Origin of the sequence: Streptomyces sp. NPDC048636 (assembly GCF_040650655.1) — a bacterium.
Taxonomy (GTDB): Bacteria; Actinomycetota; Actinomycetes; order Streptomycetales; family Streptomycetaceae; genus Streptomyces.
In genome coordinates this window covers 114,381-172,051 of the sequence record NZ_JBEZHR010000008.1, presented here as the reverse complement: position 1 = coordinate 172,051, position 57,671 = coordinate 114,381, and the positions used below count along the sequence as shown (strand labels likewise).

Below are 57,671 nucleotides of genomic sequence, written 5' to 3'. Positions count from 1 at the left end.
GGGGTGGCGCGCTTCGACGAGGTCCTGCTGGTGGGCGGGGCCACCAAGATGCCCGCCGTGGCCCGGCGGCTGAGCGAGGAGTTCGGCTTCGACCCCAAGCTGCACAACCCGGATCTCGCGGTGGCCCGCGGCGCCTCGCTGTACGCCCTGGACCGCGCGCTGTACGTGATCAACAGCGGCGAGGTGTCCGCCGAGGACGCGCCCCAGGTGCCGGACACCGGCCGGATCACCCACCAGCCGTACACGATCTCCACCGTCGCCTCGCGCGGCTACGGCATCCAGGTGTGGGATACGGAGCTGGAGCGGGAGTACGTCACCCATCTGGTGCACGCCAACGACGCGTTGCCGGTCGCGGTGGTGCAGGACTTCTACACCATCCGCGCCGGGCAGCGGAAAGTGCACATCAAGGTGATGGAGCAGGCCGGGGCGGTCGAGTCCGACGAGCTGGGGCACAACACGGTCGTCGCCGACGGTGAGTTGGACATCCCGCCGGACAAGCCCGAGCGCTGGCCCCTCCAGTGCGAGTTCACCCTGGACGCCTCGGGGCTGCTCATGGTCGTGGCCACCGAGCGGGAGACCGGTGAGCGGCTGACCCTCACGGTGCGGATCGGCGGTATGACCGAGGAGGCGGTGGAGGAGGCCAGGATCTCGCTCACCAAGGAGCGGATCGCCTGAACCGGCCGCGGCCGGACCGCCGTGGGGGGGTGAGAGATGGCATTCGACGAGGCGCGCTACCGGCGTGAGGTGCTGGACCACGGGCTGCCGCTCAAGGACGACCTGCGCTGGCGCTACCAGCTGGCGGAGCCGTTGACGGCCGCCTCGGTCACCGAGGCGGTGAAGGAGGCCCGGGCCTGCTGGCGGCGTGGCCGGTCCCGGCTGAAGTACCGGCCGGTGATCGAGGCGCTGGAGGCCGGACACCCGCTCCACCAGCGGGTGTTCGACGCCGCCGCGGCGGGCGACCTGGAGCCGTTACGGACCGCGCTGGCCGAACAGGGCCGCCGCGAGGGCGACGGCCGCCGTCGGCTGCTGGCCGCGCTGGAGGAGGCCGCGGACGGGCTCGGGCTGATCGCGCCCGCCACCGTCGAGGAGCTGGCCACGGCCCACGGCGTGCCCGGGGCCCAGGTGCGCGAGGCGCTGCGCGGCGCGACGATCGAGGAGCGGGAGCCGGACGCGCTGCCCGCCGCCGCCCCGCACCCCGCGTACCCGCGCTGCGCCCGGCAGTTGGCGCTGCTGCGGCTGCGCCATCTCGCCGACTTCCTGGCCGCGGACGGCCCCGGCGGCCGGGCCGCCGCCCCGCTCGCGCCGTTCAGCCAGCCCCCGCCCGGTGAACGGGAGCTCGACGGGGCGGCGGACCGCTGGGCGCGGCTGCCGCACAGCGCCGCCCAGACCGCCGCCCATGGTGTGGTCGCCGCGCTGCGGCAGATACTGCGCGAACACGGCCCGGAGGAGCTCGGCGCGGTGCTGCGGTACGAACTGGCCGCCTCGGTGCGGGAGCACCGCGCGGCCCGTGCCGGGGCCGCCACGCTGCTCGCCCACGCCGTCGGGGAGTTGTCGGTCGCCGAGGCGGACGCCCGGCGGCTGGTCTTCGCGGTCCTCCACGAGCGCGCGGCGGACCCGGTCACCGGGCGGCTGCGGCGGCTGGCCGCCGACGGGCTGCTCGCCGAGGCCGCCGCCGTTCTGGACCGGTTCCCGGACGGGGCGCTGCCGGAGGAGGCGGCGGCGCTCGCCACCCATGTCCGGGAGCGGCTGGCCGAGGCGGAACGGCTGCGCGAGCGGGCCGCGGGACTGCGCGGCGGCGATCCGGACCGCGGCTGGGCGCTGCTGGACGAGGCCGAGGTGATCGCAGCGGATCTGCCCGGCTCCGACGCGCTGCGCCGGGCGCTGCCCGCCCGCCCGGTGCCGCGCGCCGGGGCCGTCTCCGACGACGCGGGGGTGCTGGTGGAGTGGGAGCCCACTCCGTCCACCGCCGGGGAGCCGGAGTACCTGGTGGTCCGGCGCACCGGCCGCCCGCCGCGCTCCGCGCTCGACGGCACCCCGCTGCGGCCGGACTCCCCCGGCGCCACCTCGCTGCGCGACACCTTCGCCCCCGACGGCACGGCCCTGTTCGTCGGCCGCCCGCTGTACTACGGCGTGGCGGTACGGCGCGGCGCGGGGCCGGACACCCCGCCGTCCGCGCTCACGGTGTGCGGGCCGGTGTACCACCGGCCCGAAGTGTCGGGCGTACGGCTGCGGGTGGGCGACACCACCGTCACCGGCGGCTGGCGGACTCCGGCCGGGGCGGAGTCGGTGGAGGTGACCCGCGAGGGGGCCGGCGGACGCCGGGTCGAGGTGGCCGCCCGCCGGGACGGGTTCACCGACGGCGGGCTGGCCAACGGCACCGTCCACCGCTATCGGATCGCCGTGGTCTACCGCGGCCCGGACGGTGCGCGCACCGTCACCGAGGGCGTCCGGCTCTCGGCCACCCCGGTCTCCCCGCCACGGCCGGTGACCGCGCTGCGGGTGGAGCCGGTGGCGGACGACCCGGCGGCGCTGGTGGCCCGGTTCCCCGCACCGCACGGCGGGGACGCGGCGCTGTATCTGCTGGACGGCGCGCCGCCGTGGCCCGAGGGCACCCGGCTGCCGGTGGCCGGACTGCGGCCCGCCGCCCGGCCGTTGGCGGGCTCACCGGCCCCCGGCGGGCTGCGGTTCCCGGTCCCGGCGCGCAGCGGCACGGTGCTGGTGGTGACCGTGGCCGGGGACGAGGCGGTCACCGGCCCGCACCGGCGGGTCGAGGTGCTGCCCGGCCTCGGCCGGATCGAGGCGCGGCGGCTCGGCGGCGAGGTGGCCGTCGCGTTCGACTGGCCCGCGCACGGGGTGGACGCGGTGGAGCTGTCCTGGACGGTGGCCGGTGCCCCGGCGGGCCGCAGGACCGTGACCCGCGCCGCCGCTCTGCACGAGGCGGGGGCGCGGATCCCGGTGGCGGACGGCGCGGCGGTGGAGATCGCGGCACGGGCGGTGGCGTCCGGTGCGGGGCCCCGGGTGGGCGGCGCCCCGTCCCTGACATCGCTGCCCGCGCGGATCGAGGTCGGCTACCGGCTGACCCGGTCGGGGCTGCCCGGACGGCGCACCCTGCGCGCGGTGTTCACCGCCCGGGCCGCCGTACGCGCCGAACGGCTGCTGCTGGTCCGGGCGTACGGCGAGGGCTGGCCGCTGGCTCCCGGCGACGGCGAGACGCTCGGTGAGCTGACGGATGTCGAACTGCCCGCCGGACGGCCGGTGGAGCTCACGGTGGCCGCGCCCGGCGGGAAGGGGCCCGGCGGGCGCGGCTACTGGCTGCGCTGCTTCGCCGTCGGCGACGGGGTGGTGCTGCGCGATCCGCCGACACACGAACTCCAGGTGGGACGAGGGAAACGCCAATGAGGCGGCTGAAACGGGTGAAGCGGGTGAAGCGGGTGAGGGACAGATGAGGCTGAGGCGCGGCGGGCCCGGCGGGCGCACCTGGGTGTGTCCGCACTGTTTCCGGCGCCTCGGCCGCGACGGCTTCGGCTTCGTCTGCGCGAGCGGCGGCCGGGAGTGCGCCGAGGACCGGCGGCTGGCCGCGGCCGATCCGCTGGACCGCCGGGCGACCTGTGGCACCTGCGGGCATCTCACCACCCGGCGCCGCTGCCGCCCCTGCGGGGACCGGCTGCCGGAGGGCTATCTGGAGTCACCGGGGCGGATCGTGGCGCTCGCCGGGCCGGTCAGCTCCGGTAAGAGCACCTATATCGCGGTGCTGGTCCATGAGTTGCTGCACCGTCTCGGCGATGAGCTGCGCACCTCGCTGGTGCCGTGTGACGACCGCACCACCGACGACTACCGGGAGCGCTACGAGCGCCATCTGTACGACGGCCACCGGACCGTGCCCAAGACCCAGGAGCGGGACGGCGGCCGCCCGCTGGTGTACCGGCTCGGCCGCACCCGCCGCGGGGCGTTCGGCACCGGCCGCGACACCTCGCTCACGCTGGTCTTCCTGGACACCGCGGGCGAACACTTCGGCTCCCGGGACCGGATGGAGACCCAGCTGCGCTATCTCGCCGAGGCCGACGCGGTGGTGGTGCTGGTCGACCCGCGGGACGTGGCCGGTTCCGGAGCGCCCGGCGCGGCCGGGGGCGGCGCCGTCCGCACCGCCGGGCGGACCGCCGGACCGTCGGTGGATGTGCTCACCCGGGTGCTGCGCCACCTCGGTGAGGCACACGCCCCGGGCGGGGGCGGGAAGGTGGCCATCCCGGTCGCGGTGGCGCTGACCAAACTGGATCTGCTCTGGCCGGAGCTGCCCGACAGCTCGCCGCTGCACCGCACCCGCGCCCCCGGTCCGGTCTTCGACGCGGATGACCGCGCCGCCGTCCACACCGAGCTGCGGGCGCTGCTGGCCGGGTGGCGGGAGGGCCAGCTCGCCCTGCGGCTGGACCAGTCCTGCGCCGACTACCAGCTGTTCGCCCTGTCGATGCTGGGCGCCCCGCCGCGCGGCGCCGACCTGGGTCTCGGCGGGGTACGGCCGCACCGGGTGGAGGATCCGCTGATGTGGCTGCTGCACCGGTTCGCGATGCTCGACCGGGGAAAGGTGTGAGACACCGTGGCCGGACAGGCGCACTACTCCTCCGCGCCGCCCGGCGCCGGTGACCGGCAGGGCGGTTTCCGCTTCACCGCGGTGTCGGCGGACGTCCCCCGCACCACGCTGGACGCGCTGCGGCCGCTGATGGCCTACACCCCGCCGCCGGGCGCCGCGGCCGAACCGGCCGACCATCCCGTGGCGTTCGCGTACGACCTGCTCGGCGCGGTGCGCGCGGTGACCCGTATCCGCAGTGTCGGCCAGGACTACACGGGCCGCTGGGGCAACTACTTCTGCCACTCCGTCCTCGCCGCGCCGGAGGAGCTGACCGGGCTGCGTCCGGTGGAGCTGTGGGGCGCCCCGCTGTGGGCCGGGGTCCCGGCCCCCGACGACGGCCGCCCGCTGCCGGACATCGGCGAACTGCCCCTGGGCAGCACGGTCGGCCCCGACCGGGTCCGGCGGGTGCTCCGGGAGAGCGGCCCGGCGGGCGGGCGGCTGCTCGCGGACCTCCTCGCGGCGGTGCTGAGCGCGCTGGAGCGGGGGACGGCATCGGACGGACCCGGTCCGGTGGTGCTGGTCTCCTCCTCCGGCGAACGGGTGCTGGACTGGCTCACCGCCGTCTCCTACGCCCTCCCGGCGCCGCTGGCCGCCGAGTTGACGTTCGTCACCTACACCGACCGGCCGTACGACGACCACCGGCTGCTGGTGGGCACCGTCCCGGAGGTGTGGGAGCGGCACGGCGGCGGGCACGGCGCCGTCTTCCACCTCGATCCACCGCTGCCCGCGGATGCCCCGGCCACCGGGAGCACACCGCACGCCACCGCCGCCGGACTGCTCGCCCGCGCCTGGGCCGAGGACGACCTCGATGTCTTCGACACCGTCGCCGACCTCTGGTCCGCGGTGCCCCCGGCGGCGGCCACACACCCGGTGACGCGGCTCAGCACCGTGTGCGCCCTGGTCGCGCTCGCCCGTGGCGGCTGGGACGCGGAGTCCGCCCCACGGCCGGAACGGGACGCGCTCGAGCGGCTGTTGGGCGCCCTCGCGGGACGCCCCGAGCTCCTGCCGCCCGGGGTGCACCGCTCCCTGGCGTCCGGCCCGGCCGGTCTGGACGCACCGCTCGCCGCCCGGCTGCTCGCCGTCTCCCCCGCCTTCCGGGACAGCGCCCGCCACACCCTGGAGCAGGCCCTGCTGACGGGCGCGTTCCCGGATCCCGGGGCGGACGGCGCGGTGTCCACGCTGGCGCGCTTCGTGGCCGAGGCGGTCCGGCTGCGGCTGGCCGAGGCGGATGTCGCGCCGGAGGCCGTACGGGACGGGGCGGAGCAGTGGCTGACGGCCCGCCCCGGACCGTTCGGCGACACCCTCGCCGCCCTGCTGCCGACGGTTCGCCCACAGCCCGCGGGGATGCCGCCCCGTCCGGACGCACCGCCGGACGGGGCGCTCGCCGACAGCCATCGCCGGGCGGTCCTGGCCGGGGTGCTCAGGGCGCTGGAGGGCTCCGCGGCGCTGCGGGAGGCGGCCCTGACGCCCGAGGTGTGCGCGGTGCTGACCCGGCGCCCGCCCGATCCGCTCGGGATGCCCGAGGGCGGTGAGCCATGGACGCAGGCGCCGCGCACGGCGGTACGGGTATGGCTCACCGGCGCCGGGGCGGAGCCCGCGCGGCGGCATGAGGCGGCGCTGCGGGTGCTGCGTCTGTACCGGCAGGGGCTGCTGGGCGAGGAGGAGACCGTGGCCGCCGTCGGCCAACTGGCGCTCCCCGCGCCCGCGGAACCGCCCGGAGCCACGGAGCCGTACGGACCCGGAGAGCCGTACGGGCCCGGGGAGCCACACGGACCGGTGGCGCCGCCCGAGGACATCTCGCCGGGACGACTGCTGCGGCGGGTGCTGCGGCGCGGCGAGGGGTGAGCCGGTGCCGCTGTTCATCCTGCCCGCGCAGGCCATCGCGGTGGCGGTGGCACTGGGCCTCAATCTGCCCGCGCTCTTCCTGGTCCTGATGGGGCGCCATGTGGCCATCCTGTGGGCGGTGTTGGGACGGCCGGTGAGCGTGCGTACCGGCGCCCTGTCCGCTCTCGGGGCGCCCCTCCGGCGGCTCGCCCTGACCGGCCCGCCGCCGTCCGCCACCTCCCCGGTGTCCGCGCCCGGCGACCACCGGCCCGGTGGCGACGCGGCGGAGCCCGCGTACCGGGCCTATCTCCACGGCCCGGCCCTCCGCGATCTGCGGCGGGCGTACCGGACCTGCTCCGAGGACTGGCGCGCACTGCTCACCGAAGCCCGCGGCGGAGCCCGGCTGGCGTACGTCAGAAGGGAGGACGGACAGCGCCGGGCGGTGTGGATCGGGCTCGGCTATCCGGCCTTCCTGCTCGGTCTGCCGCTGGTGGTGCTGGTGGCGGCCGTGCTCTGTCTGTTGGCGGCGGTGGTCCAGTTGGCGCTGTGGGCGGTGGCGTTCGCCATCCGCGCGGTGCTGTGGTGGGCGCCCCTGGCGGCCGTGGACCGGGCCGGGCGGTGGCGTCACGACCGGGGCGCCGTCTGCCCGCATCTGGAGTGCGGGGAGCCGGTGGCGCTGCCGGTGCACCGGTGTCCGGTCTGCGGGGCGGATCACCGGCGACTGGCGCCCAATGGGTACGGGGCGCTGCGCCACGTCTGCCGCTGCGGGGCGCGGCTGCCCGCCTCGCCGGTGTTCGGGGCGCGCCGTCTGGAGACGTCCTGTCCGTCCTGCGCCCGGCCGCTGCCGCGCCGGACGGGGCGAGGCCGGGCGCGCCCGCGGACCGTGGTGCTGGCGGGTGGGCCCGGCTCCGGTCAGAGCGTGGTGCGTTACCGCGCGCTGGCGCAGGCGCGGCAGCGGGTGGCGGCGCTCGGCGGGGTACTGCGCCCCGAGCCGGTCGCGACGCACGCGACCACGCTGACCGGGCTGCGCGGCGCCGATGTGCCACTGGTCGTCTACGATCCGCCCGGCTCGGCGTACACCCGGCAGGAGTCGGTGGACGCGCTGGGCTGTCTGCGCCGTGCCGACGGGCTGGTGTTCGTGGTCGACGTGCTGGCGCTGCCATGGGTGCGGCGTTCGCTGGACGAGGGCGAGCGGGAGGCCGTCGGGGCGGTGCCCATCTCCCCGCAGGACCCGTCGGACACGGTGGACCGGGTACTGCACGTCCTCGACACGCTCCCGGCCCGTCGCAGGCCACGGCGGATCGCCGTGGTGCTGACGAAGTCCCGGACGGTCCGGCGGACCATGGCGGACGCCGACCCGCAGGGCGCGGCGGAGTCGGGCCCCTCGGCGGAGTCCGGGGCGGCGGTGCGCGGGTGGTTGGAGCGGGCGGGCGGCGGCAATCTGGTGCGTACGGTCGAGCGGTTCGGTGGCCGGGTGCGGTACGCCGTCGCCGGGACGGACGGCGACCCCGAGACGGGCACGGCGGGCGAGGCCACCGCGGCCCCGCTCGGCGAACTGCTGCTCTGGGCCGCCGGAGTGCGGATCGCACCCCGCCGCGGCCTCCGCCGCCCCGCCGTACGGCCCGCGCCCCGCGCCACCGTCCGCCGTGGCCGTACCGCCGCCGAGCGGCTGGCGCTGCGGCAGCGGCGGGCGCGGGCGGCGGAGCGGCGGTGGCAGCGGATGCGCCACGCGGTGCCCGGGGCGGCGCGACGGCCGCTGGCGGCGCTGCTCGCGGCCGGTGAGCGGCGCAGCCGGGCGCGCCGCACCCTGCTCGAGGGCGCCCGCCACTCCGCCCTGCGGCGGGCCGACGGGTGGGTGCCCGGCGGGCGCGAGGGCGCGCCCGCCGGAGGCACGGCCACGGCGCGCGGCGGGCTGCTGACGGCCCATCTGGCGGGTTTGCTGGCCGTGCCGTTGGCCATGGCGCTGCTGATCGCGGGCGCGCTGCCGCCGACATGGTTCTTCGGGCTGCCCGCGGCGTACGACACCTGGCGGCGTCCGCTGGCGGACTCGGTCCGGGACGTCGACGTGGCCGCGTACACCCCGGGCGCGGACTGGCCGTTGGCGCTGGCCACCTATTCCGCCCCGGGCAGCTCCCCGGAGATGCCGCGGGACGGCCACGACGGGGACGTCTGGTCGACCGAGGGCAGCCCCAACGAGCAGGACCAGTGGGTGCTCCACTTCGGCACACCGGTGCGGATCCACCGCATCGACGAGCAGTGGGCCGGTGCGCTCACGGCCGCCACCGTGGACTACCGCATCGGATCGCGCTGGGTCTCCCCGCCGCGCGGCAGCTGGAAGTTCGACCTGGACGAGGATCATCCGGGCCGTCTCGACAAGGAGTCGCTGGTCCTCAAGCGTCCGGTCGAGGTGTCGGCGGTGCGGGTGTGGGTCATCCATACGCGGGGCCGCACAGCGCGGTTGCGCGGCTTGCGGGTGTGGTCGCGGTCGTCGTCGATCGTACGGCTGCGCCCGTCGGCCGACGGCGGGCGGCTGACCGTGCGCAACACCGCGGCCCGTGAACTGGCCGTGGACGTACGCCCGCCCGTGCTGCCCACCGGCTGGCGGGCGGTTCCGGCGGGTCGTGCGCCGCGTACGGTCGGGCCGCACGGCACGGTGGGCGCCCGCTGGACGATCGTGCCGCCCGAGGACCGGTCGGTGGCGCGGCGGGGCGGGCCGGTGGCGTACGCCGTGCGGATCACGGAGGACGGCCGCACGGTGACCGCCTGGTGCCGCGGGGCGCTGGCGGCGTCGGGGAAGAACACGGCGAAGGCGACGGACACGGGATACCGGGTGGTGCCGACAACATGTTGATCACAGTGGGTTCCTACCGAGGAGCGGTCCCATGACCAGCCGATCCGAGCGGCAGGCGCTGGCCGCGTTCTGCGCGGTGCTGCCCCGGCTCCGGGCCATGCTGCGGGGCCCGGCCTCACGGGCCCGGCGGGCGGCGGTGGAAGAGGTGGTGCTCGCCGCGCGGCGCGGTGAACCGGTCGGCGGACTGCTCGCCGGGCTGGGGATGGACGGCCCGGTGCCGGTGACGGCGGGCCCGTCCCGCACCACGCTGCCGACGCCCGTGGAGGAGGACCGGCCCGCGCGGATCACCGGTGTCTATCTCTGCCCGCTGGGCGCGTGTCCGCGCGCCGAGGAGCGTACGGCCTCCTCGGAGCTGCCCACGTGCGGGGTCCACGACCGGGCCCTGCGCTTCGTCGCCGACCGGTGAGCGCGCCATGGTGAGCGGGTTCCTCTCCGAGTTCGGCAGGAAGGTCGCGGAGCGCTGGGCGACCCAAGTGGTCCTTCCGGGGCTGCTGTTCACCTGCGCCCTCGCGGTGGCGTCGGCGCTCGGCCAGCGGCGGTGGGCGGACACCGGGCTGCTGTGGCGCACGCTCGGCGCGTTCGCGGCGGTGGGCGGGGCGCGGCAGCAGGCGGCGGGGTCGGCGCGGACCGTGATGCTGGTGATCGGCGTGGTGGCGGTGTCGGTGGCGGTCGCGCTGGTGGCACGGGCGCTGGGCGGACCGGTGGCGTCGCTGCTGTCCGGGCGCTGGCCGTTCTTCGCCCGCCCGCTGGCCCGGCGGCTCACCGCCCGCCGCCACGCGGCCTGGTGGCGCCACGACGCGGCGTACGAGGCGGCCCGGGAGGCGGGCGAGGACGCGCACCGGCTGGGTGAACTGGCCGCGCTGCGCAACGCGGTGGCGCTTGTCGAGCCACGGCGGCCCACCTGGACCGGGGACCGGCTGGCGGCCCCGGCCACCCGGGTGCGGGACCAGTACGCGCTGGATCTGACCGCCGCCTGGCCCCGGCTGTGGCTGCTGCTGCCGGACACCACCCGGCAGCCGCTCACCGACAGCCGGCAGGGCTTCGACGAGGCGGCGGCGCTGGGCGGCTGGGCGGCGCTGTACGGGGCGCTGGGCGCGCTGTGGTGGCCGTCCGCGGTGGTGGGCCTGGGGGTCGCCGTGGTCTGCCGACGGCGCTCGCACGAGACGGCACAGGCGTACGCGGAGCTGGTGGAGGCCGCGGTCGATGTGCATCTGGACGAGCTGCTGGACCGGTTCGACGACGAGCTCCGGCCGATCCGCCCGGGCCGTGGGGCGGCGGTCACCGAGCGGTTCCGCAAGGGCGTATGAGCCGGGGTGTCCGGGGTCACGCCCCCGGACCCGCGGCGCACCACTGGGCCATCAGGAGGGGGAACGATGCGTGACCGGCTGCTGGCGGCCGTGCAGTCCCGGCTGGACCTGGCGGTCCGTACCGGCGATCTCTCGGACGCGCATACGACGCGGGCGCGGGAGGAGGCCGACGAACTGCTCGGGTACCTGGCCACCTCGCGGGGCGTGGACGCCCAGGTGCTGTACACGGCGGGGCTGTTGTACTGGTTCCGCTCCGCCCTGCCCGGGGAGGAGGGCCAGGAGTCCTGGTCGCTGGCGGTGGTGCTGCTGATGCCGTTCTACCTGGGCCCGGCGGAGGCGCTGCCCGCTCCGGTGCGCGCCTCCTTCACCCGGGCGCTCTCCCCGTCGGTGCGGCCCGCCGGGGAGGAGCTGGTCCGCGCGCACGCGGAGGCCATGGGCAATCTGGCCATGCTGCTGGTGGTACGGCTGGTGCGGCAGCCCGCGGAGGGGACCACCGGGCGGGTCGCGCTGCGGCTGATGCGGGACGCGGAGCGGGCACTGCCGACGGGCCATCCGTCGCGTCCGCTGCTGTTGTGCAACCTCGGTTACGCCCTCCTGCTGAACGACCTGTTCGCGCACCGGGGCGAGGGTTCGCCGCCGATGCCGGACCTGGACGCGGCGGTCACGGTGCTGCGCGAGGCGTTCGGCACCACCCCGCGGGCCCATCTCAACCACGCGCGCTGCGCCAACGGGCTGGCGCTGGCGTTGCGTTGCAAGGCGACGCTGACCGGGGACCGGTCGCTGCTGGGCGAGTCGGTGGAGCTGCTGCGGACGGCCGTGGACACCGCCACCGAGGTGGACCTGAACCTTCCGCAGATGCGGGCCGACCTCGGGAGCGGGCTGCTGATGTGGGCGGAGTCGGGGGCGGACCGGCCCGGCGATGTGGACACGGCGGTGCTCGACGAGGCCCTCGCCTTCCTGGAGCAGGCGATCGCCGGAATGCCGGAGGACGGCGCGGGACTGGAGCATGCCCAGGAGATGTTCACCCGGGCGACCATGCTGCGCGCCCCGAGCCGGGTCCGGGAGAAGCGCGATCCCGAGACCCGGGAGCGGATGAAGGTGATGGACGGCCTCATGGCGTCCTTGGTCCCCGGCGAGGGCGCGGAGGGCGCCGTGGAGAGCGGCCATCCGCTGGCGTTCGTCGCCAAGCTGCTCAACCTCACGGGCGGCGGCGGTTCCAGCCGCCACGCACAGCTGATGGACTTCGGGGCGGCCCTGATGCGCTACCCCGACGAGGTGGGGATGGCGGAGCTGCACGCCAAGGCGCTGGAGACGCTGGAGGCGCAGTTCAGCCATCTGCCCCAGGAGGAGCGTGCGGAGGCGTTACGGGACTTCCTGGACCAGGCCGGGGAGAATCCGCCCCGGCAGCCGGTGGACACCGCCGAACTCGACGCGCTGCTGGAGATCCACGAGCGGGTGCTGCGGGAGCTTCCCGAGGACCACCGGGACCGGCTGCTGCTGACGTTCAACCGGCATGGACTGCTGCTGGCCCGGCATCAGCACGACCCCGAGAAGATGTCGCGGGAGAACTGGACGGAGGGCCTGGCCGAGCTGGTGCCGGTGGTGTGGGAGACGGAGAGCGGACTCCCGGCGATCCTGGACCGGCTGGGTCTGGCGCCCGACCATATGGAGTCGTTCGTGATGCTGGCCAACGCCCAGCAGTCGCCGTTCGAGACGCTGGCCCGCACCGCGGCCGCCATCCGGCGGGGACGGCGGCGGCTGGCCACGCTGCCACCGGCGGACCCCGCCCATGTCCAGGCGCAGAAGGCCCTGGCCCACGCGTTGTTCGACCACTACCAGCTGGACCGCGACGAGGCGGAATACCAGGAGGCGGCCGGGCTGGCCCGTCGGGTGCTGGACACCCTCCCCGTCGACGATCCCTATCTGCCGTACCTCCTGATGTCCTGGGCCTCGGCGGTGACCAGCCGACTTCAGCAGGGGGAACCGGGCGAGGCGGCGCGGACGGCCGAGCGGGATCTGCCGAGCGGCCCCGCCGCCCGGCTCGCCTCCAACGCCGCCGCCGAGGCACTGGGCTACCGGGACGCGCCCGGTGCGCTGGAGGCGCTGGAGGACGGCCGGGCGTATCTGCTGTCCACCGCGGTCAACGCCCGCCGGGAGCTGGACCAGTTGCGCCGGACCGACGCCGGGCTCGCCGCGCGTTTCGTGGAACTGCGCGAGCGGGTGCAGGCCCTCCAGGCCCGGGGTTCCTACGGACGGGTGCCGCGCCAGGAGGATCTGGCGGAGTACCGGGACCTGGCCGGGGAGTGGAAGGAGCTGATGGAGCGATTGCAGCGGCAGCCCGGTTTCGAGCGCTTCCTGCTGCCGCTGCCGCTCGGGCTGCCGGATCTGCTCCCGGCCGCCGCCGAGGGCCCGGTGGTCAGCGTGAACGTCAATCCGCGCCGCTGTGACGCCCTGGTGCTGCGCCCGGACGGGCTGGTGCCGGTCGCACTGCCCGGACTGCGCGCCGGGGAGCTGATCGAGCAGGCGGACGCGTTCCACGAGGCGATCGCGGTGCTGACCGGCGGCGGGGACGGGCTGCTGACGGGTCCGGCGCGGCAGGTGGTCACGGAGACGCTGGGCTGGCTGTGGGACGTACTGGCCGAACCGGTGCTCACCTCCCTGGGGCTGACCGGTCCCCCGCCGCCGGGCGGCCCCTGGCCCCGGCTGTGGTGGTCGCCGACCGGACCGCTCAACTCGCTGCCGCTGCACGCCGCGGGCCATCACACCCGGCCCGGGGACTCGGTGCTGGACCGCGCGGTCTCCTCGTACACCCCGACCCTGCGCAGTCTGCTGCACAGCCGGGCGCAGCCGGTGGCGGTCCGGCGGGCCGCGCTGGCGGTGGCGATGCCGCGGACGCCCGGTCACGCCCCGCTGCCGCGCACCGTGGACGAGGCGGGCGCGCTCGCCTCGCGGGCCGGGGGCGCGGCACCGCTGGTGGGGGCGGCGGCAACCCGGGAGGCGGTGCTCGCGGCGCTGCCCGGGGCGGCGGTGGCGCACTTCGCGTGTCACGCGGGCAGCGATCCGGCGGATCCGGCCGCCAGCCATCTGCTGCTGCACGACGGGCCGTTGAACCTGACCGCCATCAGCACCCTGCACCTGGACGGGGCGGAGCTGGCGTATCTGTCGGCGTGCGGGACGGCGCGCGGCGGTGCCCGGCTGGCGGACGAGGCGATCCATGTGGCCTCCGCCTTCCAGCTGGCCGGGTACGCGCAGGCGGTCGCGACCCTGTGGGAGATCGGTGACGAGGTGGCGGCCGAGGTGGCCGCCGGTTTCCACACCGCGCTGGGCGACGCGCTGGACGCACCGGAGCGGCTGCCGGGGGCGCTGGCCCTGCATACGGTGACCCGGCGGATGCGGCGGGCGCGGCCCGATGAGCCGTGGACCTGGGCGGCTCCGCTGCACGCCGGGGCATGACGGCCGACCCCCGTCGGCCGGGGCTCCGGGGCCCGCCGCGGTGCGTGAGGCCCGCTATCGATCCGACATCGATCCGAAGCGATATTTCGTCTTTCATCTACCCATAGACCGGGAAAGAGGGAGGAGAGAGGTACAACGCGGGTATGCGCCGGACGGCCCCGCGCACCCGCGCCGGAGGTGAAGTATGGCCGGGCAGATAACCGTGGACGAGGCCATTGCCGCCCGACTGCGTCTGATCATCAAGGCCGGTGACGAGCTGTACGGCCCCGACCTGCTGAGTTTTATGCTCGAGCAGGCGGTGACGGAGTCCGGCGGCCTCGGTGGCATGGTGCATCTGCGTACTGCCGACGGCCGGAAGCTGCTGCTCACGACGGCTCATGGACTGATGCGCACGATCGCGGGTGGCTGGGCGGAGCTCACGGTCGACGGCACCGCACCGGGCCGCGCGGTGGCCCGGGCTCTGCCGGCCTGGGTGCCCGCCCGTCCCGGTGAGGACGGCGCGGGCCCGGTGCTGCCCGCCGGGACGGGGCTGCTGGCCCTCCCGCTGGTCGCGGCCGACGGCGCGGTGGCCGGAGCCCTGTCGGTGCTGGCCACCGAGGAGCCCGGAGCGGGGCGCCGGGCGGCCCTCGAGGAGCTCACCGGCTGGACCGGGCCCCGGCTGCCGGATCCGCGGGAGAGCCCGCCCGAGCCCTGGCACCGCGAGGAGCGCCCCGAGCAGCGGATCGCCCGCGATGCGGTCAGCCGGGCGCTGTGGCATATGAGCGACGCGTTCTTCGCGGTCGACGCCCAGTGGCGGATCACCTTCGTCAATCCGGAGGCGGAGCGGCTGCTCGGCGCCTCGCACGCGCTGCTGGGCCGCACCCTGTGGGAGGCGTTCGCCCGGCTGGGGGTCGACATCGTCGATCCCGGTCTCCCGGCGCGCTACCGCCGGGCCGCCGAGAGCGGCGCCCCGTCCGGGTTCGAGGTGCGCTGGCCCACCAATCAGCGCTGGTACTACATGCGGCTGGTCCCCGTCCCCGACGGGCTCGCGGTCTACGCGGCGGATATCACCGAGAGCCGGGCGCGGGAGGAGGAGCGCGCCGTCGCCGAACGTGCCGCCGCCGAGCGCGGTGCCCGTATCAGCGAGCTGACCGGCGCGCTCGCCCAGGCGCTGACGATGCGCGAGGTGGTGTCCGTGATCGCCGACCGGGTGCTGCCGCCCTTCGGGGCCTCGGGGTTCGTCGTCCAGCTCGTCGAAGGGGGGCTGGTCCAGGTGGCGGGGGCGGTCGGCTATCCGCAGTCGTTCCTGGACGCGATCGACGGGTCCCCGGTCGGCGATCTCTCGGCGGTCTCGGAGGTCCACCAGAGTGGGGCGCCGGTCTTCATCGACTCGGTCGAGGAGTTCAGCCGGCGCTACCCGACCCAGGCCGACCGCCCGTTCTCGGCCCGCAAGGCCGCCTGGGCGTTTCTGCCGATGATCGTCTCCGGCCGGGAGATCGGCTGTTCGGTGATCTCCTTCGCCGAGCCGCGCCATCTCACCGGTGAGGAGCGGGCCCTGCTCAGCGCGCTCAGCGGGCTGATGGCGCAGGCCATCGAGCGGGCCCGGCTGTACGACACGGAGCACACCCGGGCCAAGGAGCTCCAGCGCGGGCTGCTGCCGCGCGCCCTGCCGTCGGTGCACGCGGTCACCACCGCCGCCCGGTATCTGCCCGCGAGCGAGGGCATCGAGGTCGGCGGCGACTGGTACGACGTGATCCCGCTGTCCGGGGCCCGGGTGGCGCTGGTGATCGGCGATGTGATGGGCCACGGCCTGTCCGAGGCGGCCACCATGGGGCGGCTGCGCACCGCCGTGCACACGCTGGCGGATCTGGAGTTCCCGCCCGCCGAGCTGCTCACCCGGCTCAACGACCTGGTGAGCGACCTCGGCGACAGTTTCTACGCCACCTGTCTGTACGCGGTGTACGACCCGGTCACCGCCACCTGCACCTATGCCCGGGCCGGGCATCCGCCACCGGCCGTGGTGCGCCCCGGGGAGCCGGTGCGGTTCCCCGGCCAGGCCCCGGACCCCCCGCTGGGCGCGGCCCGGCCGCCGTTCGAGAACACCGAGTTCGCCCTGCCCGAGGGCAGTCTGCTGGTGCTGTACACCGACGGGCTGGTGGAGTCCGCCGCCCGGGATATCGACCAGGGCATGGAGCATCTGGCGCGGACGCTGGCGGCCGCCGCGTCCGGCCCCGGCTCCGGCCCGGGGGCGCGGCACTTCTGGCAGCAGGAGCCGCGCGGGGAGAGCGCGTCGCTGGAGCGGCTGTGCGACGACGTACTGGCCGAGCTGGTGCCGGAGAAGCAGGGCACCGAGGACGACGCGGCGCTGCTGATCGCCCGCACCCACGCCATCGCCTCGGAGGACATCGCCGTCTGGCCGCTCACCCAGGGGCCGGTGGCGGCGAGCGAGGCGCGCGACCATGTCCGGAAGCAGCTGCGGCGCTGGCAGCTGGCGCCGTTGACCACCACCGCGGAGCTGCTGGTCAGCGAGTTGGTGGGGAACGCGATCCGGCATGGCAAGGGCCCGGTGGAGCTGCGGCTGCTGCGCGGTGAGGGGCTGATCTGCGAGGTGTCGGACGGCAGTCTGACCACGCCGCGGATGCGCCATGCCTCGGAGACCGACGAGGGCGGCCGCGGGCTCCAGCTGGTCTCGGCCCTCTCCCACCGCTGGGGCACCCGCTACACGGCGGCGGGCAAGTGCATCTGGACCGAGCAGCTGGTGCCCTGACGCCCCGCCCGGGTGCCGGACGACTCAGCTCGCGCGGCGGCCCGGGCCGATGTCGTCGAGGTGCTCCTCGACCCAGCCGCGCAGCTGTCCGAGCGGTCCGGAGACGCTGCGTCCGAGCGTCGTCAGCGCGTACTCGACATGCGGCGGGACGGCCGGATAGACGGTACGGTCCACGAAGCCGTGGTCCTCCAGCCGGCGCAGCGTCTGGGTGAGCACCTTGGGGCTCACCCCCTGCAACCGCCGCTGGAGCTCCCCGAACCGTCGCGGTCCGTCCTCCATCGCGCCGATCGCCAGCGCGGACCACTTGTTGGCGAGCAGGTCGAGCACCTCGCGGCAGGGGCACTGGGCGGCGTAGACATCGTGCGGATCATGACGGCCCGAGTCACAGTTGGTGGTCATGGGAATGCTCCTGGCGCGGCACTGACATGGAAACTTCCCAAAGGATAGCAGTGGCCCTTGCAGGTAACTACGGACCATTGGATAGCTTCGGGACTGTTCAGAAGCCGTGTCATGGCGTGCGTTCACGCCGTTCGAGATCGCGATGTCCGAGGAGGACCCGTGTCCGCGTCATCTTCCATGCGAGCCATCAGCCAGGACGAGTTCGGCGGCCCGGAGGTGCTGCGTCCGGTGGAGGTGCCCCGGCCCGTACCGCTGCCCACCGAGGTGCTGGTGCGCGTGGTGGCCGCCGGGGTGAACCCGGTGGACCACAAGACCCGCGCCGGTGCCGGTATGGCCGGGGTCCTGGGCGAGCCGCCGTTCATCCTCGGCTGGGACGTCTCCGGGGTGGTCGAGGAGGTCGGGTTCGGGGTGCACACCCTGGAGCCCGGCGACGAGGTGTACGGGATGCCGTGGTTCCCGCGCGCCGCGGGCGGCTACGCCGAGTACGTCACCGCCCCGTCCCGGCAGTTCGCCCGCAAGCCGAAGAGCCTCGGTCACGAAGAGGCCGCCGCAGTGCCGCTGGCCGCGCTCACCGCGTGGCAGGTCCTCACCGACAGCGCCGGGGTGCGGCCCGGTGAGCGTGTGCTGATCCACGCGGCGGCGGGCGGTGTCGGCCACTTCGCGGTCCAGTTCGCCAAGCACCTGGGCGCCCATGTGACCGGCACCGCGCGCGCCGCCAAGCACGACTGGCTGCGCGGGCTCGGCGCCGATGAGCTGGTCGACTACACCGCCGTCCGGTTCGAGGAGACGGTGCGCGATATCGACGTGGTCGTGGACCTGATCGGTGACGGGGTCGACAACACCAGCACCCGCTCGCTGGAGACGCTGCGCCCCGGCGGCCGTCTGGTGGCGGTGCCCTCGGGCGTCTCCCCCGAGCTGATCGAGCGCGCCGCGGCCCGGGGCTTTGTCGCCTCCCCCTACCTGGTGGAGCCGGACGGCCCCGCCCTCACCCGGATCGCCGAGCTGATCGACGCCGGTGCGGTGGCCGTCGAGGTCGAGGAGGTGCTGCCACTGGACCGGGCGGCCGAGGCGCACCGGCGGCTGGACGAGGGCCGCACCCGCGGCAAGCTGGTGCTGCGGGTGGCGGACTGACCCCACCGGCCCGGTGGGTGGCGGAGGCCCGGCACGGCTGGGGGAGAACGCCGGACCTCCGCCATCGGACGCTCCGTCAGGGGCAGGGAACGCCGCCGGAACCGCCGCCCGGGGATGACCGGGAAGCGGTTCCGGGATCTGTCTATCCGTACGCGGCGCGCCCCGGCAATGATCGTTTCAGGAAGCTGCCAGGCCGACTTCGGCCCGTGCCGCGCCGGGGCGGCCTCGTTGCTGTGTCATACGGACAGTCAACTGCCCTGATATGAGACGGATCATGGCGCAGCGACCCGGATCCATATGTGTGCGTCTACGCTGACGCGATGGACGCTCTGGCGAGTCTGCTCGACGGACCCCGGGCCCGGGGGGCCTTTCTGCTCCGGGTGGTGATGGAGCCGCCCTGGTCCCTGCGGATCGAGGACCGCGCCCCGCTGTGCGCGATGACCATGGCGCGCGGCGAGGCATGGGTGATACCGGACACCGGTGAGGCGCTGCGACTGCGCCCGGGGGACGTGGCCATCGCGCGCGGCCCGGATCCGTACACGGTCGCCGGCGACCCGGCCACCGCGCCGCGGGCGGTGATCCTGCCCGGTGAGGCGTGCCGGACGAACGAGGGCGAAGACCTCGCGGAGACGATGGCGCTCGGCGTCCGCACCTGGGGCACCGGCGCGGACGGGTCGGCCGTCATGCTCATCGGCACCTATCTGCTGGAGGGGGAGATCAGCGGACGGCTGCTGGACGCGCTGCCGCCGCTGCTGGTGGTGGACGCGGAGCAGGGGGACCATCCGCTGACACCCTGGCTGGCCGAGGAGATCGTCAAGGACGAGCCGGGGCAGGAGGCGGTGCTCGACCGGCTGCTCGACCTGTTGGTGATCGCGACGCTGCGGTCCTGGTTCTCCCGGCCGGAGGCCGACGCCCCGGCCTGGTACCGGGCGTTGGGCGATCCGGTGGTGGGTACCGCGCTGCGGCTGCTCCAGAGCCATCCGGCGCATCCGTGGACGGTGGCCGGGCTCGCCGCGAAGACGGGCGTCTCCCGCGCGGCGCTGGCCCGCCGCTTCACCGCGCTGGTGGGTGAACCCCCGATGGCGTACCTGACCGGCTGGCGGCTGTCGCTCGCCGCCGATCTGCTGCGGGAGCCGGACGCCACCCTGGGCTCCGTGGCCCGGCGGGTGGGCTACGGCAGCGCCTTCGCGCTCAGCGCCGCCTTCACACGCGAGAGGGGCGTCAGCCCGCGGGAGCACCGCGCTCGCCACGCTGCGGCATCCGCAGGCTGACCGGCGGCACCCGCAGACAGCCGTCCGGGCCGCAGCTGGTGGCGCGGTCGTAGAGGTCCATCAGCCGCCGGGCGCCCCGGGCCATGTCATAGCGGTCCACCACCTCCGGCACCGGGAACCGGCGCGGACCCGCCGCGACCCACTCCCGCAGGGCCTCGGTGAGATCGGCCGGGCCGGGGCCGATCCGGCGGGCGCCGGGGGCCGCGCCCGGCGGCAGTTCGTCCAGCGCCGGGCAGACACCGTGCAGCACCGGCAACCCGGCCGCCAGCGCCTCCAGGGCGGCGAGGCCGAACGCCTCCTCGGCGGACGGCGAGACCAGGACGTCCATGGCGGCCAGCAGCCCGGGCAGCCCCGCGGGCCGGTCGTCGGCCGGGGCCACCGCGCCGTCCCGCTCGCCCAGCAGCCTGACCCGCCCGGCCACCCCCAGCCGGACCGCGAGCTCCTCCAGCGCGGCCCGCTCGGGCCCCTCGCCGACCAGCAGCAGCCGGGCGCCGGGCAGTTCGGCGACGGCCCGCAGCGCGGTGGCGAACCGCTTGGCCGGGACCAGCCGCCCCACCCCGCCCACCACGAAGGCCCGTTCGGGGATGCCGAGCCGGGCGCGGGCCGCGGTGCGGGCGGCGGCGGAGAACCGGAAGTGGCGGGCGTCGATCCCGTTGGGCACCAGATGGATGCGCTGATTGGGCACGCCCCAGTCGCGCAGCCGGTCGGCGACGGCGGCCGAGACCGCGACGGTCGCCGAGCCCAGCCGTTCGGTGGCCAGATAGCGGGCGCGCACCGCGGCGGTCAGCGGACGGCCGTCGATCTGCCGCTCCCCCAGGGCGTGCTCGGTGGCGATCACCGCCCGGACCCCGGCCAGCCGTGCAGCGGTCCGGCCCAGCACACAGGCCCCGTACAGATGGGTGTGCACCACGTCGTAGTCGCCGGAGCGGATGGTGCGCACCAGCGAGGGCACGGCACGCCACCCCGGTTCACCCCCGTGGGAGGGCAGATGGGTGACGGGGGTGCCGTCCGCGCGGATGCCCTGGGCGGTGACGCCGGGTCCGGTGAGGGCGAGGACGTCACAGCGCACCGGCAAGTGGCGCAGCAGCAGCCTCAGTTGCTGCTCCGCGCCACCCGCGGCGAGGCGGGAGATGATGTGCAGAACTCTCATCGGGCGGCCGCGCCCCATCCTCCGTATTCCGCGGACTGGCATTCCCGGAAGACCCTGCCAGACGATGGAATGCAAATCACGTAAGACGCGCGCCGATAGGCCGTCCGAGTGTTTGTCTTTCGCACCGTCAACGGGGCGCGCCGAAAATACGATGTCCACAGTTCCGGTCCATGGGATTGTTACCTTCTCATCTCGCGCGATGACATGAAGAATGTGGTACGTCCGGGTCATCGCGGCGCGACATTCCCTTCCACACAGCCCCCGCGGGAGTGCCCAGATGCCTGCACAGATCCCCGTCAGACATAAGCGTCATCAGGCCGGTGCGCCCGCCGCGCATCGTGCGCACCCCGGGCCTCCCGCCGCGCGCACCGCCTCCGGCACCGCGCGCCGCCGCCCCACGGCGGCGTACGAGTACAAGCGCTACAGCGAGCTGGCGGGCCCGCTGACGGAGCCCTGTGCCGACCGTCCGTACCGGGTGCGCACCCGGAGTCTGCTGGCCCAGGAGCCGCACCGGTACCGGGCGGCACTGCTGCTGTGCGCGGCGCCGGTGTGTTCGGCGCTGCTGCTGCTGTGGCTGCTGCGCCCGGACCACTGGGTGCGGCGCGAGCATGTCGCCGGGTGGGAGACCGCGGCCGACCTGATCATGCTGATCTCGATCGCGCTGATCGAGAGCTTCCGGCTGTTCACGGTGGTCTCCAACGCCCATGCGACGCTGGTGGCCCGCGATCCGGTGCCGGTGGTGGCCGAGCCCGGCACCAAGGTGGCCTTCCTGACCAGCTTCGTACCCGGCAAGGAGCCGCTGGCGATGGTCCGGGCGACGCTCGAGGGCGCGGTGCGCATCCGGCACACCGGACCGCTGGACGTCTGGCTGCTCGACGAGGGGGACGACCCGGAGGCCAAGGAGCTGTGCGCGCGGCTGGGTGTGCACCACTTCTCGCGCAAGGGAATCGCGAAATGGAATCAGCCGAAGGGAAGTTTCCGGGCGAGGACCAAGCACGGGAATTACAACGCCTGGCTGGACGAGCACGGCGATGATTATGAATTCATGGCGTGTGTCGACACCGACCATGTTCCGCTGCCCAACTTCCTGGAGCGGATGCTCGGTTACTTCCGCGATGCCGATGTCGCGTTCGTCGTCGGTCCGCAGGTCTACGGAAACTACGACACGGCGGTCACCAAGGCGGCGGAGAGCCAGCAGTTCCTGTTCCACGCGCTGATCCAGCGCGCCGGGAACGCGTATGGCGGTCCGATGTTCGTGGGCACCAACAACGCCGTGCGGATCAGCGCGCTGCGCAGCATCGGCGGACTGTACGACTCGATCACCGAGGACATGGCCACCGGCTTCGAACTGCACCGCCGCCGCAACCCGGTGACGAGGAAGAAGTGGCGCTCGGTCTACACCCCGGACGTACTGGCGGTCGGTGAGGGGCCCAGCACCTGGACCGACTTCTTCACCCAGCAGATGCGGTGGAGCCGGGGCACCTACGAGACCGTGCTCAAGCAGTACTGGAAGGGCCCGTTCACCCTCTCCCCGGGCAAGCTGCTCAACTACACGCTGATGATCGCGTACTACCCGATGACCGCGCTCAACTGGGTGCTCTCCGCGGTGTCCTGCTCCCTGTTCCTGATGCTCGGCGCCTCCGGGCTGCACATCCCCGCCGAGATGTGGATGATGCTCTACGGCGACGCGGCGATGCTCCAGATCGGGCTGTACATCTGGAACCGCCGCCACAACGTCTCGCCGCATGAGCCGGAGGGCTCCGGCGGGCTGGCCGGGATGCTGCTCTCCGCGCTGTCCGCGCCCATCTACGCCAAGTCGCTGTGCGACGCGGCACTGCGCCGCACCAGCCGGTTCGTGGTCACGCCCAAGGGCGACTCCTCCAGCCCGGACCGGCTGTCCACGTTCCGGATCCATCTGCTGTGGGCGGGGGTGTTCGGCTCCTCGCTGGTCGCCTCGTTCTTCTTCGGCCATGAGCACGCGGCGATGCGGACCTGGGCCTCACTGGCACTGGCGCTGTGCCTGACGCCGGTGGCCATCTGGTACGGCGGGGTGCTGCGCCGCCGCCGCGGGCGGCCCGCGGCCCCGGCCGTTCCCACCGCGCGCTCGGACAGCCCGTGCGGACCGGCCAAGGTGAGCATCGTGAAGGGCGGGCCGCGGGGCACCGCACCGGACTCGGCGGCGACAAAGGACGCCGAGGGCAAGGAGGCGGCGGTCTGCGCGCTCTGACCGCACCGCCTGGCGCCCGGCTCCCCCCACACGGGAGCCGGGCGCTTCTCATGGGCGCGGCTCTCCGGCGGGCTTCGGGCGCTCGGGGTGCCGCTCAGCGGGCTCGGGTGGCTCGGGACGCCACAGGGGATGCTCCCGGGCCGCCCACTCCGGATCCACCCGCCCGGTGCGCATCCCGCGCCGGGCCTCGGGGTCGGCGAGCGCCTTCCCGATATGCCCGAGCAGGACGAGCCCGAGGAAGAGCGCCAGCCAGTCGTGGACGAAGGTGGCGCTGGTGCGCCAGACCAGCGGCGCCAGACCGGTGAACCACATCAGCACCCCGGTGCCCGTCATCACCAGTACCGCACCGGCCAGATAGGCCGCCCACAGCTTCTGCCCGGCGTTGAACTTGCCCGCCGGGCGCTCCTCCGGCCGGTGGTCGCGCCGCAGCGTGGCCCGCAGCCAGCGGCGGTCATGCGGCCCGAACCGGTTGAGCCGGCCCAGGTCGGCCCGGAAGGCCCGGGAGGCCAGACCGAGCAGCAGCGGGGCGGGGGTGAGGATGCCGGACCAGGTGTGCACGGTGACGACCAGGGCCCGGCGGCCCACCAGTTCGGCCAGTTCGGGGAGGTACAGACAGGCCGCGCTGACCACGCACAGACCCATCAGGACGGCGGTGGTGCGGTGGATCCAGCGCTCGGCCGGGGTGAAGCGGAGCAGCCGCGACGGGGCCGCGGGGCGGGCGGCGGTCTCCGCCGCGGTGTCAGGCGGTGGGGTCATCGTCGCGTCCGTTCGACCGGCCGACCCAGGCGTCGACGTCATAGCCCCGGTCCTCCCAGTACCCCGGCCGCACCTCGTCGGTGAGGGTGATTCCGGAGAGCCACTTCGCGGACTTGTAGAAGTACATGGGCGCCACATACAGCCGCACCGGGCCGCCGTGGGAGTGGCCCAGCGGCTTGTCCCGCATCCGCAGCGCCACCAGCACATCCGAGCGGCGCGCCTGGGCCAGCGTCAGGCTCTCGCTGTACGCGCCGTCGAAGCAGGTGAAGCGGACCGCGGTGGCCTTCCGCCGGACCCCGGCCGCGTCCAGCAGATCCGAGAGGCGCACCCCCTCGAACGGGGTCTGCCGTACCCGCCAGCCGGTGACGCACTGGACATCGCGGACCAGCCGGTGCTGGGGCAGTGCGCGCAGATCGTCCAGCCGGAGGCTGGTGGGCCGGTCCACCAGCCCGCCGATGGTGAGCCGGTAGTTCCCGGCGTCCTTGTGCGGTACGGAGGAGGTGACGGAGTAGTAGCGGAAGCCGCCGCCGTTGGGGAGGTATCCGGTGACACCCGTGGGGTCGTTCTCCGCCACCGTCGCGAGGCCGCTCTCCAGCCGTGCCTGGAGCCAGGGCGCGGCGGCCAGCGCTCCCGCGCCCAGCCCGACCATGCCGAGGACGAGGCGGCGGCCGACGGGGGCACCTGTGCGGTCGGCGTCGCCGGTGAGCTCGGCGTCGCCGGTATTGGGGTCCATGTCCTCGATAAGAGCACCCGGCCGGGCCCCGCGCCATCTCCTGCGCGGATTCGTCAGACTTCCGTCAGACTCCGGACGTCCACCGGATCCCGTGGCCGGGGCGTCCCCGGGCGGGCGTCATCCCACCGCCGCGGGTGTCATCCCACGGCCGCGGCCGCCGCCCGGCCCGCGGTGCGCCCGGAGAACAGACAGCCGCCGAGGAAGGTGCCCTCCAGCGCGCGGTAGCCGTGCACTCCCCCGCCGCCGAAGCCCGCCACCTCGCCCGCCGCGTAGACACCGGGCAGCGGATCGCCGCCCTCGGTCAGCACCCGCGAGGACAGATCGGTCTCCAGTCCGCCCAGCGTCTTACGGGTCAGGATGTTGAGCCGTACGGCGATCAGCGGACCCGCCTTGGGGTCGAGCAGCCGGTGCGGCGCGGCCGTGCGGATGACACGGTCGACGAGATAGCGCCGGGCCCCGCGGACCGCGGTGACCTGGAGGTCCTTGGTGTAGGGGTTGGCGATCTCCCGGTCGCGGGCGGTGATCTCCCGGCGCAGCTCGGCCTCGTCGATCAGCGGTTCCTTGGTCAGCTCGTTCATCCGGCGCACCAGCGCCGTCAGCGAGCGCTCGACCACGAAGTCGGCGCCGTGGTCCATGAACGCCTGGACCGGGCCCGGGGCCCCGCCCCCGGCGCGGCCGAACACCCCGCGGACGCTCTTGCCCGTCAGATCGGGGTTCTGCTCGGAGCCGGAGAGGGTGAACTCCTTCTCGATGATCTTCTGGGTGAGCACGAACCAGGTGTGGTCATGGCCGGTGCGCATGATGTGCTCGAGCGTGCCGAGGGTGTCGAAACCGGGGAAGAGCGGCACCGGGAGACGTTTGCCGCGGGCGTCCAGCCACAGCGGGGAGGGCCCGGAGAGGATCCTGATGCCGTGCCGGGGCCAGATCGGGTTCCAGTTCTCGATGCCCTCGGTGTAGTGCCACATCCGGTCGCGGTTGATGATCCGGCCACCGGCCGACTCGGTGATGCCGAGCATCTTGCCGTCCACATGCGCCGGGACGCCGGAGATCATCCGCTCGGGCGGACTGCCCAGCCGCTCGGGCCAGTTCTCGCGCACCAGGTCGTGGTTGCCGCCGATGCCGCCGGAGGTGACGATCACGGCTTGGGCGCGCAGTTCGAAGGCGCCGACGACCTCACGGCTGCTGGCGGTGCCGCGCTCGGTGCGGCTGGGCTCCAGGATGTCGCCGGTGACGGTGTCGACAGCGCCCGCGCTGCGCGCCAGTCCGGTGACCCGGTGCCGGAAGCGCAGCTCGACCAGGCCGCGGGCGGCGGCGGCCCGCACCCGCCGCTCGAAGGGGGCGACCACGCCGGGTCCGGTGCCCCAGGTGATGTGGAAGCGGGGGACGGAGTTGCCGTGGCCCGTGGCGTCGTAGCCGCCGCGCTCGGCCCAGCCGACCAGCGGGAACAGCCGCAGCCCCTGGGCGTGCAGCCAGGACCGCTTCTCCCCGGCCGCGAAGTCCACGTACGCCTCGGCCCAGCGGCGCGGCCAGTGGTCCTCCTCGCGGTCGAACCCGGCCGTGCCCAGCCAGTCCTGCCAGGCCAGCTCCCGGCTGTCGCGGATGCGCAGCCGCCGCTGCTCGGGCGAGTCGACGAGGAAGAGGCCGCCGAAGGACCAGTGGGCCTGACCGCCGAAGGACTGTTCGGGCTCCTGGTCGAGCAGGATCACCTTGCGGCCCGCATCGGCCAGTTCGGCGGTGGCCGCGAGACCCGCGAGCCCCGCACCGACCACGATCACATCCGCGTCGTACGCCATGGTGGTGTTCCGTTCTGGTCGGCCCGCCGACGGTGTCGTCGCTGCGATCCTCCCTACCGGCCGGTATGGCGTCAACCCGACGTGGGAGCGGTTTCCGGCCCGCCAACTCCCGGAGGACACCGCCTTGTACAACAAAAGGTGACAATCGTTCACCGAGATTGGACAGCATTCGGCCAACGGGGCATCATCAACGCCCATGGCTGACCGCTCCCTTGAGCATTCCGGGCCGCCGCCCCAGGCGGAACGTCGCGTGGTGAATCCGACGCTGGTCACCCCTGGCCCGCAGCCCGTCGAAGCCTCCGGTTCCGGCGCCGGCGCGGGGCCGCAGGTGGTCCGGGGTGAGGTGGTCGGCCCCCGGCACGCCCGCCGCCGCCCGGTGGACAACCGGCGCAAGGCCGCGGCCGGGGCGCTCCTGCTCTCCGCGACCGGTGCCGCCACGACCCTCTTTCTGCTCATGGGCAAGGACGCGCGGCAGCCCACCGCCGCGCCCGACACCTCCTCGTCCGCGCCCGACCGGCCCGACGCGCACACCGCCTCGCTCGGCGAGTCGGCGGTCGGCGACACCCCGCTGCGCGGTACCCGCGCGGAGCCGTCCGCACCGGCCGCCGCGGACCGGGTCGCCGCACCGCCGTCCGCCGCGTCCGGGCCGAGCGGCGGCCCCTCGTCCACCGGGCAGGGGCGCTCCGCCGCGGCCCGGCAGGACCGGCCGCACCAGGGGCCCGGCGCCTCCGGCGACTGGCAGGAGGAGGCCGAACGGCTGCGCCGACTGGCCCGCGCCTACGCCGAGCAGCACGGGCAGGGCCATGGCAACCCCCGCTACGGGGACGCGCCAGGCGGCGGAAGCGGCCACGGCAAGGGCAACGGGAACGGCCAGGGCGGACCGGGCCGCTGGGGCGGCGGCCACCGGCGCTGACCGCCCGCGATCTGCTTGTATGGCGGCATGTCTGATCAGGAGCCGCTGTCCGCCGACCAGCCGCTGTCCGCGGATGAGCTGCTGGACATCGTGGACGAGCACGACCGCGTGGTGGGCCGGGCCCGGCGCGCCGACGCCATGGCCAACCGGCTGCGCCACCGCTGCGTCTTCGTCCTGGCCCGGGACGCCCGCGGCCGGATCTTCGTCCACCGCCGCACTCCACAGAAGATCGTTTTCCCGTCGCACTACGACATGTTCGTCGGCGGGGTGGTCGGCGCGGGCGAGAGCTACGACGACGCGGCGCTGCGCGAGGCGCGGGAGGAACTGGGCGTCACCGAGCTGCCGGTGCCCGAACCGCTCTTCTCCTTCCTCTACGAGACGCCCGAGCACACCTGGTGGAGCCGGGTCTATCAGGTGCGCTGCGACGGGCCGGTGGCCCCGCAGGCCGAGGAGATCGCCTGGCACGCCTTCCTCTCCGAGGAGGAGCTGACCCGTCGGCTGCCGGAGTGGGAGTGGGTGCCGGACGGGGTGGAGGCGTACCGGCGGCTGCTGGAGCGGCGCCGGGAGGGGCTCGCCCGGTGACCGGCCCCCACCCACCGCGCGGCGCACTGTCGCAGGTCCGGCTCTGGTTCGCGCCCGACCGCCTCCGTGAGGAGGGCCGGACCCCCGACTACCGCTTCTCGCTCGCCAACGAGCGCACCTTCCTGGCCTGGCTGCGGACGGCGATGGCGCTGGTCGGCGGTGGTTTCGCGGTCGACCAGTTCCTGACCGACACCACCCGCCCACTGCGGCTCGCGCTCGCCCTGGCCCTGCTCGCGGGCGGCGCGGTGTGCGCCCTGCGGGCGATCAACCACTGGATCCGCTGTGAACGCGCCATGCGCCGCGGCGAGGATCTGCCCAGCTCACGCTTTCCGGTGGCGCTGGGTCTCGCCGTGGGCGTGGTCGCGCTGGGCATGGTGCTGGTGGTCGCCTTCGGCTGGGGTGTGTGAGCCGGTGCCCGAGGGAAACGGCCCACGCGGCAGCGGCCCGCGCGACCCGGGGCTCCAGCCGGAGCGCACCCGGCTCGCCTGGCGCCGTACGACGCTCGCATGCGCCGTGGCCGCCTCGCTCGGCGGGCGCCAGACCCTGTCCGCGGGCCCCGGCCCGCTCCCGCTGCTCGGCCTGGCCCTGACCGTCCTGGCCTGGCTGACCTTCCTGGGCGTGGCGCACCGCCGCATCCGGACCATGGACGCACCACGGCCGCCCGCACTGTCCCCGCGGGCGGCCGTGGTCGCGGTCGCCTGCGTCATGGCGATGGCGCTCTTCGGCGCGGCCACCCTCCACTGACCACCCGGCCGCGCCCGGCGCCCCCGTGACGGCCCCGGCCCGCCGCCGGAGCCCCGCGGTACGGCAATCCCCGCGCAGCGCACCGCGCCCGCCAGGCGCCCCGGCCCGGCCACCGGGGCCCGAGGCCCGGGGCCAGCGGGGCGGCACCAGCGGCGCGGCAGCCGGAATGGCACAGCGCGGGCGCCACGGGCAGGCTGTGCGGCGAGCAGGGCCGGGCGCCAGCGCGGCGTAGGGGCCGGGCCCGCTCCCCCACCGGAGCGGAGATCGAGCACGGGCCCCGCAGGGGCCGGGCCAGCACACCGGCGCGAGGCGGCGCGACAGCCGGTACGGCACAGCGGGCGCGGGCGCGCGGCGGGTTCGGGCTGAACGGCGGGGGCGCCCGGCCCGTGGAACGGGGTCAGTCGACCGTGACGGCGATCTTGCCTCGGGTGTGGCCCTCGGCGCTGAGGCGCTGGGCCTCTGCCGTTCGCGGGAGGGGGAGGACGGCGGCCAGTTCCACGCCGAGGGCGCCGCGCTCGGCCAGGTCGGTGAGGTCCTGGAGGTCGTTGGGATCCGGGCGGACGAAGATGTAGCGGCCGCCGAGGCCCAGCACCTCCGGGTCGGCGATGGAGGCGAGCCGTCCACCGCGGGTGAGGAGCTCCGCGGAGGCGGTCAGCGCCGCGCCGCCGACCAGGTCCAGCGCCGCGTCCACCCCGCGGGGCGCCAGCTCGCGCAGCCGGTCGGCGAGCCCGTCCCCGTAGGCCACGGGCTCCGCCCCCAGCGTGCGCACATAGTCGTGGTTGCGTTCGCTCGCCGTGCCGATGACCCGCGCGCCCATGTGCCGCGCGAGCTGGACCGCCATCGAGCCGACCCCGCCCGCGGCCGCGTGCACCAGGACGGTGTCCCCCTCGGTGACCCGCAGCGCACCGGTCAGCGCCTGGTACGCGGTCAGCCCGGCCAGCGGGATGCCCGCGGCCTGGGCGAAGGACAGGTTGCGGGGTTTGCGGGCGATCGTGCGCAGCGGGGCGGCCACGTACTCGGCGAAGGTGCCCCGGGACAGGAAGTCCTCCCGGACGTAGCCGATCACCTCGTCACCGGGCCGGAACCCGGTCACCGCGGGGCCCGGCCGCTCCACCACCCCGGCGACGTCCCAGCCGGGGATGACGGGGAAGACGGCCTCCAGGACCGGGTCCAGATACCCGGCCTGCGCCTTCCAGTCGACGGGGTTCACGGCGGCGGCCCGGACCCGGATCAGCACGGAGTCGGGGCCGACCTTGGGGTCGGGGACCTCGCCGTAGTCGAGGACCTCGGGGCCGCCGTAGCGGCGGTAGCTGATGGCCTTCATGGTGGCGCTCCTCGCGGTTCCCTCGGGTGGCCTCCGTCCGGCGTCCGGCGCCGGTGGCCGCGGGCCGGTACGCGGCGCCGTCCGGTGTCCGGCGCCGGGCCGGAGCCGGACGGCCGGTACACGGTGCCGTACGGCGCGGCCCGGGTGAGGGCGCCGGTCGCGACGGCCTCCCTTCCGACGCTCCTTCGCCCGCCGCCTCCGCGCAAACCGGCGCCGGAGCGCCGCACCGCATGGGCTCCGTCACGCCCCCCGCACTGGACTACATACCGACTGGTCGGCATCATGAGTCGGAACCGTTCGCCCGTTCTCCCCCGGAGGAAGAGATTCGATGAACGCAGGCAACCCCCCAGGGCTCGACCTCGAGCGGCTCCGGGCCCATCTCGACCGTGAGCGGGCGGGGCTGGTGCGCGGGCCGCTCAGCGCCGAGCTGATCGAAGGAGGCCGGTCGAATCTCACCTACACCGTCACCGACGGCGTCTCCCGCTGGGTGGTCCGCCGCCCGCCGCTGGGCCATGTGCTGGCCACCGCGCACGACATGGGGCGGGAGCACCGGGTGATCAGCGCGCTGCATCCGACCAGTGTGCCGGTTCCGGAGCCGGTGCTGCTGTGCGAGGACGACTCGGTGATCGGGTCGCCGTTCTACGTCATGGAGTTCGTCGAGGGCACCCCGTACCGCACCGCGGAGCAGCTCGCCGCGATCGGCCCGGAGCGCACCCGGGGCGTGGTGCTGTCGCTGGTGGACACGCTGGTGACGCTGCATTCGGTGGACCCGGCCGAGGTGGGACTCGAGGACTTCGGACGGCCGGAGGGCTTCCTGGAGCGGCAGTTGCGCCGCTGGGGCAAGCAGCTGACCGCCTCGCGCAGCCGTGAGCTGCCCGGGATCGACGAGCTGCACACCCGGCTCGGCGACGCGCTGCCCGTCTCCCCCGCGCCCACCGTGGTGCACGGCGACTACCGGCTGGACAACGTCCTGGTGGGCGCCGACGACCGGATCAAGGCGATCCTCGACTGGGAGATGTCCACGCTCGGCGATCCGCTGACCGACCTCGGACTGATCGTCATGTACAGCAACCATCCGGCCCTCCCCGGCTCCCCGATCTCCAGCACCTCGGGCGCCCCCGGCCACCCCGGCACCGACGAACTGGTCCAGCGGTACGCCGAGGGCTCCGGGCGGGACGTCGGCGGCGTGGCCTGGTACACCGCCTTCGCCTACTTCAAGCTGGCGGTGATCCTCGAGGGCATCCACTACCGCTTCACCCTCGGACAGACCGTCGGGGCGGGCTTCGACCGCATCGGCGACATCGTCCCCGCCTTCATCGACCACGGACTGAACACCCTCCAGGAGAGCTGAGACCTCATGGACTTCGCATTCGACGCCCGTACCGAAGAGCTGCGGGCCAAGCTGCTGGCCTTCATGGACGAGCATGTCCACCCGGCCGAAGCGGTCGCCGAGGAGCAGCGCGCCGCGCTCGCGTCCCCGTGGGACACCCCGGCCGTCGTCGAGGAGCTGAAGGCCGAGGCCCGCAAGCAGGGGCTGTGGAATCTCTTCCTGCCCGACGAGGAGTACGGCGCGGGGCTGACCAACCTCCAGTACGCACCGCTCGCCGAGATCACCGGCCATAGTCCCCAACTGGCGCCCACCGCCCTGAACTGCGCCGCCCCGGACACCGGAAACATGGAGGTGCTGGCGCAGTTCGGCACTGCGCGCCAGCGTGAGCGGTGGCTCGAGCCGTTGCTCGCGGGCGAGATCCGGTCGGCGTTCGCGATGACCGAGCCGGAGGTCGCCTCGTCCGACGCGACCAACATCGAGACCCGGATCGAGCGCGACGGCGACGACTACGTCATCAGCGGCCGCAAGTGGTACATCTCCGGGGCGATGAACCCCGACTGCAAGATCTTCATCGTGATGGGCAAGACCGACCCGGAGGGCGCCGATGTGCGCCGCCAGCAGTCGATGGTGCTGGTGCCCAGGGACACCCCGGGGGTCGAGGTCCGCCGTGCGATGCGGGTCTACGGCTACGAGGACCACTACCACGGCGGCCACGCCGAGGTGGTCTTCGACCGCGTCCGGGTCCCGGCGGAGAATCTCATCGGCGAGGAGGGCGGTGGTTTCGCCATCGCCCAGGCCCGGCTCGGCCCCGGCCGTATCCATCACTGCATGCGGCTGATCGGGATGGCCGAGCGCGGGATCGAGCTGATGTGCCGCCGGGCGCTGGCCCGTACCGCCTTCGGTACGGCGCTGGCCCGGCAGGGCCAGGTCCATGAGTGGATCGCGGACGCGCGGGTGGCCGTGGAGCAGCTGCGGCTGCTGGTGCTGAAGACGGCCTGGCTGATGGACACCGTCGGCAACCGCGAGGCCCATACCGAGATCCAGGCCATCAAGATCGCCACCCCGCGCACGGTGGTGGACATCCTGGACCGGGCGGTGCAGCTGCACGGCGCGGGCGGCGTCAGCCAGGACTTCCCGCTGGCCGAGCTGTGGGCGGCGGCGCGCACCCTGCGGCTCGCGGACGGCCCGGACGAGGTGCACCAGCGCTCGCTGGCCCAGCGTGAGCTGAAGAAGTACCGCTAGCGCAGAGGTACCGCCGGCGCGGAGGAGCGCCGGCGCGTACGCGCAAAGAGGGGCGCCCGCTTATCGAGCGGGCGCCCCCATCACTGTGCGGCCGGTCAGGGCCGCAGGGCGCGCAGCAGCAGGTCCGCCAGATGGTCGGCGACCTGCTGGGGGCTGAGCGGTCCGCCCGGGCGGTACCAGGTGCCCAGGTGGTGAACCGAGCCGAAGTGGTAGTCCACCACCAGATCGGCCGGGGTGTCCGAGCTGAACACCCCGGACCGCTGCCCCTCCTCGATCAGCGCGCGGAACCGCTCGTGGTAGCGGCGCCGCTCGGCACGCACCTGCTTGTGCTTCTCCGGGCTGAGGTGGTGCATCGACCGGAAGAAGATGGTGGCGTCGTCGAGGTTGTCGATGGTGGTGACGACCACGTCGGCCGCCGCGTCCCGCAGTCTGCGCTCCACCGGCGCGTCGGCGTCCGCGAAGGCGTCCAGCCGCTCCTGCTGGAGCCGCAGCACCCGGCTGTAGATCTCGTGGAGCAGATCGTCCTTGGAGCCGAAGTAGTGGTAGAGCGCGCCCTTGGTGACGCCCGCCGCCTCGACGATCTCCTGGACGGAGGTCCGGTCGAAGCCGCGCTCCGCGAACAGCCGGGTGGCAGCGGCCAGCAGCCGCTGCGGCACCGGCTGTCCGTCGCCGTCCGTCGCTTTCGCCATCGTCGCCACCCCGATCTCTCTTTATCCTCGCAGTTCCCGTCGGAGGATCTTGCCACTCGTCGTCTTCGGCAGCTCCGGCAGGATGTCCACCTCACGGGGGTACTTGTACGCCGCGAGCCGCTCCGCACAGTAGGCGGACAGCTCCTGCGGCGTGGCGTCGGCCCCCGGCCGCAGGCTGACGTACGCCTTGACGGTCTCCCCCCGGTACGCGTCGGGCTTGCCCACGACGGCCGCCTCGCGCACGGCCGGGTGAGTGTAGAGCACGTCCTCGACCTCGCGCGGCCACACCTTGAAGCCGGATGCGTTGATCATGTCCTTCTTGCGGTCGACGACGAAGAGCCAGCCGTCGGCGTTCATGAAGCCGATGTCGCCGGTGCGCAGTTCACCGTCGGGGACGGCGGCCGCGGTCGCCTCGGGGCGGCGCCAGTAGCCGGGCACCACCATCGGGCCGCTCACGACGATCTCGCCGGGTTCGCCGAAGGGCAGGTCCCTGCCCTCGTCATCCACGATACGGACGAGGGTGTCCGCTCCGGGGACACCGACCGCGAGGGTGCCGGAGACCGGGTCGACCGGGGCCCGGGTGCCGGGCGGAACGCTGGCGCACGGGGCGGTGCACTCGGTGAGCCCGTAGCCGTTGTGCAGATACGGCCCCAGATGGGACTGGAACCGCTCGACCAGCGCGGGCGGCAGCGGGGCGCCGCCGGAGGAGATGATCCGGAAGGACGCGAAGTGGTCGCGGCTGGCCTCGGGGTGGGCCATCAGTGCCATGAAGGCGGTGGACGGGCCGACGGTGTAGCGGGGGCGGTGCTCGGCGAAGGCGTCGAGCACCACTCCGGTCTCGAAGCGGTAGGCGAGCGCGAGGGTTCCGGCACCGGCGATGGAGGCGGAGAGCTGGCAGACCATCCCGGTGATATGGAACAGCGGCGCCATCGCGAAGATCGTCGAACCCGGGGGCAGCTCATGCAGCCGATGCTGCCGGTCGGCGTTGTAGGCGATGTTGCCGTGGGTGTTGACCGCCCCCTTGGGGGTGCCGCTGGTCCCGGAGGTGTAGCTGATCAGCGCGGTGTCATCGCGCTCCGGGTCGGGGACGGACGGCGGGCGGGCGCCCTCCCGCGCGACCACGAGCAGGTCATGGGTGTCCTCGGGGACGGGTATCCGCCCCTCGCGCAGCACCCGCTCGTCGTCCCGCGACTGGAGGTCATGGCCGTCGGCGGTCAGCGCGATGCGCACCGGGGAGTCGGCGGCGGTGTCCCGGACGTACTCCTCCCACGCGTGACGGGAGCAGACCAGGGCGGACACCTCGGCGTCGGTCAGCACATGCCGCAGTTCACCGCCCTTGTACATGGGGTTGACCGGTACCACGGCGCCGCCCGCCTTCCAGGCGCCGAGCAGCGCGAGGACGAACTGCGGGGTGTTCTGGAGCATGATCACGAACCGGTCGCCGGGCCGGAAGCCGCGTGCGGCGAGATGACCCGCGATGCCGTCGGAGAGTTCATCGACCTCCCGGTAGCTCAGCCGCCCGTCGAAGTAGGCGAGCGCGGGGTGGTCGGGGGCGGTGCGCACGGCGTCCCGGAAGGCGTGCAGCACGCTCGGCCGGGGCGATATCGTCTCGCGCTGTTTCGGGGTGAGCTGGGACAGCCAGGGCTGGTCCTGGTAGGTGGTCATGGGGAAGCGGCCCCTGTCGTGGGTGGGATGGGGGTGACGGTGCGGAACAGCCGATTCCGGGGGACGGACGGAACGGGGCAAAGCGGTACGTAAACGGGTCAGTCGACGGTCCGACCTGGCGGACGCTGCTCCTCGAGCGTCCGCTGCATCTGGTTCATACCGTCGAGCCACTTATCGGTGTCGGTGGCCCGAGCAGCGTAATAGCGCGCCACTTCGGGGTGCGGAAGGATCAGGAACCGCTCGTCCTCGATGCCCTTGAGGACGGCCTCGGCGACCTGCTCCGGCTCGATCGCGGTGGGCAGCAGCACCAGGTCACCCGCCGCCCCGGTGGCGTCCAGCATGTCGGTGCGGACACCCTGCGGACAGACGGCGTGCACGCCGATACCGCGGTGGCGGTAGGTGGCCGAGAGCCATTCGGCGAAGGAGAGCGCGGCGTGCTTGGTGACGCTGTACGGGGCCGAGCCGACCATGGTGAGCAGCCCGGCCGCGGACACGGTGGCCACGAACCGCCCGCTGCCCCGCTCCAGCCATTCGGGCAGCAGTGCGCGGGCCGCCCGGACATGGGCCATCACATTGACGTCCCAGGACCGCTCCCACAGCAGGTCATCGGCCTCGGGGCCGCCGCCGTGGGCGACCCCGGCGTTGGCACAGAAGACGTCGATGGCCCCGCCGAGCGCCTCCCGGGCCTCGGGCACCACGGCGGAGGCGTCGCCGGGGACGGCGGTCGCGCCGATCTCCCCGGCCACGGAGGCGGCCTTGGCGGCGTCGAGGTCGTTCACCACGACCCGGGCCCCCTCGGCGGCGAAACGGCGGGCCAGGGCGGCACCGATGCCCCCGCCCGCCCCGGTGACAACAACACGCGCTCCACGCACGGTACCCACGATCGGTCGCTCCTTCGGATCAGCACGGCAGGCTCGACTGCATCGGCAGACTAACCAGTCGGTATGTTGAAAAGGAAGGGGCCTCACCGGCCGCGAACCGATGTCAGGGAACGGATCCCGCCACGCTCGCGCCGACGGTCCCGGAGAGCGCCGGCGCGGACAGAGGCCCGCGGCGCACCGGACGGGCCCCGCTACAGGGCGGGCTTCTCCGGCCGGTCCTTGCGCATCACCCGTCGCCACCGGGCGTTCTCCCCGGCGAGCGCGCCCCACAGGACGTTCAGCGGATGGGCATCGTCCTGCGCGGCCCGCTCCCCGGCGCGGACGAACACCCCGACCAGCACCTCGAGCTCCGGCCCGATGTCGTCCTCCAGCTCCAGCGTCCGCAGCCCGGCACCGGCCTGGAGCCGTCCGTCGGCGACCGCCTCCCCGATGCCCTGGGTGACCAGCACACAGCCGCGCAGCACCCCCGAGGCCAGCAGCTCCAGCCCGTACTGCACGGTGTCGATCTCGGCCGCGATATGCAGCTCCTGGCGGTAGCGGCCACCGAACCAGCCGCGCAGAAAACCGGGGATCAGCCCGTCGGCCGAGACCGCGAGCGGCAGCTCCGGCAGCCGCCGCACCGGCATCGAGGGCCCCGGCAGCTCCTCGGGACCGAGGTTGGTGATCAGCGACAGACCGCTGCGCCGCCACTCCATCACCTCGAAGCCGTCGAGCCGCCCGTCGTGCCCCGCGCGGGTGAACACACTCCCGCAGACCAGGTCGAGCTCCTTGGAGTCCAGCCGCTCCAGCAGATCGCGGGTGCGGACATGCTCGACCTTGAGCTCCACGCCCCGGCGGCCGAAGTCCTCGGTCACCAACGCCACGGCGTTCAGCAGGAATCCGAGGGTGTAGCGGGTCGAGCCGACAACAAGACGGCCGCCGAGCCGGCGACGGCAGTCGTGCACGCTTTCCTGCCAGTCGCTCAGCGTGCCGCGCGCGAGCTCGGCCAGGCTCTCCCCGGTCGCGGTGAAAAGCACCTTCTGACTCCGCCCCCGCTTGAGCACCAGCGGCTCCCCGCACACCACCCCGAAGTTCCGGTTCAGCGTGTCGAGTTGCTTCTGCACACTGGACTGTTCCCTCCCCAGCAGCCGGGCGGCGCCCAGCGCGGTACCCGCCTCATGGACCGCGAGCAGTGTGCGGAGCTGGTCCATCGTGGTGTCCAGCAATGCCGCGGGAAACCGCCATCGATCATTGAGGGGCATTCCGGCCTTCCGGTGAGAGCGATCCGTCGCGCAATGACCGTTCCGCAGCATAGTGCAGCGCGAAGTGGCGAACTGATCTCGAGAACAGCCCCGCTATTCCGGAGATTCGCGGGCGGAATTCCACCATCCTCCTGGCGTGGGCGGGAGTCGGGGCGCGACCGGGGCGGCATTCCGCGAATTGCGCACCGCATTCCGGGTAAGGCGAACGGCTGGGCGATTGATCGACGCGCGCCGTAGGTCTGTCGTATGGTCATCGAACGGGGTGGTTGGGACGATGCACGCGGATCGGACCAGCCGAGAGGAACTGCCATGACGGGGATGAATGTGCGGCCGTACTGGGAGCTGAGATTCGATGCGGACGGGGATGTCGATGTCCGGGGGCGTGACCGGCTGACCGAGCAGGTGGCGCGGCAGGACCTCACCGATCTGGTGGTGTTCGCCCATGGGTGGAACAACGACCGTGCGATGGCCACCGGACTCTATGAGCACTTTTTCGCGCCCTTTCCCGGGTTGTCGGAGGAGGCCGAGGGGGTGCGGCTCGGCTGTGCCGGGGTGATGTGGCCGTCGATGCGGTTCACCGATGAGCCGGTGCCCGCGTTTCCGCGGAGCGCGGCGGCCGGGGCGGAGCCCGGACTCGACGACGGCACGCGCGCGGCGCTGGACGCGGTCTTCCCCGGGCGGGGGCAGATGGTGGCGCGGCTGGCCCAGTTGCTGGCCGAGCGGCCCGAACGGGGCTCGGCGCTGGACGAGTTCACGGTGCTGGTGCGCGGTCTGGCCCGGGTGCCCGAGGGGTCCGGCGCCGCGGGGTACGCACCGGATGTGGACGGGGACGAGCTCCCCGCGATGCTGGGCGAGGACGGGGCCGCCTACTGCGAGCTGTTCGCCACCGCGCTGGCCGGGGCCGAGGAGGGCGGTGCCGGGCCGCTGGCGGGCGGGCTCGGCGGATTGTGGGACGGGGCCCGGGAACTGCTGCGGCAGACCACGTACTACGCGATGAAGCGGCGCGCGGGCGTGGTCGGGCGGCACGGACTGGGCCCGGCGGTCGGCGCCGTGGCGGAGGAGCTGCCCGCGGTGCGGATCCATCTGGTGGGGCACAGCTTCGGCGGGCGGCTGGTGGCGTACGCGCTGGGCGGGCTGCCGGGGCGCACCACCGTGGCGTCGCTCACGCTGCTCCAGGGAGCCTTCTCGCACTACGCGTTCGCCGAGCGGCTGCCGCACGCCACCGGCCGCGGTGGTGCGCTGCGGGCCGACCGGGGGCGGGTGCGCGGGCCGCTGGTGTCCTGTCACTCACGCCATGACACGGCGCTGGGGGTGCTGTATCCGCTGGCGTCGCGGGCGAAGGGGGACGACGCCGCACTGCTGGGGCGCGGTGACGCCCGCTGGGGCGCGATGGGCCACAGCGGGATCCAGGCGGTGGACGGCTGCGTCCGGCTGGATCTGGCCGAGGCGCTCGAGGGGCCGTTCCCGGAGCGGGGCTGTGTGAGCGTGGATGTGTCGTCCGTCGTACGGCACGGCGGACCGCCCGCCGGTGCGCACAGCGACATCTGCCATGAGGAGCTGGCCCGGGTGGTGCTCGCGGCCGGGCGGATCGCCGGTCGCTGAAGCGCCCCCGGGCCGTGGGGCCCGGGGGCGAGGGATCGGCGGTGCGGTGGCGCCGGCGTCTCAGCGGTGTGCGGGGAACTCCACGACCTGCTGGTAGGTAGGCCGGTTCTGCCAGCCGATGGTGTCGTGGGTGATACCGCCGACCGCCCGGTGGATGATCGCGTCGGCGCACCACTGGTCGCCCGCCTTGCAGCCGGTGTCGCCGGGGTAGACCTCGGTGGCGCTCTTGGCGGCGGCCTGCTCGAGGGCGGTCAGCAGGGCGTCGCGGCAGCTGCCGAGGTCACCGCCGCCGCAGTAGGACGTGGCCAGCGGACCCTTGACGTCCTCGCCGAGCACCTTCCGCAGATCCTTGTCGACATAGGACCACCAGCCGTTCTGGAAGGAGGATCCGGCGTGCGATCCGGTCGGCCCGTGGCCCGCCGACGGTGCCTCGTCGATGGGCAGATTGCTCTTCAGGGCCTCGTAGAGCTCATCGCCCAGACCGGGTTTGAACGCGGACTCCACCAGAAGTGGCCACCACGCGTCCATGATCCGTACGGCGTCCGGATGACCGTAGGTGTGCGAACCGGGACTGGTCTCCTTGCGCTGCGCGCCCGCGCCGCGCCAGGACTCCAGCTGCTGGACGGCGGTGGCCGCCTTCGGATCGTCGATGGGCTGGGAGCGCAGCACCTTCAGCAGCTCGGGCAGCACATCCTCACCGCGCAGATCGGTGACGGCGGCCTCGGCCATCGCGCGGGTGAGCGCGGCGCGGGTGACCCCGCCCTTCTTGATCAGTTCGCGGACCCGGTCGTCGAGGAGGTTGCCGCGGTGCACCGAGCCGTTGCCGAACCCGGAGGCGGCGTAGTCCTTGGCCAGTTTGTTGTTCCAGCTGATGTAGTAGTCCTGGTCGATGGACTGGGGGTGTTCGGACGGCGGGGTGTAGGCGGCCGTGTTGTCGGTCGGATCGAACTCCCGCCACTCATAGGCCGGTTCGGCCTTCACCGGCAGCGAGGAGTCGATGTCCGCGGCGCGGGCGGGGTTGAGTCCGCTGTTGTAGTACGCGGTCTGCCGGGAGTCGGCGTAGAACCAGTTGAAGGTGTAGTTGATGTTCTGGGTGGCGGTCTGGAAGGACTTCGGATCCTTCACATGGCCGGGGTCGTTGAGCATCTGGAAGCCGATGATGGAGTCGGCCTCGTGGCGGTAGGTGGCGCGCAGCGAGGTGTAGGCCACGGGTTTGCCGCCGACCGTGGCGCGATGGGTCACCAGACCGTATTTGGTGCGGTACATCTGGAGCCGGTAGGAGCCCGCGGCGGTGGAGTCGGCCACGGTGGGCTTCCAGGCGTTGCGCCGCTCCAGCTTCTCCATCGGTACGCAGTCACCGTGGTAGCGGTAGTGGGTGGCGTCCTTGGTGGGGGTGCCGCCGTCCGGGGAGCACAGGTCGACCGCGTAGGTGTCGGTGATGTCCTGGCCGGAGGTGGTGGCGCTCCACGCGTAGTCCTGGCCGCGGCCGAGCTGGACGTACATCCCGACGCCCGCGAACGACGCGCCGCGCGCGCTGATCCCGGGGCCCTGGATCTCCTGGAGCATCAGCAGCTGTGGGGCGAAGTAGCCGGTCTGCGGGCCGAAGACGGCCACGGGATGGCCGCTGGCGGTGTACTTGCCGGACACCACGAGCGCGTTGGACATGCCCTTCTTGCGGCTGAACAGGTCGCGGGGCAGCACACCGTCGTCGTAGATGCCGCGCAGCTTCTCCAGCGAGCGCGGTGCCTTCACCTTGACGTGGTCCTTGGTGGCGGCGCCGCCCTCGCGGTCGTAGACGAGCTGTTCGGAGGTGACCGAACCCCGGTCGGGCATGGCCACGCCCTTGGCGTCGGCCGGTTTCCCGCCGTACGGGAAGCTCTTGCCGTCGTGGACGGTCTGGACGGCCTCGGGGTCGTTGCGCTGCCGGAAGGACTCCCACACCTCGGTGCCCTCGGCGAGGCCGTACTTCTGCTGGGCGGCGAGCAGCGAGAGCGCGCCCTGCACCTCACCGCCTCCGCCGTTGCCGAAGAGTGCGCCGACGACGGAGGCGAGGGCGATCAGATCGGTGAGCTTGAACGGCTGGATCTCGCCGGCGTTGGTGATCGCGTCGATATGGCCGGTGAGCACGTACTCACCGGGGAAGTAGCGGCCGTCCTTGGCCTTCTTGGCATAGGCGTTGATGCCGTCGATATACGCCTGGGCGTCGGCCAGCGCCTGCTTTCCGCGCTCTCCGCCGTGGGCCAGGATCGAGTCGATCTGGGCCTGGTAGTCCTCTTCCCGGTAGGGCGCCTGGCGGAAGAAGTCCTGTTCCAGACCCTGGTTGGCGGGGGCGCCACCAGCGAACGAGGTGAGTTCGCCGCGGCCGACGTGGCGGAAGAGGTCCATCAGCCACAGCCGGTCCTGGGCGGCGGCGTATCCGGCGCCGTACTCGGTGCCCTCGCGGGTGGTGCCCTGGATATGCGGGACGCCGGTCTTCTTGTCCCGGGTGATGGTGACGTCGTCGCGGGGCTTGGTCACCGACGCCACTTGGTCGGCGGGGACGCCGAAGGAGGAGTCGTTGAAGAAGCTGCTGAGCTTGGAGTCGGTGAGCGTGGGATAGCCCCCGGCCAGGTCGTTGTACGGGCCGAGCTGGTCGGTGCTGTGCGCGGGGTGGGTGCCGAACACCTTGTTGCCGAGGATCTCCACGAGGGTCGCGTTGCCGTTGGCCCCGGGCGGGAGGATGTCGGCGCACTGGCCCTGGCAGTAGTCGGTGGCCGCCGCCGGGGCGGCGGGGGCCGCCTGGGCCGGCTGTGGAAGCGGCGCCGCGAGTGCGGCGCCGAGGCCGAGGACGGCGGCCGCGGCTATCACGGTTCTGGTGAACGTGCCGGACCCTGGACGCATACTCGCTCCTCCCGGTTGCCGATGCGACGGAGGTTACCGGCGGTACAAGGCAGTCGGAAGATGAGCGGACGTCAACTTCACCGTGCATTCACGGTCATTGACGGCACGGATCGGCCTATTCGCCAACTTCCGGGGAATCCGATGGATCCGGATCGCGCTCCGTTACGTCCATTCCACAACGAGTCGGGTCCGCGATTGCGGAGGTGGTACGAAGTGGCAGGTTTCAGAGCACTCGCACGAGAGGTGCGCAATCCACACAGACACGTCACCGCGCGGCGCACCTCGCTGCGCAAATGCCTGGAACGGTTCGCGCCGTACGGGCACCGGGCGACCTGGCACCATCTGTGCACCAGGACGGGGATCGTCCCGGAGGACCGGGAACCCGAACCGCCCCGTCTGATCACGGCCCTCGATGAGCTCGAGGAGGCCCGCACCCTCTGGCTGGCGTACGAGGCGGACTTCGCCGCCCGGCGCCGCCAGGAGAAACACCTCGGCATCCGCCAGCCCGGCGTCATCGACGACTGGCATCTCCACACCTGGGGCGGCTGCGACATCATGCCCTGCGAGAGCCCCTCGACCCACCCCGAAGGCCCGCTCCCCGATGTGCTGGGCCGTTTGATATCGGCCATGGAGTCGGGGCCCGGTTCGGCCTGCCCGGTCTGCGGCCGGGAGGACCTGGTCTGGCGTGAGGACCTGGACCGCTATCCGTCGGCCGGACCGGTCTGCGGGGACTGCGGCATCGTGGTGCCGGTTCCGCTGCTGACCACCGAGGCGCTGTCGGCCGCGCGGCGCGCCCGGTGCGAGAGCCGACGGTACGCGACCGTGTGACCACCGACCGCCCCGGGACGCCCTGAGGCGTGCCCGCCGCGGAGGCCCGTGCCCCACGGGCCCGGCGGGCGCGCCATACCGTCCGGACCGCCGCGCGGGACCGGACCACCGGTGGAGCCCTGACCACCGGTGGAACCCTGACCACCGGTGGAGAAGGGACCGCCGGTGGGGAGAAGCACGCCGGGGTGCGTTGACACGGCGAAGGTCACCCGAGCATGCTGAGCAAGCGCTTAGTGAGCTGCCCGGGAGGCATCAGCATGGCAGAACCCAGGATCTTCACCTCCACCGATGAGCTGCGGTCGGCGATCGGCGAGGAACTCGGCCCCAGCGACTGGCTGGAGATCGACCAGAAGCGGATCGATCTGTTCGCCGACGCGACCGACGACCACCAGTGGATCCATGTGGACCCCGAGAAGGCGGCCCAGGGACCGTTCGGCACGACGATCGCGCACGGGTATCTCACCCTGTCCCTGCTGCCCGCGTTCACCCCGCGGCTGATGCGGGTCGACGGGATCCGGATGGGCATCAACTACGGCGTGAACAAGGTCCGCTTCCCCGCCCCCGTCCCGGTCGGCTCCCGGCTGCGGGCCACCGCGCGGATCGCCGACCTCACCGAGGTGACCGACGGCGTCCAGATGACGCTGGTGGTGACCCTCGAGCGGGAGGGCGGCGACAAGCCGGTCTGTGTGGCGGAGAGCGTCGTCCGCTACTACCCCTGACCGCGCCCCGTCCGGCGGGGGCCCGTCAGCGGGCCTCCGCTCCCACCATCCGCAGGACGAGTCCGGCGTAGAGCTCGCCGACCTCGTCCGGGGTGCTGCGGCCGCGGGCGTTGAACCAGCGCGCCACGTCGATGCACAGCGACAGCACCGCCACCGTGGCGCCGCGGACGTCCGGGATGTCGAACTCCCCCGACCGCACCCCGTCCTCGAGGATCGTCTGCACCGCGCCGTCCGTCGCCTTGCGGATGGCGATGACCTCGTCGTGGTGCTCCTCGCCCAGCGCGCCCAGTTCGTACTGGACCACCCGCGCGGTCGTGTGGTGCTCGGCGTGCCAGCGGACGAAGGCGCGTACGGCGTGGGCGAGCCGCTCGGCGGGGGTGCCGCCGGAGTCCCGGGCCTGCTCCACGATCTCCAGGGCGCGCTGATGGCCGACCTTGCTGATCTGGTAGAGCAGCTCTTCCTTGGTCTTGTAGTGGATATAGAGGGCGGCCGGACTCATCCCGGCGCGGCCCGCGATATCCCGGGTGGTGGTGGCGTGGTAGCCGCGCTCCGCGAAGGCGTGCACGGCGGCGGTCACCAGCCGCCGGGCCGCGTCCGGGCTGATGTCGCCCCACACCTCGGCCCCGCCCTCGCCCTTCTTCGGCTCCGCGTTCATGGCGGACACCCTACACGGAGAGTGAGCAAGCGCTTAGGGCGTGTGCGGCGGATCCCGGGGTGCGGTGGGCCGGGCCGTACGTTCAGAAGGCGGAGACACCGGTGAGGGCGCGGCCGATCAGCAGCTTCTGGATCTGGCTGGTGCCCTCGTAGAGGGTCATCACCCGGGCGTCCCGCAGCAGTTTGCCCACCGGGTACTCATCGATGTACCCGTAGCCGCCGAACACCTGGAGCGCGTTGTTGGCGCAGCGCACCGCCGCCTCGCTCGCGTAGAGCTTGGCCACCGAGGACTCGGTCGCGAACGGCAGCCCCCGGTCGATATGGTCCGCCACCCGCCAGGTCAGCAGCCGCGCGGCGGCCACATCCACCGCGATATCCGATATCAGCTCCTGGACCAGCTGGTGATGGGCGATGGTCCGGCCGAACTGCTCGCGCTCCCCCGCGTACCGCACCGCCGCGTCCAGCGCCGCCTGGGCGATGCCGACGCAGCCGGCGGCGACCGACATCCGCCCCTTGGCGAGCGCGGACATGGCCACCGAGAACCCCTTGCCCTCCGGGGCGATCCGCGCCGCGGCGGGCACCCGGACGTCCGCCAGGACCAGTTCGGCGGTGGCCTGGCCGCGCAGCCCCAGCTTGCCGTGGATCTCGCGGCGGACGAGGCCCGGGGTGCCGGTGGGCACCAGGAAGGCGCTGATCCCCCGGTGGCCGGGCTCGTCCCCGGTACGGGCGAAGAGCAGCACCACATCCGCCCAGGTGCCGTTGGTGATGAAGGTCTTGGTACCGCTGATCACATAGCTGTCGCCGTCCCGGACCGCGCGGGTGGTCAGTCGCGCCGCGTCCGAACCCGTCCCCGGTTCGGTGAGCCCGAAGCAGCCCACCGCCTCGCCGGAGCACAGCGGCGGCAGCCACTGGCGCTTCTGCTCCTCGCTGCCCCACGCGGCCACCGACTTGGCGACCAGGCCGAGGGAGACGGAGACGATGCCGCGCACCGAGGAGTCGCCGCGCCCCAGTTCCTCGGTGACCAGGACATAGGTGAGGTGGTCCCCGCCGCTGCCGCCGTACTCCTCGGGGACGGTGAGCCCCAGGAAGCCGAGGGCGCCCAGTTTGCCCACGACCGCCCGGTCCACCCGTTCGGCGCGGTCCCACTCGGCGGCGTACGGGGCGACGTCGCGTGCCACGAAGTCCCTTGCCAGCCGCCGCACCGCGGTCTGCTCCTCGGTGAGCGCGAGATCCATGGGCCACCTTTCCCGATGCTGCCGGACGAGGAATCCGGCGCGTTAATTAGCACTGCTAGTTTTCGCCGCGGAGCCTCTACTATGTGCCGCATGGCCCGTCCCCGCAAGCCCCTCCTCAGCCGCGAGCGCATCGTCGCGGTGGCCCTCGCGCTGGTGGACTCCGAAGGGCTCGCGGCCGTGTCCACCCGGCGCCTCGCCGCCGAACTCGGGGTCAGCGGACCGTCCCTGTACAACCACTTCACGACCAAGGACGAGATCCTGGACGCGGTCGCCGACACCGTCGTCTCCCAGGTCGACATCTCGATGTTCGAGAACGGCACGGACTGGCGTACGGCGCTGCTGGACTGGGGCCGCTCCTACCGCGCGGCGCTCACCGCCCACCCCCATATCGTGCCGTTCCTCGCCCAGGGGCCCGGCCGCCGCCCGGCCGGGCTGCGGATGGCGGACGCGGTCTTCGGCGGCATGGTGCGGGCGGGCTGGCCACCCGCGCACGCCACCCGGATCGGCGCCCTGATGCGCTATTTCGTCGCGGGATCGGCGCTGGGCTCGTTCGCGCGCGGCTTCGTCGACGACGCGGGCGCCTACGACCCGGCCGACTATCCGCATCTGGGCCAGGCGCATCTGCTGGCCGGACACCAGGAGCGGGTGGACGAGGGCGCGTTCGAGACGGGGCTGCGGGCGCTGGTGGCCGGGCTGGACCGGCTGTACGGCGAAAATCCCAGGTGAGGACGGGCCGGGGCGGACTAGGATCGGCTCCATGTCGGATCAGTTCGTCCAGGTCAACTACACGAAATACGACGGCACACTCCACTGGAACCTGCGGATGCGCAGACTGGGCGAGGACGAGCACGGCGTCTGGCTGGGCCTGCCCGGCGGCTCGGTGATGCGCAAGGGCCATGGCCCCGACGTCCCCCTCGACGTCGCCCATGTGCTGCTCTTCCCGCACGGTGCGTGGTGGACCGCCGCCTTCAACGCCGCACCACGGGACACCGAGGTGTACTGCGACATCACCACACCGCCCGAGTGGGTCTCCCCGGACGAGGTCACCATGGTGGACCTCGACCTGGATGTGGTGCGCAAGCGCACGGACGGGGCCACCCGCCTGGTGGACCAGGACGAGTTCGCCGAACACCGGGTGCGCTACGGGTATCCGGCCGAGGTCGTCGCGGAGGCCGAGGCGGCCGGGCAGTGGCTCCTGGACGCCGTCGCGCACGGCGCCCGGCCGTTCGGCGCGGAGCGCGAGCGCTGGCTCGGAATGGTGGACGGCGCCCCCGCGTAGCGCTGCGCGGCGGGGGCGGGGGCCGTGTGGACCGCCGCGGGGGTGGTCCCTGTGGTCCGGGGTGGGCCGGGGTGGCCGGCCCGTCAGAACATCACGAGCGCCCGCCCGCCGCGGCCACCGACCATCGCGTCGAACGCCCCGGGGATCCCCTCGAGTCCGATCCGCCCGGTCACCATCGCCGACAGATCGAGCCGCCCCGCGCGTACATGCTCGGCGAGCACCGGCAGATCGCGCGCCGGGTCGCTGTTGCCGTAGACGCAGCCCGAGAGCGTCCGGCCGAAGTAGAACAGCTCCAGGGCCGAGAAGGACACCTGCTGGTCCTTGCCGCCGATCCCGACGACGGTGGTCCGGCCGCCGCGCCGGGTGGCGGACCACGCGGTGCGGATGGTCTCCGCGCGGCCGACGCACTCGATGGCCACGTCCGCGCCGTGGCCGCCGGTGAGCGAGCGGATCCGCTTGGCGGTGTCCTCACCGGACAGCAGGAACTCGGTGGCGCCGCAGGCGCGGGCCAACTCCTCCTTCTCCGGGGAGACATCCACCGCCACCACCGTGCCCGCGCCCGCGATCCGCGCCGCCTGGAGCACCGCGAGCCCCACGCCGCCGACGCCGAAGACGGCGACCGACTCCCCGGCGCGCACCGCGGCGCTGTGGTGCACCGCGCCGTAGCCGGTGAGCACCGCACAGCCGAGCAGCGCGGCGTCGGCCAGCGGCACGCCGTCGGGCAGCGGGAGCACGGCGTGTGCGGGCACCACGGTCTCCTCGGCGAACGCGGCGGTGCCCAGACCCGGGTACAGCTCGTCGCCGCCGTCGGCCAGCTTGGCGTACGGCACGGTGGCGGCGGCGCCCGCGGCCGCGCACAGCCAGGGCTCGCCGAGGCCGCAGTAGTGGCACTTCCCGCAGGACGGGGCCCAGTTGAGGATGACCCGGTCGCCGGGTGCGACGCCGGTGACGCCCTCGCCCACGGCGCCGACGGTGCCCGAGCCCTCATGGCCGAGGACGGCCGGGACGGGCTGGCGCAGGGTGCCGTTGGACAGCGACAGGTCGGAATGGCACACCCCGGCCGCCGCCAGCCGCACCCGTACCTGCCCGGGTCCGGGGTCCGGCAGGTCGATCTCGGCGAGCCGGAGCGGGGCGCCGACGGCGGGGAGGACGGCGGCTCGGGTCATGGACGGGCTCCTTAGGGTGGGTCGTCGGCTGGTACGCGTACGGGTGGCTGTCGGCCGGGACGCGTCCCTCGGCTCGTACGTATCACGGAAGGCGGCGCGGGCGCCCCTCGCGGCTTGCGCGGCTTGCGCGGCTTGCGCGGATCAGAACTGGAGCGACTTGGTCTGGAGGTACTCCGCCAGCCCGTGGGTGCCCAGTTCGCGCCCGACGCCCGACTGCTTGTATCCGCCGAAGGGGGCGAGCGGGTTGAAGCGGCCGCCGTTGATGTCCACCTGGCCGGTGTCCATCCGGCGGGCGAAGGCCACCGCCGTGGCGTCGTCGGCCGCCCAGACCGCGCCCGCGAGACCGTAGACCGTGCCGTTGGCGATCCGCAGCGCCTCGTCCGCGTCCGTGTACCGGATCAGGGAGATGACCGGGCCGAAGATCTCCTCCTGGGCGATGGTCATGTCGGGGGTGACGTCCGCGAAGACCGTCGGGGCGATCCAGTACCCGGTCTCCCGGCCCTCCGGGGCCCGCGGGCCGCCGGTGACCAGCCGCGCGCCCTCCTCGATACCGCGCTCGATATAGCCGCGGACCCGGTCGCGCTGGGCGGCGCTGACGACGGGGCCGAGCCGGGTGGTCTCGTCGGCCGGGTCGCCGGGCGCGTACTTGGCGGCGGCGGCCGCGGCCAGCTCCACGGCCTCGTCGTAGCGGTCGGCGTCCACCAGCATCCTGGTCCAGGCGCTGCACGTCTGGCCGGAGTTGGCGAGTACGTTGGCCACTCCGATCTTGACGGCCTTGGTGAGATCGGCGCCGGGCAGGATCACATTGGCGGACTTACCGCCCAGTTCGAGGGCCACGCGCTTGACGGCCGCGCCCGCGGTGGCGCCGATCCGCCTGCCGACGGCGGTGGAGCCGGTGAAGGAGACCAGGTCCACGTCCTCGTGCGCGGCCAGGGCCTCGCCCGCGACCGGGCCGACCCCGGTGACCATGTTGAACACTCCGGCGGGCAGCCCCGCCGCGTCGACCGCCGCCGCGAAGAGCTGTGCCACCAGCGGGGTGTTCTCGGCGGGTTTGAGGACCACGGTGCATCCGGCGGCCAGGGCCGGTGCGACCTTGGCGACGATCTGGTGCAGCGGATAGTTCCACGGGGTGATCGCACCGACGACGCCCACCGGCTCCTGGAACACCGTGGAATTGCCGACCGTCTCCTCGAAGGCGTACGACTCGGCGAGCCGGGCGTACGAACCGGCCACGGTGATCGGCAGATCCGCGTGGACCGCGCGGGAGAAGGCCAGCGGCGCGCCGAGTTCGGCGGTGACGGTCGCCGCGATCTCCTCACGGCGCTCGGCCAGCGCGTCACGCAGCGCCGTGAGCCGGGCGGCCCGCTCCGCGGGCGGGGTGGCGGCCCAGCCGGGCAGGGCGGCACGCGCGGCCCGTACGGCACTGTCCACGTCCTCGGCCGTGCCCGCGGGCACGGCGGCGATGACCTGCTCGTCGGCCGGGTTCACGACCTCGATCGTCTCGGCACCGGCGGACGGCCGCCATGCCCCGTCGATGTACATCCCGTCATGGGCCTTCATCGCGCACTCCCGTGTCGGCACTTGCTGGCACCACACAAACTAGCGGCGGTAGTTTTCGCGCGACAGAGGGACCCCCACGTGCCCTTGGTCACCCCGGGCCGATGACTCCGCACCGGCCCGGCCGGAGGACTCGCCCCACCGGCCGGAGGTTTCCCTGGCCCGACCGCAGGACCCGCCGACCCGACGGACGGCTTCCCCTTCTGGGGCGCGGAAGCCACCGAGCGGACCGGTGGCGTCCCCCTCCTCCGGGGAGGTCCCGGCCCGACCGCAGGATTCCCCGGCCCCAATGAGGGCCTCCCGCACCTGGGTGGGCCCATCATCGACCGGTCCGGGGTTCACCTCCCGGCCGAAGGAGCCCCGGCCGCACCGGCGGCTGCCCTCCGAGGCCGGGAGCGCCACGGACCCGGGTCGGTGGCGTCACGGCTCCCCGCCGAAGCGATCGGCCTACCGGCCGGGGGACTCGCTGGGATGGCGGGTGGGCTTCGGCCCCGGGGTGGGGGTGTTGCCGGGGCGGGGGCGGGCTGCGATTGCCGCTGAGGCCAGGAGCAGGGCGCCCAGCATGACGAACGGGGCTGCCGTGCCCGCGAGTCCGGCCAGCAGACCTGCGGAGGCGGGCGCCGCGACCTGGCCGAGCCGGTTGCCGGTCAGCCGCAGGGCGAGCGCGGTGCTTCCGGCCCCGTCGGGGGCGGCCTGGACGACGGTGGTCATCGACAGCGGCTGGCCGACACCGAGGCAGAAGCCGAGCCCGGCCAGCAGTACACCGAGCGCCCAGGCGGGCAGCGGCAGGGCGATGCCCGCGCACAGCAGGGCCGCGCCCAGACAGCTGGCGGCCATCAGGGCGGTGCGCCCCAGCAGCCGGATCATCGGGGTGATGACCAGACGGCAGCCGACGGTGGCCGCGGCGCGCAGGCTCAGCAGCAGTCCGACGACCGAGGGCGAGATCCCGCGCTGTTCGCCGACGACCGGCAGATAAGCGGTGAGGACATCGGTCGCGGAGAGCACGGCGAGGCTGATGAAGATGCCGGAGCCGACCCCCCGGGTCGTCAGGATGGCGCGCACCGGCACCCGGTGTGCCTCCCCCGCCGCCACGGCCTCCGGCCGGGCGTCCCGGGCCCGGTGCTCGATCCGCCACAGCGCGGTGACCGAACAGGCCGCCACGGCGGCCGAGACCGCCAGCGCGGTGGCGCTGGTGCGGGCCATCGCGCCGTCGTGGCCGGAGACCACCAGACCGGCCGCGACGGGCCCGATGAGCTGGCCCAGCGAGGCGCCGATGGTGAAGTGGCCGAAGTTACGGTCCTGTTCGGCCGGGGCGCTCTGCCGGGCCACGATGGACTGGGCGCCGATCACGAACGCCAGATGGCCGAGGCCCATCACCCCGCTCCACGCGGCCATACCCGGCAGCGATCCGGCCGTCGCGCTGAAGGCGCAGCCGGTGGCGATCAGCGCGACACCGATGGGCAGCAGCGGGGCGCACCGCCCGTGGTCGGTACGGCGCCCCAGCGGTACCGCGGCGAACAGCGGCAACAGGGCGTAGATCCCCGCGATCACCCCGACCGCACGGGCGTCGGCGCCCAGCGCCAGGGCCCGGTAGGAGACGGCGGGCCGGGCCATGCTCACCGCCGCCTGTGCGAAGGAGAAGGCGATGACCAGGCGTAGCAGCCAGCCCCTGCCGGGCCGTGGAGGCGTCCTGTGCACGGTCAGATGATTCCGAAGACCAGTCCGGCGCCGAGCACCACCAGGGAGGTGAGCGCCGCCCACTTCACGGTGAAGCGGGTGTGGTCGCCGAACTCGACCTTGGCCATGCCGACGAGGACGTAGACGGCGGGCACCAGCGGGCTGGACATGTGCAGGGCCTGTCCGACGAGCGAGGCGCGGGCGATCTCCAGGGTGGAGACCCCGTGGGCGGCGCCGGCCTCGGCGAGGATGGGCACGATGCCGAAGTAGAAGCCGTCGTTGGACATGAAGTAGGTCAGCGGGATGGACAGCACACCGGTGACGATGGCCATATGCGGGCCCATGCCGTCGGGCACACCGTCGACCAGCCAGCGGGCCATGTGCTCGACCATCCCGGTGCCGGTGAGCACACCGGTGAAGACGGCGGCGGCGAAGACCATGCCGGAGACGTTGACGACGTTCTCGGCGTGGGCGGCGACCCGGGCCTTCTGGTCGTTCATATGGGGGAAGTTGACGGTGAGGGCGATGGCGGCGCCGAGCAGGAAGAGCACCGGGATCGGCATCGCCTCGGTGACCATCATGGTCAGCAGGCCCAGGGTGAGCGCCGCGTTGAACCAGTAGAGCTTGGGGCGCAGAGTGGGGCGGTTCGGGTCGAGCGCCTTGAACTCGTCGTTGTCGTCGGTGTTCCCGGTGCCGTCGGTGTTCTCGGTGCCGTCGGTGGTGTTCTCGGCGCTGCCGGTGGTGTTCTCGGCGCTGCCGGTGCCACCGGTGTTCCCGGCGCCCCCGGCGGCTCCCGGGGAACCGGCCTTCGTCCCGGCGCCCGCGCCGACGAGCATCTGCTCGGACTCCTCCACCGTCGTCGTGTCGAGCGACAGCAGCCCCAGCCGCCTGCGCTCGCGCAGACCGAGGGCGTAGGAGAGGGCGATGACGAAGACCAGCCCGACCGCGAGAGCGGGAATCATCGGCACGAAGATGTCGCTGGCGTCGACCTTGAGCGCGGCGGCGGCGCGGGCGGTCGGACCGCCCCAGGGCAGGGTGTTCATCACGCCGTTGGCCATGGCGGCGACACCGGTCATCACCACCAGGCTCATCTTCAGCCGCCGGTAGAGCGGGACCATCGCCGACACGGTGATCATGAACGTGGTGGAGCCGTCGCCGTCGAGCGAGACGACCGCCGCGAGCAGCGCCGTACCGACGACCACCCGCATCGGATCCGCCTTGCAGAACCGCAGGATGAGCCGGACGATCGGATCGAAGAGCCCGACGTCGATCATCACCCCGAAGTAGATGATGGCGAACATCAGCATCGCGGCCGTGGGCGCGAGCTCACCGACGCCGTCGAGGACGTAGTCCCCGAGATGCGCCGCCTTCCCGACGAGGACGCAGAACAGCGCCGGGATGAGCACCAGAGCACCCATCGGGGACATCTTCTTCATCATGATCAGGACGAGGAACGTCGCGATCATGACGAATCCGAGGACTGTCAGCATGGTGGCTACCTCACGTTCGCCGGTGAACTCCCCCAGATGTGGCGGTCGAGGCGACGTTAGGTGGCGCAACTTTGCGTTAACAAGGGCTTGACGCGTGAGCAATAAGCGCAAAACCCCTGGTCAGTCCGGTAGCGGTGGAGTGGGCTCGGTGAGCGGGGCCAGCTGCACCGGGCAGCCGTTCAGCACCGCGGTGCCCGACAGCGGATCGAGCCGTGTGCCGTCGATCAGCTGGTTGGCGTTGGCCCCGGCATGGGCGTCGGCCACCGACATCCGGGTGCCGGGGCGGCCATGCCCCCAGCCGTGCGGAAGGCTCACCACTCCGGTGCGCACCGCGTCCGTCACCTCCACCGGGACCTCGAGCTCCCCGCCGTCGCCCTTGACCCGGGCGAGGCCGCCGTCGGCCAGGCCCAGCCGGGCGGCGTCCTCCGGGTGCACCTGGAGGGTACACCGGTTACTGCCGCCCACCAGCGACGGGACGTTGTGCATCCAGCTGTTGTTGGAGCGCAGATGGCGGCGGCCGATGAGGACAAGACCGGTGGGCCGGTCGGCCAGCGCGCGCCGCAGCCGGTCCACATCGCGTGCGATCGGCTCCGGGCACAGCTCCACCGTGCCGCTGCGGGTGCGCAGCAGCTGGGGCAGGCGCGGGCGCAGCGGGCCGAGGTCGATCCCGTGCGGCCGGTCGAGCAGTGTCCGGAGGGTCAGCCCGTCGGGGTCGGCGCCGAAGCCGTCGCCGTAGGGGCCGAGCCGCAGCATCATGTCCAGCCGCCGTTCGGCACCGGTGTCGCCGGTCAGCAGCGCCGTCAGATCGGCGGTCGGCCGCCCGTGCACCGGCGATCCGGGCTCGGCCACGGCCTTGCCGAGCGCGGCCTCGACCGCCATGGCGTCCACCGTCGCCGGATCCGCGCCGCCGTGTCCGCTGGCGCAGAGCACCAGCCGGGCCAGGATGTCGCTCTCGCTCATCCGGTCCGCGTCGAGCGGGACCGCGGGGCGGGAGTAGCGGACCTGGTTGCGCACGGCCAGGTGGTTGAAGGTGAAGTCGAAGTGCGGGCTCTGGCTGGGCGGGGGCGGGGGCAGCACCACATGGGCGTGGCGCGCGGTCTCGTTGAGGTACGGGTCGACGCTGACCATGAAGTCCAGCCCGGCCAGCGCCCGTTCCAGCCGGTCGCCGTCGGGAGCCGACAGCACGGGGTTGGCGGCGATGGTCAGCAGGGCCCGGATCCGCCCCTCCCCCGGGGTCTCCATCTCCTCGGCGAGCGCGACGGAGGGCAGTTCGCCCTTGGCCTCGGGATGGCCGCTGACCCGGCTGTGCCAGCGGCCCAGCGCGAACCCCTTGCCGGGGCCGGGTGCGCGCTCCCGTCGCGCGGTGGCGGCGAGCGGGAACATCATCCCGCCGGGGCGGTCCAGATTGCCGGTGAGCGCGTTGACCACGTCGACCAGCCAGCTGGTGAGGGTGCCGAACTCCACGGTGGTGGAGCCCATCCGCCCGTACACCGCGGCCTTCGGCGCCGCCGCCAGTTCCCGGGCGAGGGTGCGGATCTCCTCGGCGGGCACCTCGCAGGCGGCGGCCACCGCCTCCGGCGGGAAGTCCTCGGCCAGCCGCCGGACCTCGGCCACCCCGGTGAGATGGGGCGCCAGCTCGCCCGTGGTCACCAGGTCCTCGTCGAAGAGCACCCACACCATGGCGAAGAGCAGCAGGGCATCGGTACCGGGACGTATCGCCATATGCCGGTCGGCCATCCTGGCGGTACGGGTGCGCCGGGGGTCGACCACGATCAGCTTGCCGCCGCGCCGCCGCAGCGCCCTCAGCCGTCCGGGGAAGTCGGGGGCGGTACACAGACTGCCGTTGGAGTCCATCGGGTTGGCGCCGATCATCAGCAGATGGTCGGTGCGGTCCAGATCGGGCACCGGCAGGGCGTTGGCGTCCCCGTAGAGCAGCCCGCTGGAGACATGCTTGGGCATCTGGTCGAGGGTGCTCGCGGTGAAGAGGTTGGGGGTGCCGAGCGCGCCCAGCAACAGCGGGGGGTAGAGCCCGCCCGCCACGGTGTGGACGTTGGGGTTGCCGAGCACCACCCCGGCGGAACGCCCGCCGTGTTGGCGCAGGACCGGCCACAGCCCGGCCTCGACGGCGGCGAACGCCTCGTCCCAGTCCGCCTCCCGCAGCCGTCCGTCGCGCCGCACCAGCGGCCGTCGCAGCCGGTCGGGGTCGGCGTCCAGCTCGCCGAAGGACGCGCCCTTGGGGCAGATGAAGCCCCGGCTGAAGACATCCTCGTCATCGCCGCGCGCCCGGGTGACCCTGCCGCCCTCGACGGTCAGCGTCAGCCCGCAGGTGGCCTCGCAGAGCGGGCAGATACGCAGGGCGGCACGGGCGGTGGGGCTCATGAGGGCTCCTCCATGTCGGGGGCTCCGTATCGGCGCCGGGGGCTCCGCATCGGCGGCCCCTCTCGGGGCTCCCTATCGGGACTCGTTTCGCCTCCGGCCGGGCCCTCACCATACCGACTGGTACGCATGTCGGGGAGGCGTCGAAGGGAACTCCTCGCCTCCATCACCACGGCGGCTCAGTCCAGGAGCCGCGCCAGGTAGGCGCGCAACAGCTCCTTGGTCTCCGCGACGATCACCGGATCGCCCTCGGGGTCCGTCCGGAACGCCAGCCGCAGCAGGGCGTCGGCGGCCTCGACCGCGAGCAGGAAGGCGATCCGCAGCCGCTCCCCGGCCTCGCCCTCGCCGTCGGCCCCCTCGGCCCCCGCACCGCGCAGCCGGTCGGCGAGCAACGCCAGCAGCCGGTCGGCCACCACATGGTTGGGCTGATCCTGCCGCCCGGTGGCCGGGAGCGGGAACCCGAACTCGATGAGCGCGAACCCGGGCGCCCCGCGCTTCATGGCCAGGTACTCGTCGACGACGACGTCCATCGCCTCGCGCCACCCGCTGTCCGGTGCCGCCTCCGCCAGCCTCCGGGTGATCCGCTCGGCGTACTCGTCGAGGTTGCGGTGGGCCAGGGCCTCGGCCATGGCGCGCTTGTCGGAGAAGAAGCGGTAGACCGAGCCGATGGGGACATTGGCGCGCTCGGCGACGGCGCGGGTGCTCAAGCGCTCGTAGCTGATCTCGTCGAGCAGCTCGGCGCAGGCGTCGAGGATCCGGCCGAGGCGCTCGGCGCTGCGGCGCTGGACCGGATTGCGGCGGAGGGGCGGTATGGGCACGCCACCATCCTGCCCGATCGTTGACGGACCCCGTCTTCGATTCCTATCGTCTGACATAGGAATGGTGGCGGCGAGGTCGAGCTTCGGGAGCGCACGATGGATGACGGCACGGGGATCGAGCAGGCGCGGAAGACGGCCGAAGGACTGGCCTACTCCTCCGGCTTCGGCAATGAGCACAGCAGCGAGGCCGTGCCCGGCGCACTGCCCATCGGCCGCAACTCCCCCCAGCGCGCACCGCTGGGGCTGTACGCGGAGCAGTTGAGCGGCACCGCCTTCACCGAGCCGCGCGCCCACAACCGCCGCTCCTGGCTGTACCGGATCCGCCCCTCGGCGGCCCATCCCCCGTTCACCCGGATCGACAACGGCGCGGTGCGCGGCGCACCGTTCACCGAGACCGTGCCGGACCCCAACCGGCTGCGCTGGGACCCGCTGCCGGAGCCACCCGCGGGCACCGACTTCCTGGCCGGGCTGTGGACCCTCGGCGGCAACGGGGACGCCACCCAGCGCTCGGGGATGGCCATCCACCTCTACACGGCCAACGCGTCCATGACCGACCGGGTGTTCAGCGACGCCGATGGTGAGCTGCTGATCCTCCCCGAGCGCGGCGGGCTGCTGCTGCGCACCGAGTTCGGGATGCTGCGCGCCGAGCCGGGGCATATGGCGCTGATCCCGCGCGGGGTGCGGTTCCGCGTGGAGCTGCTGGATTCGACCGCGCGCGGCTATGTCTGCGAGAACTACGGCCGTCCGTTCGTCCTCCCCGACCTCGGCCCGATCGGCGCCAACGGCCTCGCCAACCCACGGGACTTCCTGGCGCCGGTGGCGGCGTACGAGGATGTCGAGCGGCCGGTTCAGGTGGTCAACAAGTTCTGCGGCAACCTCTGGGCCGCGACCTACGACCACTCCCCGCTGGACGTCGTCGCCTGGCACGGCAACCATCTGCCGTACGTCTACGACCTGCGCCGCTTCAATGTGCTGGGCACCATCAGCTACGACCACCCGGACCCGTCCATCTTCACCGTGCTCACCTCGCCGTCGGACACCCCGGGGCTCGCGGGTGTGGACTTCGTGGTCTTCGCGCCGCGCTGGCTGGTGGGCGAGGACACCTTCCGGCCGCCGTACTTCCACCGGAACGTGATGAGCGAGTACATGGGGCTGATCGAGGGCGCGTACGACGCCAAGACGGCGGGCCCCGGGGGTTTCGTACCCGGCGGCGGCTCCCTGCACAACATGATGTCGGCGCACGGCCCGGACCATGAGACCTTCGAGCGCGCCAGCGCCGCCGAACTGGCGCCGCGCAAGGTGGACGACGGACTGGCCTTCATGTTCGAGACCCGCTGGCCGGTCACCGCCACCCCGCAGGCGATGGGGGCCGACCACCTCCAGACGGGCTACGACGACGTATGGCAGGGTCTGGAGCGTCACTTCCGCCCGTGACACCCACCGCCCGCATCCGCCCCGCACCGCAGGAACGTGACCCGTGACCGCGACCGGAGACCGCGCCCCCGTGACCACCTTCGCCCCCGACTCGGTGGCCCTGAACCGCAAGCTGCCGCTGTGGTACCAGGTCTCGCAGTCGCTGCGCGCCTCGATACTCGGCCGGGGGCCGCACGACCCGCTGCGGCTGCCGACCGAGGACCGGCTCGCCGAGCACTACGGCGTCAGTGTCCTCACCATGCGGCAGGCGCTCAAGGAGCTGGAGACGGAGGGGCTCATCAGCCGCCACCGGCGGCGCGGCACCTTCATCGAGCCGAGCGCGCGGCGCGGTTCCCCGGTACGGCTGCTGGGCTCGGTCGACGCGATCGTGGCCCAGCAGTCCGGTGAACGGACGACGGTGCTGGACCACGGTCCGGCGGCGGTCCCGGCGGAGCTCGCGGAGTACTTCCCCGGCCTGGACGAGGCGGCCGGGTACCGGCGGCTGCGCCGCGACGGACAGAGCGGCGAACCGACCAACTGGGCGGAGAACCTGGTCCGCCCCGAGCTCGCCGACCGTATCGACCTCGCCGATCTGGAGCGCTGGCCGATGACGAAGGTACTGCGGGACGTGGTCGGGGTCCGGATCAGCCGGATCACCGACACCGTGGAGGCCCGGCTCGCGGACCCGGAGACCTCCCGCCTCCTCCAGGTCCCGCTGCTCAGCCCGATCCTGCACTACACCGGGGTGACCTACGACGAGGGCGGCCGGGTGGTGGACGTGGCGCGGATCCACTACCGGGGGGACCGCTTCTCGTTCACGGTGACCCTCGAAGCGGAGTGACTGCCGTCGGCCGAGTGGTTCGTCAGGGGCCTCGCCGACGACGGGCGGCCGCATAGTGCCACGGCGTGGGGGCGCTCACCGGCGACCGCCCGCCAGGCAAGCGCGGCGCGACCGACGGCGGACGGACACACGCCGCGAACCGGCGCCCACAGAGCCACGTCCCACCTCCTCGGCGGGTGGGGAGATACGGCGAGCCGAGCGCAGCGGAGGGGCATGGATAGCATGCCGGGCGTGGGAGAACGGGACGCACCGCTGCTGGC

45 protein-coding genes (2 of these 45 cut by a window edge) are annotated in these 57,671 nt (G+C 73.5%); 26 read left to right on the top strand and 19 right to left on the bottom strand.

Going from position 1 to position 57,671, the window contains the following annotated elements; translation table 11 throughout:
• The 9 genes from AB0C66_RS22915 to AB0C66_RS22875 form a co-directional block, all read left to right on the top strand.
• Positions 1 to 675: the end of an Hsp70 family protein gene (locus tag AB0C66_RS22915; RefSeq protein ID WP_362441500.1), read on the top strand. Its footprint begins 903 nt before the window's first position; the window shows 675 of its 1,578 coding nt (coding positions 904-1,578); the start codon falls outside the window, past its left edge; it ends in the stop codon at positions 673 to 675.
• Positions 676 to 711: 36 nt separating this feature from the next.
• Positions 712 to 3,399: a hypothetical protein gene (locus tag AB0C66_RS22910; RefSeq protein WP_362441497.1), complete on the top strand. Its 2,688-nt coding sequence runs from the start codon at positions 712 to 714 to the stop codon at positions 3,397 to 3,399.
• 43 nt (positions 3,400 to 3,442) lie between these two features.
• Positions 3,443 to 4,585 carry a hypothetical protein gene (locus AB0C66_RS22905; protein WP_362441494.1) on the top strand — a complete coding sequence of 381 codons (1,143 nt, stop codon included), beginning with the start codon at positions 3,443 to 3,445 and terminating at the stop codon, positions 4,583 to 4,585.
• A gap of 6 nt (positions 4,586 to 4,591) precedes the next feature.
• A complete protein-coding gene (locus AB0C66_RS22900) occupies positions 4,592 to 6,469 on the top strand; it encodes a hypothetical protein (RefSeq protein WP_362441490.1) in 1,878 nt (625 codons plus the stop codon).
• A gap of 4 nt (positions 6,470 to 6,473) precedes the next feature.
• Complete coding sequence (locus AB0C66_RS22895; protein ID WP_362441487.1) at positions 6,474 to 9,299, top strand: hypothetical protein; 2,826 nt, start codon at positions 6,474 to 6,476, stop codon at positions 9,297 to 9,299.
• A gap of 31 nt (positions 9,300 to 9,330) precedes the next feature.
• On the top strand, positions 9,331 to 9,705 hold the full coding sequence (locus tag AB0C66_RS22890; protein ID WP_362441484.1) for a hypothetical protein: 375 nt from the start codon (positions 9,331 to 9,333) through the stop codon (positions 9,703 to 9,705).
• A 7-nt stretch (positions 9,706 to 9,712) separates the two neighbouring features.
• Positions 9,713 to 10,606, top strand: a complete 894-nt coding sequence (locus AB0C66_RS22885; RefSeq protein ID WP_362441481.1) for a hypothetical protein — start codon at positions 9,713 to 9,715, stop codon at positions 10,604 to 10,606.
• A 66-nt stretch (positions 10,607 to 10,672) separates the two neighbouring features.
• Entirely contained in the window at positions 10,673 to 14,059 is a 3,387-nt protein-coding gene (locus tag AB0C66_RS22880) for a CHAT domain-containing protein (RefSeq protein ID WP_362441478.1), read from the top strand.
• Between the two features lie 184 nt (positions 14,060 to 14,243).
• Positions 14,244 to 16,805, top strand: a complete 2,562-nt coding sequence (locus AB0C66_RS22875) for a SpoIIE family protein phosphatase (RefSeq protein WP_362441475.1) — start codon at positions 14,244 to 14,246, stop codon at positions 16,803 to 16,805.
• Positions 16,806 to 16,829: 24 nt separating this feature from the next.
• Here the strand turns inward: AB0C66_RS22875 and AB0C66_RS22870 are convergent, their stop codons facing one another.
• On the bottom strand, positions 16,830 to 17,204 hold the full coding sequence (locus AB0C66_RS22870) for a helix-turn-helix domain-containing protein (RefSeq protein WP_362441473.1): 375 nt from the start codon (positions 17,202 to 17,204) through the stop codon (positions 16,830 to 16,832).
• A 177-nt stretch (positions 17,205 to 17,381) separates the two neighbouring features.
• On the opposite strand from AB0C66_RS22870, the gene AB0C66_RS22865 reads away from it, so the two are divergent.
• Both AB0C66_RS22865 and AB0C66_RS22860 read left to right on the top strand, forming a co-directional pair.
• Positions 17,382 to 18,335, top strand: a complete 954-nt coding sequence (locus AB0C66_RS22865) for an NADP-dependent oxidoreductase (RefSeq protein WP_362441865.1) — start codon at positions 17,382 to 17,384, stop codon at positions 18,333 to 18,335.
• Positions 18,336 to 18,655: 320 nt separating this feature from the next.
• Positions 18,656 to 19,606, top strand: a complete 951-nt coding sequence (locus tag AB0C66_RS22860) for an AraC family transcriptional regulator (RefSeq protein WP_362441470.1) — start codon at positions 18,656 to 18,658, stop codon at positions 19,604 to 19,606.
• On the opposite strand, the gene AB0C66_RS22855 is transcribed toward AB0C66_RS22860, so the two are convergent.
• Positions 19,557 to 20,756, bottom strand: a complete 1,200-nt coding sequence (locus AB0C66_RS22855; protein ID WP_362441467.1) for a glycosyltransferase — start codon at positions 20,754 to 20,756, stop codon at positions 19,557 to 19,559. The genes AB0C66_RS22860 and AB0C66_RS22855 overlap by 50 nt on opposite strands.
• A 277-nt stretch (positions 20,757 to 21,033) precedes the next feature.
• Between AB0C66_RS22855 and AB0C66_RS22850 the strand changes: the two genes are divergently transcribed.
• Positions 21,034 to 22,983, top strand: coding sequence for a glycosyltransferase family 2 protein (locus AB0C66_RS22850; protein ID WP_362441464.1), 1,950 nt, complete (start codon positions 21,034 to 21,036; stop codon positions 22,981 to 22,983).
• Between the two features lie 48 nt (positions 22,984 to 23,031).
• Here AB0C66_RS22850 and AB0C66_RS22845 read toward each other — a convergent pair whose 3' ends face one another.
• From AB0C66_RS22845 to AB0C66_RS22835, 3 genes are all read right to left on the bottom strand, one after another.
• Positions 23,032 to 23,739 carry a cytochrome b/b6 domain-containing protein gene (locus tag AB0C66_RS22845; protein WP_362441461.1) on the bottom strand — a complete coding sequence of 236 codons (708 nt, stop codon included), beginning with the start codon at positions 23,737 to 23,739 and terminating at the stop codon, positions 23,032 to 23,034.
• On the bottom strand, positions 23,723 to 24,472 hold the full coding sequence (locus AB0C66_RS22840; protein WP_362441458.1) for a molybdopterin-dependent oxidoreductase: 750 nt from the start codon (positions 24,470 to 24,472) through the stop codon (positions 23,723 to 23,725). The genes AB0C66_RS22845 and AB0C66_RS22840 overlap by 17 nt, the downstream gene beginning before the upstream one ends.
• Positions 24,473 to 24,609: 137 nt before the next feature.
• Complete coding sequence (locus AB0C66_RS22835; RefSeq protein WP_362441455.1) at positions 24,610 to 26,265, bottom strand: FAD-binding dehydrogenase; 1,656 nt, start codon at positions 26,263 to 26,265, stop codon at positions 24,610 to 24,612.
• 250 nt (positions 26,266 to 26,515) lie between these two features.
• On the opposite strand from AB0C66_RS22835, the gene AB0C66_RS22830 reads away from it, so the two are divergent.
• The 4 genes from AB0C66_RS22830 to AB0C66_RS22815 are packed head-to-tail and all read left to right on the top strand — an operon-like array spanning position 26,516 to position 28,504.
• Complete coding sequence (locus tag AB0C66_RS22830; protein WP_362441452.1) at positions 26,516 to 27,178, top strand: hypothetical protein; 663 nt, start codon at positions 26,516 to 26,518, stop codon at positions 27,176 to 27,178.
• Between the two features lie 27 nt (positions 27,179 to 27,205).
• On the top strand, positions 27,206 to 27,760 hold the full coding sequence (locus AB0C66_RS22825; protein ID WP_362441449.1) for an NUDIX domain-containing protein: 555 nt from the start codon (positions 27,206 to 27,208) through the stop codon (positions 27,758 to 27,760).
• Positions 27,757 to 28,167: a DUF202 domain-containing protein gene (locus AB0C66_RS22820; RefSeq protein WP_362441446.1), complete on the top strand. Its 411-nt coding sequence runs from the start codon at positions 27,757 to 27,759 to the stop codon at positions 28,165 to 28,167. The genes AB0C66_RS22825 and AB0C66_RS22820 overlap by 4 nt, the downstream gene beginning before the upstream one ends.
• 4 nt (positions 28,168 to 28,171) lie before the next feature.
• The gene (locus AB0C66_RS22815) at positions 28,172 to 28,504 is read left to right on the top strand and encodes a DUF202 domain-containing protein (RefSeq protein ID WP_362441443.1); all 333 of its coding nucleotides are present in this window, start codon (positions 28,172 to 28,174) and stop codon (positions 28,502 to 28,504) included.
• Positions 28,505 to 28,901: 397 nt separating this feature from the next.
• On the opposite strand, the gene AB0C66_RS22810 is transcribed toward AB0C66_RS22815, so the two are convergent.
• Positions 28,902 to 29,828: an NADP-dependent oxidoreductase gene (locus AB0C66_RS22810; protein WP_362441440.1), complete on the bottom strand. Its 927-nt coding sequence runs from the start codon at positions 29,826 to 29,828 to the stop codon at positions 28,902 to 28,904.
• A gap of 328 nt (positions 29,829 to 30,156) precedes the next feature.
• Here AB0C66_RS22810 and AB0C66_RS22805 point away from each other — a divergent pair, with 328 nt between their 5' ends.
• A complete protein-coding gene (locus AB0C66_RS22805; protein ID WP_362441438.1) occupies positions 30,157 to 31,179 on the top strand; it encodes a phosphotransferase family protein in 1,023 nt (340 codons plus the stop codon).
• Between the two features lie 6 nt (positions 31,180 to 31,185).
• Entirely contained in the window at positions 31,186 to 32,400 is a 1,215-nt protein-coding gene (locus tag AB0C66_RS22800) for an acyl-CoA dehydrogenase family protein (RefSeq protein ID WP_362441435.1), read from the top strand.
• A 95-nt stretch (positions 32,401 to 32,495) separates the two neighbouring features.
• Here the strand turns inward: AB0C66_RS22800 and AB0C66_RS22795 are convergent, their stop codons facing one another.
• The 4 genes from AB0C66_RS22795 to AB0C66_RS22780 all read right to left on the bottom strand — a co-directional run bounded on the left by AB0C66_RS22795 (position 32,496) and on the right by AB0C66_RS22780 (position 36,825).
• Positions 32,496 to 33,089, bottom strand: a complete 594-nt coding sequence (locus AB0C66_RS22795; RefSeq protein WP_362441432.1) for a TetR/AcrR family transcriptional regulator — start codon at positions 33,087 to 33,089, stop codon at positions 32,496 to 32,498.
• A 21-nt stretch (positions 33,090 to 33,110) separates the two neighbouring features.
• On the bottom strand, positions 33,111 to 34,754 hold the full coding sequence (locus AB0C66_RS22790; protein WP_362441429.1) for an AMP-binding protein: 1,644 nt from the start codon (positions 34,752 to 34,754) through the stop codon (positions 33,111 to 33,113).
• 98 nt (positions 34,755 to 34,852) lie between these two features.
• On the bottom strand, positions 34,853 to 35,635 hold the full coding sequence (locus AB0C66_RS22785) for an SDR family oxidoreductase (protein WP_362441426.1): 783 nt from the start codon (positions 35,633 to 35,635) through the stop codon (positions 34,853 to 34,855).
• Positions 35,636 to 35,826: 191 nt separating this feature from the next.
• On the bottom strand, positions 35,827 to 36,825 hold the full coding sequence (locus AB0C66_RS22780; RefSeq protein ID WP_362441423.1) for a LysR family transcriptional regulator: 999 nt from the start codon (positions 36,823 to 36,825) through the stop codon (positions 35,827 to 35,829).
• Positions 36,826 to 37,185: 360 nt separating this feature from the next.
• Here AB0C66_RS22780 and AB0C66_RS22775 point away from each other — a divergent pair, with 360 nt between their 5' ends.
• A complete protein-coding gene (locus tag AB0C66_RS22775; protein WP_362441420.1) occupies positions 37,186 to 38,478 on the top strand; it encodes a serine-threonine protein kinase in 1,293 nt (430 codons plus the stop codon).
• A 60-nt stretch (positions 38,479 to 38,538) separates the two neighbouring features.
• Here AB0C66_RS22775 and AB0C66_RS22770 read toward each other — a convergent pair whose 3' ends face one another.
• A complete protein-coding gene (locus AB0C66_RS22770; protein ID WP_362441418.1) occupies positions 38,539 to 41,358 on the bottom strand; it encodes a penicillin acylase family protein in 2,820 nt (939 codons plus the stop codon).
• A gap of 213 nt (positions 41,359 to 41,571) precedes the next feature.
• Here AB0C66_RS22770 and AB0C66_RS22765 point away from each other — a divergent pair, with 213 nt between their 5' ends.
• Entirely contained in the window at positions 41,572 to 42,186 is a 615-nt protein-coding gene (locus AB0C66_RS22765) for a hypothetical protein (protein WP_362441415.1), read from the top strand.
• 257 nt (positions 42,187 to 42,443) lie between these two features.
• A complete protein-coding gene (locus AB0C66_RS22760) occupies positions 42,444 to 42,905 on the top strand; it encodes a MaoC family dehydratase (RefSeq protein WP_362441412.1) in 462 nt (153 codons plus the stop codon).
• A 25-nt stretch (positions 42,906 to 42,930) separates the two neighbouring features.
• On the opposite strand, the gene AB0C66_RS22755 is transcribed toward AB0C66_RS22760, so the two are convergent.
• Positions 42,931 to 43,560: a TetR/AcrR family transcriptional regulator gene (locus tag AB0C66_RS22755; protein WP_362441409.1), complete on the bottom strand. Its 630-nt coding sequence runs from the start codon at positions 43,558 to 43,560 to the stop codon at positions 42,931 to 42,933.
• Between the two features lie 82 nt (positions 43,561 to 43,642).
• Entirely contained in the window at positions 43,643 to 44,794 is a 1,152-nt protein-coding gene (locus AB0C66_RS22750; protein WP_362441406.1) for an acyl-CoA dehydrogenase family protein, read from the bottom strand.
• Positions 44,795 to 44,875: 81 nt separating this feature from the next.
• Between AB0C66_RS22750 and AB0C66_RS22745 the strand changes: the two genes are divergently transcribed.
• Complete coding sequence (locus tag AB0C66_RS22745; protein WP_362441403.1) at positions 44,876 to 45,520, top strand: TetR/AcrR family transcriptional regulator C-terminal domain-containing protein; 645 nt, start codon at positions 44,876 to 44,878, stop codon at positions 45,518 to 45,520.
• 31 nt (positions 45,521 to 45,551) lie between these two features.
• A complete protein-coding gene (locus AB0C66_RS22740) occupies positions 45,552 to 46,073 on the top strand; it encodes a DUF402 domain-containing protein (RefSeq protein ID WP_362441400.1) in 522 nt (173 codons plus the stop codon).
• 83 nt (positions 46,074 to 46,156) lie between these two features.
• Here the strand turns inward: AB0C66_RS22740 and AB0C66_RS22735 are convergent, their stop codons facing one another.
• From AB0C66_RS22735 to AB0C66_RS22710, 6 genes are all read right to left on the bottom strand, one after another.
• On the bottom strand, positions 46,157 to 47,239 hold the full coding sequence (locus tag AB0C66_RS22735) for a Zn-dependent alcohol dehydrogenase (protein ID WP_362441397.1): 1,083 nt from the start codon (positions 47,237 to 47,239) through the stop codon (positions 46,157 to 46,159).
• Positions 47,240 to 47,380: 141 nt separating this feature from the next.
• Positions 47,381 to 48,799 carry an aldehyde dehydrogenase family protein gene (locus AB0C66_RS22730; protein ID WP_362441395.1) on the bottom strand — a complete coding sequence of 473 codons (1,419 nt, stop codon included), beginning with the start codon at positions 48,797 to 48,799 and terminating at the stop codon, positions 47,381 to 47,383.
• A gap of 444 nt (positions 48,800 to 49,243) precedes the next feature.
• On the bottom strand, positions 49,244 to 50,410 hold the full coding sequence (locus tag AB0C66_RS22725) for an MFS transporter (RefSeq protein ID WP_362441863.1): 1,167 nt from the start codon (positions 50,408 to 50,410) through the stop codon (positions 49,244 to 49,246).
• An 86-nt stretch (positions 50,411 to 50,496) separates the two neighbouring features.
• The gene (locus AB0C66_RS22720) at positions 50,497 to 51,963 is read right to left on the bottom strand and encodes a citrate:proton symporter (protein WP_362441392.1); all 1,467 of its coding nucleotides are present in this window, start codon (positions 51,961 to 51,963) and stop codon (positions 50,497 to 50,499) included.
• Between the two features lie 120 nt (positions 51,964 to 52,083).
• Positions 52,084 to 54,342 (bottom strand): molybdopterin oxidoreductase family protein, encoded by a 2,259-nt coding sequence (locus tag AB0C66_RS22715; protein WP_362441389.1) that lies wholly within the window; start codon positions 54,340 to 54,342, stop codon positions 52,084 to 52,086.
• 176 nt (positions 54,343 to 54,518) lie between these two features.
• Positions 54,519 to 55,214 (bottom strand): TetR/AcrR family transcriptional regulator, encoded by a 696-nt coding sequence (locus AB0C66_RS22710; RefSeq protein ID WP_362441386.1) that lies wholly within the window; start codon positions 55,212 to 55,214, stop codon positions 54,519 to 54,521.
• 39 nt (positions 55,215 to 55,253) lie between these two features.
• Between AB0C66_RS22710 and hmgA the strand changes: the two genes are divergently transcribed.
• The 3 genes from hmgA to AB0C66_RS22695 form a co-directional block, all read left to right on the top strand.
• The gene (gene hmgA / locus AB0C66_RS22705) at positions 55,254 to 56,591 is read left to right on the top strand and encodes a homogentisate 1,2-dioxygenase (protein WP_362441383.1); all 1,338 of its coding nucleotides are present in this window, start codon (positions 55,254 to 55,256) and stop codon (positions 56,589 to 56,591) included.
• 70 nt (positions 56,592 to 56,661) lie between these two features.
• Positions 56,662 to 57,411, top strand: a complete 750-nt coding sequence (locus AB0C66_RS22700; RefSeq protein WP_362441860.1) for a GntR family transcriptional regulator — start codon at positions 56,662 to 56,664, stop codon at positions 57,409 to 57,411.
• Between the two features lie 222 nt (positions 57,412 to 57,633).
• Positions 57,634 to 57,671: the start of a type ISP restriction/modification enzyme gene (locus tag AB0C66_RS22695; protein ID WP_362441857.1), read on the top strand. The gene runs 1,174 nt beyond the window's last position; the window shows 38 of its 1,212 coding nt (coding positions 1-38); its start codon is at positions 57,634 to 57,636; its stop codon lies beyond the right edge, outside the window.

Excerpts from the sequence above, each read along its gene's own strand:
- AB0C66_RS22780 (WP_362441423.1), bottom strand. The coding sequence starts at position 36,825 with ATGGACCAGCTCCGCACACTGCTCGCGGTCCATGAGGCGGGTACCGCG.
- AB0C66_RS22775 (WP_362441420.1), top strand. The coding sequence starts at position 37,186 with ATGACGGGGATGAATGTGCGGCCGTACTGGGAGCTGAGATTCGATGCG.
- AB0C66_RS22730 (WP_362441395.1), bottom strand. The coding sequence starts at position 48,799 with ATGAAGGCCCATGACGGGATGTACATCGACGGGGCATGGCGGCCGTCC.
- AB0C66_RS22810 (WP_362441440.1), bottom strand. The coding sequence starts at position 29,828 with ATGAAGGCCATCAGCTACCGCCGCTACGGCGGCCCCGAGGTCCTCGAC.
- AB0C66_RS22800 (WP_362441435.1), top strand. The coding sequence starts at position 31,186 with ATGGACTTCGCATTCGACGCCCGTACCGAAGAGCTGCGGGCCAAGCTG.
- AB0C66_RS22745 (WP_362441403.1), top strand. The coding sequence starts at position 44,876 with ATGTGCCGCATGGCCCGTCCCCGCAAGCCCCTCCTCAGCCGCGAGCGC.
- AB0C66_RS22725 (WP_362441863.1), bottom strand. The coding sequence starts at position 50,410 with ATGGCCCGGCCCGCCGTCTCCTACCGGGCCCTGGCGCTGGGCGCCGAC.
- AB0C66_RS22870 (WP_362441473.1), bottom strand. The coding sequence starts at position 17,204 with ATGACCACCAACTGTGACTCGGGCCGTCATGATCCGCACGATGTCTAC.
- AB0C66_RS22905 (WP_362441494.1), top strand. The coding sequence starts at position 3,443 with ATGAGGCTGAGGCGCGGCGGGCCCGGCGGGCGCACCTGGGTGTGTCCG.
- AB0C66_RS22735 (WP_362441397.1), bottom strand. The coding sequence starts at position 47,239 with ATGACCCGAGCCGCCGTCCTCCCCGCCGTCGGCGCCCCGCTCCGGCTC.
- AB0C66_RS22805 (WP_362441438.1), top strand. The coding sequence starts at position 30,157 with ATGAACGCAGGCAACCCCCCAGGGCTCGACCTCGAGCGGCTCCGGGCC.
- AB0C66_RS22755 (WP_362441409.1), bottom strand. The coding sequence starts at position 43,560 with ATGAACGCGGAGCCGAAGAAGGGCGAGGGCGGGGCCGAGGTGTGGGGC.
- AB0C66_RS22850 (WP_362441464.1), top strand. The coding sequence starts at position 21,034 with ATGCCTGCACAGATCCCCGTCAGACATAAGCGTCATCAGGCCGGTGCG.
- AB0C66_RS22825 (WP_362441449.1), top strand. The coding sequence starts at position 27,206 with ATGTCTGATCAGGAGCCGCTGTCCGCCGACCAGCCGCTGTCCGCGGAT.
- AB0C66_RS22760 (WP_362441412.1), top strand. The coding sequence starts at position 42,444 with ATGGCAGAACCCAGGATCTTCACCTCCACCGATGAGCTGCGGTCGGCG.
- AB0C66_RS22715 (WP_362441389.1), bottom strand. The coding sequence starts at position 54,342 with ATGAGCCCCACCGCCCGTGCCGCCCTGCGTATCTGCCCGCTCTGCGAG.
- AB0C66_RS22790 (WP_362441429.1), bottom strand. The coding sequence starts at position 34,754 with ATGACCACCTACCAGGACCAGCCCTGGCTGTCCCAGCTCACCCCGAAA.
- AB0C66_RS22835 (WP_362441455.1), bottom strand. The coding sequence starts at position 26,265 with ATGGCGTACGACGCGGATGTGATCGTGGTCGGTGCGGGGCTCGCGGGT.
- AB0C66_RS22865 (WP_362441865.1), top strand. The coding sequence starts at position 17,382 with ATGCGAGCCATCAGCCAGGACGAGTTCGGCGGCCCGGAGGTGCTGCGT.
- AB0C66_RS22770 (WP_362441418.1), bottom strand. The coding sequence starts at position 41,358 with ATGCGTCCAGGGTCCGGCACGTTCACCAGAACCGTGATAGCCGCGGCC.
- AB0C66_RS22875 (WP_362441475.1), top strand. The coding sequence starts at position 14,244 with ATGGCCGGGCAGATAACCGTGGACGAGGCCATTGCCGCCCGACTGCGT.
- AB0C66_RS22750 (WP_362441406.1), bottom strand. The coding sequence starts at position 44,794 with ATGGATCTCGCGCTCACCGAGGAGCAGACCGCGGTGCGGCGGCTGGCA.
- AB0C66_RS22890 (WP_362441484.1), top strand. The coding sequence starts at position 9,331 with ATGACCAGCCGATCCGAGCGGCAGGCGCTGGCCGCGTTCTGCGCGGTG.
- AB0C66_RS22795 (WP_362441432.1), bottom strand. The coding sequence starts at position 33,089 with ATGGCGAAAGCGACGGACGGCGACGGACAGCCGGTGCCGCAGCGGCTG.
- AB0C66_RS22885 (WP_362441481.1), top strand. The coding sequence starts at position 9,713 with ATGGTGAGCGGGTTCCTCTCCGAGTTCGGCAGGAAGGTCGCGGAGCGC.
- AB0C66_RS22720 (WP_362441392.1), bottom strand. The coding sequence starts at position 51,963 with ATGCTGACAGTCCTCGGATTCGTCATGATCGCGACGTTCCTCGTCCTG.
- hmgA (WP_362441383.1), top strand. The coding sequence starts at position 55,254 with ATGGATGACGGCACGGGGATCGAGCAGGCGCGGAAGACGGCCGAAGGA.
- AB0C66_RS22710 (WP_362441386.1), bottom strand. The coding sequence starts at position 55,214 with ATGTCAGACGATAGGAATCGAAGACGGGGTCCGTCAACGATCGGGCAG.
- AB0C66_RS22910 (WP_362441497.1), top strand. The coding sequence starts at position 712 with ATGGCATTCGACGAGGCGCGCTACCGGCGTGAGGTGCTGGACCACGGG.
- AB0C66_RS22880 (WP_362441478.1), top strand. The coding sequence starts at position 10,673 with ATGCGTGACCGGCTGCTGGCGGCCGTGCAGTCCCGGCTGGACCTGGCG.
- AB0C66_RS22860 (WP_362441470.1), top strand. The coding sequence starts at position 18,656 with ATGGACGCTCTGGCGAGTCTGCTCGACGGACCCCGGGCCCGGGGGGCC.
- AB0C66_RS22855 (WP_362441467.1), bottom strand. The coding sequence starts at position 20,756 with ATGAGAGTTCTGCACATCATCTCCCGCCTCGCCGCGGGTGGCGCGGAG.
- AB0C66_RS22740 (WP_362441400.1), top strand. The coding sequence starts at position 45,552 with ATGTCGGATCAGTTCGTCCAGGTCAACTACACGAAATACGACGGCACA.
- AB0C66_RS22840 (WP_362441458.1), bottom strand. The coding sequence starts at position 24,472 with ATGGACCCCAATACCGGCGACGCCGAGCTCACCGGCGACGCCGACCGC.
- AB0C66_RS22845 (WP_362441461.1), bottom strand. The coding sequence starts at position 23,739 with ATGACCCCACCGCCTGACACCGCGGCGGAGACCGCCGCCCGCCCCGCG.